This is a genomic window from Marinobacter sp. MBR-99 (assembly GCF_040547575.1).
GTDB lineage: Bacteria > Pseudomonadota > Gammaproteobacteria > Pseudomonadales > Oleiphilaceae > Marinobacter.
Window position 1 is genome coordinate 1 of sequence record NZ_JBEPPY010000016.1, and the last position, 57671, is coordinate 57671.

The window sequence follows — 57671 nt, forward strand, 5'->3', positions numbered from 1 at the left end:
TTCGGAGAAGGTGATCTGATCCATGCTGGCAACGATCCTATGCGATTGACGATGGCCGTATTATCGCTGATTTTGGAGACTTATTCAGAGCCTCCTTAGCATTAGCAGGGATCTTTTTCTGGAAACGGTCTATATTCTTTTGCTGCGCAGCGTTCGGAGTTACCGTTTTACTGACCTTATTAAGCTTATTAATCCCGGAAGCCCAACCGCCAAGAGCACCCATCGTAGCCGCAGCGGCTACTTTGGTAACGTCAACACAGCCCAATGATTTACCTTCCACAATCATCTGCCAGGCCAATTCGCCACCTGCGCCAACAATTGCACCAACGACCGCCCAAGCAATTTCGCCGGTGGGATCCACAAAGTTTACGGGATCGTTGGACACATACCCATAAAGATTCGTATCCCCACCGTCAAAACCAATCGGGTCCCGGGCCGTCCAACGCCCGGTTGTTGGATCGTAATCCCGATAGCCAAACCGGATCAGGCCAGTATCCGGATCTTTCAGGCCACCCGCAAACCCGAACGGAATCTCAAATCCGGGGTTGCTGTCACTGATCACATTGCCGTACGCATCGTACTCAATGGCTTTGACCACTTGCCCAGCGCTGTCCGTGATCATCCGCGGGCTGCCCAGGTGGTCCGTCAGCAGGTAATAGGTCTCGCCATTCTCGGTAAAGCTCGTCGGAGCATGGCCCAGCGTGTAGTTGAAACGCTGTTTGAGGTTGCCGTCCCCATAGTAAGTGGCCAGCAGCGTGGTCTTGTCCTGCCACAGGTAGCGTTCCACCACTTGCCCATCTTTGACCTTGGCGACCCGGTTACCCAGGGCGTTATGGCGGTATTCGATGGTGTGGTCCGGAGTCTGCACCTGCTTGAGCCTGCCCTGGCTGTCGTAATCGTAGGTGGTGACGTCGGTGCCCGTGGTTTTCTGGCTCAGGCGTCCGTTGCCATCGTAGGTGTAGCTGGTGTTGCCAAAGCCCTGTAACTGGTCGCCCAGGTTGTAGCTGGCGGAAACACCCGAGACGCCTCGTTCGATACTGGTGGCCAGGGTACGGTTGCCGTTGGCGTCGTACTGGTACTGTTCCACCAACTGGCTGTTTTTGGTCACCTCGGTCAGGCGGTAGCGGTCATCGTATTCATACCCGTACTGGTGGACGGTGCCGTCCGGCAGGGTTTCGGTTTTGCCAACCAGACTTAAATAGATCTGTCCCGGTTTTCCATAGACTCTTACCTACTCAATACTTAAGCTGTCTATTATGCTTTCCAAGCGATAACCTAAGGAATTCAGCTCACCAAATTCATTCACACCATTGCTTACAAGATAATCGGACAGCGAATCTATCACCTCATTTACCTGTCCTTTACTTAGATTAACGATATATCGCCCTTTAGAATATCGTTATTCACAATTATCTTTTTGGCATTTTCTAAAACCGATGCCAGATCTGAGCTTAACAGGATCGAAGCAATCAGCCCCATGTTTAAACGATCAAGTTCAAATTCCCTCACGTCATATCCGACCGATCACAGCACTATCACAAACAAGAATCAAAACTCCTGACACCAGGACCGAGCTCTCTTCAAAAGAGTGTGGCTGCAACCTAATTCTTTCTCTTCGTTTTACGATTTCCCTCAACCGAAGCGAATACAAGAACTCTAATCACGATTATTACAACCTGCAAAACCAATCGGGTCCCGGGCCGTCCAGCGTTCGGTTATTGGATCGTAACATCGATAGCCGAACCGGATCAGACCCATGTCGATGTCTTTCAGGCCACCCTCAAACCGAAAAGGAATCGTGACATTCGAATTGCTATCGTGAATGACGTTGCCTTAGGCTTCGTAGTTCGCCAGAAGTGTGGTTTTATCCTGCCACAGGTTTCTTTCCATAGCAGGACCATCCTTGATCTTGGCGACTCAGGTGTCCACTTCGTGAGACGAAAGCAACCCTAGTCCAACTGAGAACGGACCTGATCTACTCTATTGGCCCAAGCTTTCGAAAGATTGGCAACTTCACTTAGCAGAGCATCAGCGCAATCAGTATCTCCGATGCTATTTTTGATTATGGCCAAATAAACTTTCTCAATCGGCATCATTTGGCAAGAATCAGCGGTATAAAAATTGACAATTTCATTCCGATCTAACATGTCGTCCAAAAACGGCAAGCATTTCTTTTCAAGCAAACTTTCAATTTCCTCTCCGAGTTCTCCTTCGTTAATTTTCGCGCTGCACACCCACCAATGATCTATTGATCCTTCATTTAACAGTTGACCAATACGTATTCGAGGAAAGCAATCCTCCTCGTTGATAAATCTTGGCGGTTCCTTTATCCAACATTTTTCCCATACACCTGGATCGAAAACACCAAGATTTATTGTGAAACTTTCTTCATCTTTGCTGCTAAAGCTGCTTATCTGAATATCTACAACCTGCACAAACCCTTCCTTGGTTTTATTCCAAGTCATATTTTTTTTTCTAAAACCACTCTTCTTCAACAGCGGAGCAACACGTGCTTTTATCAAGTCTTTAAGCATTTACTTTCCTACATCAAGGGTTGTAATAAATGACCCGACCGTTAGTTCCTGTCGCTTCCTTGTATTTTTGAATTTGCTTCGCACCCTGTCTTCGACCACTTGGGGTATTAGGTTTTAGCTCAACAGGCCTCCCGCTCGGCGTTAACGCATCAGGTCTGAGCTTTTCTCCATTAGGACCGGTGATAGTCTTTTCAGATTGCCAGCCTGGCTTCTGTTTCACCTTTTCGGCAAACTCTTTGTGCGCTTCTCTTCCTCTGGCGGCAGCAGACTTCACCTTAGGGTTATTCATCCCTCTCCCTACGGTCTCCGTAATCTTATCAAGCTTTCGAAGCTTATTGAGCTTATCGGCAATTCCACCACCAATTGCACCTGCCGCAGCGGCAGCGGCAACCTGGCCGCCATCCACACAACTCCAGGATTTGCCCTCAACAATCATTTGGTAGGCCAGGTCACCACCAGCACCAATAATGGCGCCGACTACAGCCCAAGCAATTTCGCCGGTGGGATCGACAAAGTTTACGGGATCGTTGGACACATACCCATATAGATTCGTATCCCCACCCGCAAAGCCAATCGGGTCCCGTGCCGTCCAACGGCCGGTTGTGGGGTCGTAATCCCGATACCCAAACCGGATCAGGCCAGTATCCGGATCTTTCAGACCACCCGCAAACCCGAACGGAATCTCAAATCCGGGATTGGTGTCACTTATCACATTGCCGTAGGCATCGTACTCAATGGCTTTGACCACTTGCCCCGCGCTGTCCGTGATCATCCTTGGGCTACCCAGGTGGTCCGTCAGCAGGTAATAGGTCTCGCCATTCTCGGTAAAGCTTGTCGGAGCATGGCCCAGCGTGTAGTTGAAACGCTGCTTCAGGTTGCCATCGCCATCATAGGTCGCCAGCAGCGTGGTCTTGTCCTGCCACAGGTAGCGTTCCACTACGCTGCCGTCTTTGATCCTGGCTACCCGGTTACCCAGGGCGTTATGGCGGTATTCGATGGTATGGTCCGGAGTCTGCACCTGTTTGAGCCGGCCCTGGCTGTCGTAATCGTAGGTGGTGACGTCGGTGCCCGTGGTTTTCTGGCTCAGGCGTCCGTTGCCATCGTAGGTGTAGCTGGTGTTGCCAAAGCCCTGTAACTGGTCGCCCAGGTTGTAGCTGGCGGAAACACCCGAGACGCCTCGTTCGATACTGGTGGCCAGGGTACGGTTGCCGTTGGCGTCGTACTGGTACTGTTCCACCAACTGGCTGTTTTTGGTCACCTCGGTCAGGCGGTAGCGATCATCGTACTCATACCCGTACTGGTTGACGGTGCCATCCGGCAGGGTTTCGGTTTTACCAACGATCTGGCCGACGCTGTTGTAGGTCAGTTCGTAGTCGAAGGTGGCCGCCTGATTCAACTCGGTGCTGACAACGGTGACTTCCCCGTGGCCGTTATAGCCAAACGTTTTGCTCAGGGTGCCATCGTCCAAGCTGACCGGAAGGCCGTGATCGGCGTGGCGACCGATGGCGAAGCCGTGGATGCCGGTTAACAGGCCGTCCCGGTCATAGGTCAGGCTGGTGCTATCACCGGCGTAGGTGATCTGGCTGACCTGATAATCCGGGTTGTGCTGGTACTGAATCCCTTCGTTGAGTTCGCCCTGGTAATTCACGGCCGTCAACAGAGTGCCGTCCCAGCTATAGCTCAGGCTTTCTCCACCTTCCGTAATCTGGCTCAGCCGATCGCCATGGTGGTAGTCGTAGAGGATCGCCCCTTCCGGTGTATCGGTCCGGGTCAGGCGGTTCTGACTGTAGGTGTGTTCCAGCCGTTGCCCGGATGGCAGCTCAATGGCCGTCAGGCGGCGATCCCGATCGTACTCGTACTGAGTCGTTTCGCCCAGCGGGGTCGCTTCCGAGGTGACCCGGTTGATGCCGTTGTAGGCGCTGTCGTGATCAGCCGGCGTTGGCACCACCAGGGTGGTTCGGTTGCCGTTCTCGTCGTACTCGCTGAGCGTGGCATGGCCGTCCGGGTAAGTGACTCTGGTGACCCGCCCGAGCAGATCGTACTCATAGAACGTCTGCTTACCGTCGGCGGTCGTTATCGCAGTCACCTGGCCGCGGCCTTCGCTGCCGAAGGTGTAGCTGATGCTACGGTCGCCCACGGTTTCCTGAATCAAGCGGCCACGGGCGTCGTAAGTAAACTCGGAGTCCAACAGGCCGGTCACGGATATGCTTTGGGTGAGCAGGGTTTCCGGGTCAACCTGTTCACGGACAACACGGCCCTCCGCAGAGGTTTGCACCAGGGTGCCGGCACGTGCGTCTACCTCGGTGGTGCTGGTGTCGCCGTTCACACTCGCGGTCACGGTGTATCGGCTGGTATCCGCGCCATTCTGGCCGTAGACCGTACTGAGCGTGGTGCTCTGGGTCAGGCCGCTGGGCTGAGAAACGGTTATGGCGCTGGGGATTTCTTGCAGGGTTTTGGGGTCCAGCACCTTGTCCACCACGGTGGTAACACCGCCGTAGAGAGTGGTTTGCTGGAGCTGGTCGGCCCTCAGGATATCCACCAGTGTGGTCCCATTCTTATAGGTGATTTCCTTGCGGACATCACCATTCTCCAGCACTCGGCGAACGGTCTGGTACTGATTACCCTCCGCAGTGGTATAACCATAGCGGTTGTGGCCGATACCTACCCGGGTATCGAAGAAGTCCCACTGGCCGCCTTCGGGGTCCCGGGTCTGGTAGACACGACCATTCTGGTCAAATTCATGAGGGTAGCGGTAGCCGTTCGGGTCGGTTTTCTCGGTGAGCAACCCGCCGTCCTGATACAGGAACTGATACTCGCTGCCATCTTCATAGGCCAGGGCTGTCAGGTTGTTGTGTTCATCAACCGTGAGTTCAGTTATCTGGCCGTCCGCTGCCACAATTCTCTGTGGTTCACCGTCTGCATTTCGCTCAATAGCAATTACGTTTCCAAAACGGTCCGTAATTTGATTGAGCTTGCCGGCCTCGTTGTAACCGAATTCAACCAGGGTGGTACCACTATCCAGATCAAAGGTGGCAATGTGTCGACCCTCGCTATCAAAGCGGTATGGCATTCTTGAAGCTGAAGCGGCATCCCTTACACAGCGCACGTGATACTGGTCCGTCTTGCTGAACCGCTCGCTATTGAAGCTGGCGCTTTCGATCGCCCAGGCCTGTTCATCGTCCCGGAAATTGGTGGTTGAGCTCCAGTACGGCTGCCGGAAGCTGGCTTCATAATCCCAGTATTCCCCGGGAGGGAAAACCAGCTCTGTTTGATGGGCAAACACGCTGTTTGGCAGAACGTAAAGCAGCTCGTTGATGTTCGGCAGTCGCCAATCGCTGAAGCCAGCAAACGTAGAGGCCTCACAATGCTGGATACTGGTAGCCCAATCCAACTTGGTACTCGCGTTCTCGGGCGCATCCTGCCACATCAGGCCGTTGTCATTATCGACAACTACCTGTTGGGCCGCGTCACGTTTCAGGTTCTGGGTGTATCGCTCATCAATAGACTCTCCCCGAACACACATAACGGGCTTCAAGGCACTCTCTGGATTCGCTGCCGACGTATGCCAAAGACCCCGGGCGCGGGATACGCTGTAAATGGCCGGCCCGATGTTCCCGCCTGATTTTTCCAGGGTGTAGCCAACCTCTTTGGCCGTTGGCAAACGCCAACCTGTTCCCTTCAGCGTAGCATCGTTGGCGCAATACGCCTGAGCCCCTGCCTTGGTGCGAGTCTCGAAAGGCTGATCGGTAAACTGCCATTCCAGCCCGGTCACCTTGTCAACAAGTACACCCTCATCGTTCACGGTGTAATCGATGCTGCTGCCACCGCTCTGGTAATAGCCGTCATCGCCATCAACCAGGCTGTAGGTGAGGCCGGTTTTAAGGATAAGTGACTGGGTTTCCACATCCACGACGCTGCCACTGCCCAGATACACCCGGCCTGCGGGATCGTATTCATGAACGTTGGACAACGACCAGCCATTGGCGAGCTGGCGTTCAAAACTGTTCTTGAAGGAGACGCCACGGGTTTGCCAACTGATGTAGTTCTGGCGGCCCGGTACTTCCGTCACGTTATTGCCCACAGTAGCCCAGGCCACCGGGAACTCCGAAAGCTCCCGCTGTTCTTCAGCGGCATTGCCGGCACTGATGTACTGGGTTTTGTACTCATACCCAATGCTCACCCGGCCACTCACCATCCCTGCAGGGCGAACACCATCCACCCGGGTACCATCCCAGATGAACTCCACTTCGGTATTCGTTGCCGGCGCCAGTTCTCTCTGGAACACCCGGCCGGCAACTTCCAGCTTCACAATCATTTTCTCAAGCGTTGAGGGAATCTCGGCACCGCTGACTTTTATACGTGCCTTGTGCTTATATCCCTCGGTTCTCTGGCTGGAGTAGTGAAGCGTCAGGTTCGTACCCGCGATGGCAATGTCTTCGTGGAAGGTTTGCTGATACGGCTTAACGTATGAACCCGTGCATTCGAGCTCTTCGTTCTGCTCATCTTCCTGCTCCAGATCAAGCGCCAGCTCCGTAGGCGCTTCGTCTTCGCTGGAACCCCAGTTGTAATCAAATGGTGTGAAGTGATTAAAGCTGCCCCACCAGAGGGTATCACCGGCGCTGTATCCGGACAGACCGATCACCTCATCGTCGGTTTGTCCATTCCCGTTCAGATCGTCCGGCTGGCCATCGCCGGTATAATCCAGCCCATCCACTACGCCATCACCGCTGGTATCCACCAACTGAACAACAACCCCGTTGGAGGAAGCCACCCACTCGTTGCCCAAGCGGTCGAAGTAACCGATGGGGACAATTTCACCGACATCAAAGCCGAGGAAATTATCAATGAACATCACCACATCACTGTCAAAAACAACCGTATCGCTGTAATGAACGCCGGCAACATGTAGATCATTCGCGAACGTGAATGCAACTTCCGGGGGCAATTCTCCGGGCATGGACTCCGGCGTTTCGAAATCGGTGGCCGTGAACAGGAATTCTTCCAGCTCGCGCTGACTGCCGTCTGCCGACAGAACCGTCGCGGTGGTTATGCCATTAAAGACCACGGTTGCCTTGCGTTCACCGTATTCGTCACTGATGGTGGACGACTGGTGAACCTGGGGTTCGCCGGTGGACAGATCTATACGCGTCTGTTTTGTGTCACGCGGGAGGAGCATGACATCGTCCAGATTTGACCAGGCATTGGAAGCTCCTATCGTAGTACGTTGGACAACCACCCGCCCTGGCTGCTCGTAGACAATGGTCTGCTGGCCCGCGGGACCTGCGACAATAAAACGCCCCTCACTGTTGGTTGTCGTCGACCCCAACTCGGGTTGGTTCAGGTAAGACACCTGAACGCCTTCAAGTGGTTGCCCGTCGCGGTCCCGGACCAAGCCGGTATAAACCGCCATGGCCATGGGATCATATCCACCGATTGTTGCGTTGTCGGGCACGTACTCTGAGTATGCTTGTGCTGGCGTGCCCTGGAGGTTGCTTGTATCTGTGGCTTTCCGAACCCGCACGAAGGTGCGGTTGGACTCGACCCCGTTGATGCGGGCAAAGACCTGAGCATTCCCTACACGCTCTGCGATGAGCATGCCGCCCTCAACGGAAACAATAGACCGGCTGTCCGCTATGAAATTTGAGTAAGCGGTAATGTCCAATTCATTTCCGTTCTCGTATAGCGCTTCTACCTGAAGCGCCTGTGTTCCCCCAGGAACCATCATCAGGGTGTTGGGCGCTACGCGGATCTCTCGTAGTCCATTGGTATCCACCCGCGATTCATCAATTTCGAGAATGTGAGCGGTATTACAGCCTTGCGCTGTGGACACGTCTACCGAGGTGACGCCGGACATGTCCCACTGCTCATTTTGGTCGACAGTCTGGAAGACCGTTACATATCCATGGGAGGAAGGGGATGCTTGTCCTGGGCCATACAGGCCCCTGGCAATGCCAAAGCCAATCAACCCTTCTTCAGATTCGCTACCACTGTTTTCATCAAGGCCTGTCTGCAAAACGTGATCTCGGTGTCCCCACGCGGGGCCCGTTGCCCACTCAAAGTCTTCGAACCAGCTTTTATCCTGGTACACCCAACCGTAAATGGCCAGAACCAATGCCTGGTCGACCGTTGGCACCTGGACGTAGCCGTTGCCAGAGGCCAGCGACTCATTCTTTACGTGGGCATCACGATGACTTGCCAGGTAGGCATTTACATCAAGGCGGTCACTCGGGCTCAGGCCATCGTTGTAGTGCCCGATGACCTCATTACGATCATGGATGTAGTCGGCGTAGTCTTGAGCGATGGAAACTATTTCCTGGGACACACCTTCATAGGGTTTAAGGCCTCGTGCCGTGCGCTCGGCATTCACGAGATAGAGACCCTTTTCCTGAAGATTCATAGCATCCCAGGTCGCCTGATCGGGCATGATCAGGAACTGGAAAACCGACGGATCCTGAGAGCGAGCGTAGTTGAAGCCACGGGCAATGTCGTCGACTGTTTCAACCTGATTTCCTCGCCACTCTATATCGTTTTCGGGATACTGAAGCTCTACGTATTTATCAGTTGCGACAGGTTGCAAGGGGCAGACCATCAGCTCCCTCGTCGGCTCGACAATGAGGCTCAGTTCCGCCGTATCGGTCAGACCAAGCTCCGTCGTTACTGTCAATCGAACCTGATATTCCCCTGCAGGCAGCCCTTGAAGATTCGCGATGGCACTGTTGGACACCACTTCATCTTGCAGTCGCCATTCATACTCAAGCACACCTTCCTGGACAGAACTGCCTGACCCATCGAGCGTGATCGGTACATGTTCGTAGATGTAATGCGCCTCAGTCAGGATGGCTTGCGGTGCATGCCCGATGTCCACCACCAGCGTCTTGGAGGCAACCTGGCCAGCATCCGACTCGACCTCAACCCGGTAGGGCCAACTGCCAGCCTCAAGTCCAGTTAACGTAACGGATGCAGAGCTACTGAAAGGCGTTTGATTGTCGCCTTCATACCAACGAATAGCGGCCACTTCCCCCAGGGGCACGTAGCTCGCCTGGGCACTGATGGCAACGCTTTCACCCACTGCTGCCAGGAAATCGCCCTCCAGCTCAATGACTGGGTTGTGCCCGTTAACCGATACATCAATCGCCTGTTGGTGAGTCAGCCCGTTTACGTAAGTGAGTGAGAGTACAATACGGTGCTGGCCAAGCGGCAAGCCCTCCAGAACCAGAGTCGAACCTTCGCCAAGTACTTCACCTGTTTCTTCTGACACCCACTGAACGGACTCTACTGAAGGGTCTGATGCCTGAGGACCAGCCTCAAGCGTTAGGGTGTCACCCACGTTAACATCCGCATGACCGTCAACAACGATCTCCGGACGCTCTATTACTGCAACCGAGACCTCTTGTGCCGCTTCAAACCCTCTCGTGTTTGTTACCGTCAGCCTGTAGGCTTGTTCACCTGCATTGAGTCCTGCAATTTCAAGGAGCGGGCCGGTAGCGACAACACGGTCATCTGCGGCATCGCTCCACACAAAACCTGAAACACCCGCTACGTCTTCGGTCCCGCTTCCATCCAATACAAGCGTGTCTCCCACCCAAAGTGATGTCTGGCCTGAAATCTGGATTATTGGCGGCCCGTATACCACCAGTGGAATGGGTTCTTCCAAAGACTGCCTCAACCCAAGTTGATCGGTGACGGTTAGCTGGATCTCATACGTGCCTGCTTCACTAAACTGAGTTTCAAGAACCTTGCTATCTCCAAGCAATTCACCCGTGGTCAAATTAGTCCATTCGTAGGCCGATATTTCTCCATCGGCGTGATGGCTGGAGGAACCATCAAACACGATAGGTTGTCCGGCATCCACCTCTTGCGGAGGTATACTGGCGAGGCTGGCGGTGGGCTCCGCATAACTGCGGATACAGCGGGGAGAATAGGTATCATTGCTCAACCCGACCACCTGGTGGTTGGCATTAGCCGCCCAACTCCCAGCATAGTTTGATTCGGGATCATACTGATACCGGAATAGGTACCCTCGGGTGGGGTCGTCGTTTATCAGGGTAGAGGAGAGCCAATGCCTGTTCTCTGGAACGTTTGTAAAGTATTTCGGGTTCCACCGACGGTTATCGAACACGAAGTACTCAAACTCTCGCACCAACAATTGGGACTCGTTGAAGTTGGGTAATCGCCAGTCCGAATAACCCCCTAGAGTCAGGGACTCACAGTAACCCAAGTTATCTTCAACGTTACCACTAACCTGAAGTGCCTCGGGCGTATCTTGCCACATCAGCCGGTTAGCACGGTCAACCACGAGATCGTGGTCATCTAGCCGATGAAGTGCCGGCAAGAAGCGCTGCGGACCACTAACACAACGCGCACTTCCTTTCTTGTCATAGTCCGCAGGCAGGATCCTGGTGTCTTTAAAGTCCACCATAATTTTCCAGTTTTGCACGCCGGGTGTCCGGGAACGTCCCTGTAACTCGGGCTCTGCAAAGAACCATCTATGGAAATGCCGACTCCCAACCTGATACTTGAAAACTTGTTCAATCGCAGTTTCGCTGTGATCAAATAAATAAACCAGCTCCAGGCGGTTTGGAAGCCGCCACTCAGTCTCGCCACCCAATTCGAGATCACGACAATACAATGAGGCCGCACTAAACGTTTTCGACTCGTTGAGAACTACATCGCTGTTATCTTGCCAGACAAGACCGTTAACTTGGTCAACAACAACCTCTCGCTCATCATCGCGGACGAAAAAGCGATCCGTACCGATCCTGGCGTCCCCATCGTCACCTGGATAACGAGTGACTCTCGCACCGGTTCTCGGAATCTTAGAGCGCCCCTCTTGAACCTCGTCCACGGTCACGAGCGGCGAAACACTGATCAAAAAGCTCTGCGTGTCACTCAACCCATAGGGATCAGTGACCTTAACCGAGATTTCGTGATTACCAATCTGGCTATCAGTTGGTGTCCAGCGAAGCTCATCATCCTCAAGCAGCATCCCTTCCGGCCCAGAGATGAGCGAGTACGATAGGCGACTATCCGCAACGAAAGGGTCTGATGCCTGCAGTGAATAGGCATAGTTCTGACCGACAACCGTGTTCTGCAAAGGCCAAGACGTAAAGGCAGGTTCCCGGTTGGGATCTTGTACCGTTAAGTGGAACATCTGCAGGGTTTCAGCCCCCCGCTCATCCACAACCCGAACTTCGAAATAGTTGTCGCCAAGCTGATGACGCTGTGGTCTCCAAGACAGCAAACCCGCATATTGATCAATCTCAACGCCCTCAGGACCCGTGACGTGAAAACAGAGGTCATCGTTCTGACTATCAGACGCTCTTACCTGGTAAGTATACTTGCTCGCATACCAGGCTTCTGAACTCGGAACAGAGGTAATTTCAGGGGCCTGATTGGCCTCGGACAACTGCTCAGGCGTCAGGCCAAAGCCTTCTGAACTATCCACGACCTCTGCGTCGCAACTATCAACAGTGGCACCCTTGATCAGAATATTCATGCGGGAGCCGGCATCCGGTGAAACACCAAAACTGCCTAATATTTCCTGACCGCTCAGGATGCTCTGGGAGCCATCTTCCCCGTCACCAAAAACGATATTCCCTATGACATCTCGCCGCGAGAAGAAATTAACAACCCGAACTCCCACATCATGACTATCACTTTGAAGCACAAGATCATTGCCCCACCGAATCATATTCGACGCAATATCCTGCCGTTCAATGCCCCCGGTGAACCTCATATTATTGAGGGCGCTATCGGCAACAATAACCTTGCTACCATCACCGGGACGCAACTCAAACATTATTCCGTCATTGCCATATCGACGCGTTTCCCCGCCTGGAAGGCGGCCTACAAGATAATCACTGCCCTTGCCTGGCTTTACCGTACGCACGCCCATTCTGGGTAACAAAAACTCACTACCGTCTGAACCTGACATCGTGTCCGTATCGCCGGCACCCACTACCAATGATCGGGAAGATTGAACCCGCGAAGGCACCTCTGCACCAAAGATCTGAAATAGATTGGAGCGTGTCAGCGAGGTACCGTCGGAAAACCTCAACTCACTTACTGTGTCAGTTACAGCAAAGAAATCTCTAACGGTAATTCTCACCTGTTTCGAATCGATGCGAAGTAACAGGTCCTCTCCGGACTTTACAAATGCCTGGGAAACGTCGGAATAGGAAATGGATTCGTCGAATTCGATAACGTTGAAGCCCTCAGTTTCAACGATAACGTTGTCCCCAAAGCCCGCCTCAAAATAGTAGAGATTATTTCCTGGCCCACCCAAGATATAATCGTCACCTGATTGAGGAATAATCAGGTTATCGCCAAGCCCTGCGTATATCAGATCATCAGTTAATGTTCCAATAAGCCAATGAAAATCTTCCGGTAATTCCGGGCCGCTATCACCGGGTTCATCGTCGCCGGGGTTTGCTCCTCCGCCAGTGCACCCATCACTACAATCATCATCCCCACCTTCGCCGGATCCTCCTGCGTCCAGCAGTAGGCCCTCCACATTGAGTGCGTACTCGGCTTCCACTTGGGGTGAGGCTACGCCGAACAGCTCAAACAGTTGATCTGCCTGAAGCTGACCTCCAGATTCGAACCGAATGTTTACAACCGTATTGGCAAGGGTGAAGAATTTATAGATACGTACTTCATCATCGCTAGTGCGATTACCAAGCACCAGGTCATCACCCCGTTTTTGCAACTGGGTCGCCACATCGTTAAATGTGATTCCCCCACGGAAGAAGACTTCGTGATGGCCCGACGAGGCAATGATCACATCCTTACCATCACCAGGGTATATTTCAAACGTGACCGGAGATATACGACCAATCAAGTAGTCGTTGCCTGGCAAGCCTTTTACGACCTGCGTGTCATCGGATGGAACCAAGATGTCGCGCTGGTTCGATCCCACGATCACGCTATCACCAACACCTGCCTGGACAAGCTGCGGGGGGACCCCACTGGCACCTGGTTCCGACTCGCCAAATACCTGGAACAACTGAGTTGCCGAAAGTTGCTGGCCGCTCTGAAATGCAAATGAATCGATCGTGCCACTTACGGCAAAAAAATCACTGATGGTAAGTGTCCGGCTTTCCTGCCCTAACACCAGCTGCAAGTCATCACCTGAGCGCCACAAGCCGCTGGCAACATCAGAAAAGGAAATGCCGGCGCCAAACTCGACCGTGTTTTCCCCCGCAACCTCGACAACCGTGATGTGTCCTACACCTGCATCAACGTGGTAACTATTATTACCTGCGCCGCCAATTATCAGATCGTCACCAGTCCCTAAAAGAATCCGGGTGTCCTCAGGGCCAACGACAATCAGATCATTGTTTTCCGTACCAACGATCTCAACTGCCATCGACGATGAAAACGCAATAGGTATGGGAGGTATAATCAGAACAAGAGCGGCAAAAGCCAGAATGGAAAAGGCGACATGCAGGCGTGATCGTGCCATGAGGGCTTCCTTTCAGGTTTCATTGTGCAATCCATGCACCCCCCCAAAACACAGGACTTTTTTACAGAGCTAGTCGAAATCTACCTCTGTACGATGTTAAGGGAGGCCAAGGCCATAATAATCATTACACGCAATTAACGAGACAGGAGCAAGCGGCCGAGCAGGCAATCCCCAGACCTGAGAACCACGTCACATACAACTATGTATAATTGAAGCCTGCCCAGCACTAATCAAACCGCGGGCGTGTAAACCTTCACATTGCCATGCCCTTCCGCCTTCAGGTGACCGGCGTGCATCCGGCTCATGGTGCCCCGGTCACAGTACAGCAGGTACTGGCGGTTGGCCGGCAGAACAGAAATCTGCTGGTTCAGTTCGTAGAACGGGATTTTCAGGATCTCGTTGTTGGTCAGTGTCAGTGGTGAACGTTCTTCCTCTGACGGGTGTCGCACGTCGATGATCACGTCTTCCACCGCAGGGGTCTGCACCAGCTCCACTTCTTCCGGGGTGGTGATGGTGTCCAGTAACTGGCTGACCATAGTACCCTGCTGATTGGCGATCGCCTGCGCCAGCACCTCCGGGTTCATGTTGGCTTCTTCTTCCTCAACCCGATGCAGCTTGGCGCGGGTCACCGGCTTGCTGGAAATAACCCCGCAGTACTCCGGCATGGTCCGGGCGAAGGGCTCGGTGCCAATTTCTTTGGCAATGCGGATGATTTCCTGCTTGTCCATGGCAATCAGCGGGCGTAACACCACCTCGTCACTGGCCCGGTCCACCACGTTCAGGTTGGTCAGGGTCTGGCTGGACACCTGGGCGACGGCATCGCCCATCACCAGACCGGTCGCAGTGTAGTCCCGGGCAATTTCCGCCGCGGCTTTGAGCATCTGGCGCTTCAGTACCACACCCCAATGCCGGTGATCCACTGACCGCATGATCTCGGCGACCACACCTTCAAAGGGTACCGAAATAAACTTCACGCCATGGGAAGCCCCATACCGCTGCCAAAGGTAATGCACCACCTGGCGCACACCCACTTCGTGGGCGGTGCCGCCCAGATTGAAGAACAGGAAGTGGCTGCGGATACCTCGGCGCATCATCAGGTAGGCAGCGACGGAAGAGTCGTAACCGCCAGACACCAGGGTCATTACCGTTTCCACGGTACCCAGCGGGTAGCCCCCCAGGCCTTCGTGGCGGCGATGGGCAATGTGGAACTGCTCCTCGTTGAGCTCGATGCGCACTTCCAGGTCCGGATTCTTCAGGTCAACGCCCCGGGCATCGGAAGCCTGGAGCAATGCGGCACCCACCGAGCGTTCAAGATCAATGGACCGGAACGAATGACTGCCATGGCGCCGGGCCCGCACGGCAAAGGTTTTGCCCGCAAGGCGTTCCGCGTAAGCGTGCACCGCCTTTTCGCCGACGTCGTCCATGTCGACAAAGGGGAAGACGCCGATTTCCTGGATGGTGGAAATCCCCGGTATACGGGTCAGCTCATCGATCACCGTGCCGGCCAGGCTGCGGCCATCGGGAACCTCCACATCCACCCGGTCCCAACTGCCGTCCACCCGAATCTCAGGGTCCAGCCGGGACAGCAACTTACGAATATTCTGCCGCAACTGGCGCATTTGCTGCTGGCGAACGGGTTTACTCTTGATGGCCACTTCCGGGGCGGGACGAATAAGCAGTTTCATAAAAAAGTCTTTGATCGGAATAACGTCGGGTAGCGTAATAAGCAGAAAGGCCTTAGTGTACCCTTTTGCCAGAGCGGCTCAAAATCCGTCATTGCCGAAACCATCAGGAGCTCCATCAACGATGACCGAATCCACCATGAATGCCCTGGTTTCCCCGGAGGGCAGCCTCGAAATCCTCTCCAATCACGAGGTCAACCGGCTCAAGGATAAGAGCGAGGGTGGCTTGTACCGACTTTTCCGCCAGTGCGCCCTGGCCGTGCTCAACACCGGCGTTGAAACCGACGATTGTAAGGAATTGATGGAGGCCCACGCCGATTTTGATGTTCGCCTGGTGCCCCAGCCGCGGGGCCTGAAACTGGAGCTGATCAACGCCCCCGGCCACGCTTTCGTGGATGGCGAAATGCTGCGGGCAATCCGTGAGCACCTGTTTTCAGTGTTGCGGGACATCGTATATAGCCATTCCATCCCCAACACCGTCGCGGGTTTCCGCCGGGACAACCCGGAAGATATCACCAACCTGGTGTTCCACATCCTGCGCAACGCCCGGGTGCTGGAGGCCGGTCGCCAGCCAGATCTGGTAGTGTGCTGGGGTGGCCACTCCATCAGCCACGATGAGTACCAGTACAGCAAAGACGTGGGCCATCAACTCGGCCTGCGCGGGCTCAGCATCTGTACCGGCTGTGGGCCTGGTGCCATGAAGGGGCCGATGAAGGGGGCCACCATCGGCCACGCCAAGCAACGGGTGAAGAACGGCCGCTACATCGGCATTACCGAACCGGGCATTATCGGCGCCGAAGCCCCAAACCCGATCGTGAACGAGCTGGTGATCATGCCAGACATTGAAAAACGCCTGGAGGCCTTTGTCCGCTGCGGCCACGGCGTGATCGTGTTCCCGGGTGGCGTAGGTACTGCGGAAGAAATTCTGTACCTGCTGGGCATCCTGCTACACCCGGACAACGCCGACCTGCCCTTCCCGGTTGTCTTCACCGGGCGCAAGGAGAATGCCGAGTATTTCGAGATGATCGACAAGTTCATCCGCAACGCACTGGGTGATGAGGCGGCCAACAAATACGAGATCATCATCGATGACCCGGCCCGGGTGGCACAAACCATGAAGCAGGGCATGAAAGACGTGGAAACCTTCCGGCGCGCCATGCAGGATGCCTATTACTTTAACTGGATGCTGAAAATCGACCCGGTCTTCCAGCTACCGTTTGAACCGAATCACGACAATATGCGGGCACTGGAACTGCACAGGGACCAACCGGTGCACCTGCTGGCAGCGAATCTTCGCAAAGCCTTCAGTGGTATTGTGGCGGGGAACGTCAAAGAGAGTGGTATCCGGCAGATCCAGGAGAAGGGTCCGTTTGAGATCGCCGGCGATCCGACGCTGATCCGGCCGCTGGAGGCCATGCTGGAGCAGTTCGTGGAACAGAACCGGATGAAACTGCCCGGCACGTCAGCCTACCGGCCCTGCTACCGGATCGTCAGTGGTGCGGCCTGAGCCGCACCACCTCCGGAGCAGAAAGTCTTATTTGCCGCCGTCAGCCGGCAGGCTGGCGTAATAAGCCGCCAGGTTAGCGATGTCTTCATCGCTCAGGCCGGTGGCTTGAGCTTGCATGACGGGAGCCTGGCCACCTTGACGCTGGCCATTTTTGTACGCTTTCAAAGAAGCCACCAAATACTGTTCTTTCTGCCCGGCCAGGTTCGGGTACATCGGGATCTGGGAGATACCGTTCTGACCATGGCAAGCCGCACACACTGCTGCTTTCGCCTTACCTGCTGCGGCATCACCGGCAACAGCGGCAAACGGTGCAGTGGCACCCAGTGCGAAAAGTCCAGCAACTGCAAAGTGCTTCAGATTCATTGTGTTCACCCTCTCATCGTTTTAACGTTCGCTCACCGGCAGTGACGCCGGACAGTATTTCAGGATTCACTTATAGCACAGGCAAGCCTTGCCTCAAATGTGATAGATCAAGGACATTCGTGCGACCATGGTCCTCTTTTACTCTGGAACCGGGTAAAGGACAGTACGAACAAACCGCGAACAGCGACCTGTAACAGAACAACGTAATTGCCGGAGAGACACTTCATGCCTGTAGAGGTTCAGGAACTCCCTTGCCGGGAAGGCCATATTGGCCTGCTGACACTGAATTCGCCCGACACTCTCAATGCACTGACCGAAGACATGATCATTCAGGCTCAGGACGCACTGGATGCCTGGGCCGAGGACGACCGGATCTGCCTGGTGGTGCTTCGGGGAGCCGGCGAACGGGCATTCTGTGCGGGTGGAAATATCCGTACCCTGTACGATGCTCTGAATGGGCATGGCGACACAAAGGCTCCCTCGCGTTTCTTTACCGGTGAATACCGGCTTGACTACAGCGTTCACCGCTTTCCCAAACCGGTTATCGGCCTGGCTCATGGCATTGTCATGGGGGGTGGGCTGGGCCTGCTGTCGGCCTGCCGCTACCGGCTGGTGACCCCGGATGTCACCCTGGCGATGCCCGAGATCAGCATCGGCCTGTTTCCGGATGTTGGTGCCAGCTGGTTCCTGAACCGCCTGCCGGGGCGCCTCGGCCTGTTCATGGGCCTGACCGGGGCGCGGCTCAACGTCAGCGATGCCCTTCGGGTGGGCCTGGCAGATCTGGTCATCGAGCCCGCGCAGGCTGACGCTTTACTCTCACGGCTACAGGACGAGCGCTGGACAGGCGAGGCTGCGGCCGACGATAACCGTCTGTTCCGGCTGCTTGGCCAACTGGAATCCCTGGACTATCGCAGTCTGGCTGCCGGCCACCTGGAACAACACGAACAGACCATTGCACGCCTGAGTGCAGGAGAGGCACTGCCAGACGTGGTGGATCAACTGCTGTCTGCGGACAATGCTGATCCCTGGTGGCAAGCCTGCCAACAAACCCTGAGAAATGGCTGCCCGGTCACCGCCTGGCTGGTATGGCATCAGTTGCGCAAAGGACAGCAGATGTCCTTGAAGGACGTTTTCCGAATGGAGTTGGCCATCGCCCAGGAGTGCACGCGCCGGCCCGATCTTGCGGAAGGCATCAGGGCGTTACTGATTGATAAAGACCGGGCACCGTCCTGGTCCTACCCATCCATAACGAACGTCCCCGAAGAGGTTATAGAACGGCATTTCCAACCGGAATGGGATGATACCAACGACCCAATGGGCCTCGACTAACCCGGTCTGGCTACCGTGCAGCGCCCGCCTGAACCAGCAACATTTCCAGGTCCTGGTTGTTGCTGGCTCGAGCCAGGTCGAGGGCAGTGCGGCCGTCGGCGCTCCGGAAGTGAACATCGGCCCCTGCTGCCAGCAGCATTTCGGCGGTCAGCAAGTCGCCACTTTCCACCACTTTCATCAACAGAGATTGCCCGTCCTGGCTGACATTCACATTGGCTCCGGCCGCCAGCAGGGTCCTGACGACCGCCAGGTGGCCGTTTTCCGCAGCGCGAATGACAGCGGTGTAACCGCGGTCATCCCGGGCATTCACTTCCGCACCCGCCGCCAACAGCAGCCGAACGATTCGACGATTACCGTTGGCAGAGGCCACCATTAGTGGACTTTCCCCGGCATCGGCCTGAACATTGGGACTGACTCCCTGAGACAGCAGATAGAGCACGGCCCGGTCTTCATCGGCCCTGACCGCTGCCATAAGCTGGCCCGGATCTCCGGAGTTTTCCACGGTGCCTTTACCGGCACCCGTTGACGCACAGCCTGACAGCAATGCCCATGTGAATGTAATTAACAGAAGAACAACCTTGCCTGCTTCCCTGGCCATAATGAGCAATCTCTTGTGTGATTTTTGCAGCTATTCTGGGCAGCCGGTGGCGAGAATTAAATCGAACCGGTCACAACTCCGGCCCGTTTTGCAAAAGTTGACAGGCAAGCCCCCGGAGCCGCTGCTCCCCATCCCTTTGACCACTGCACAACAACGCTGACTGCATTGCCGCCCAAGACCATCCCTGCAGCACCGCCCGGCACCATAACGGAAAGTCCGGGTGCCGTCTCAGCCAGGCCAGCACGCCAGGGGCTGCGCTTACCCCTAGCAGCATCGGCAGGCTCAGCTCAAAGCCGCGATAACCGTGGGCAAAGCTCTGAAGATCCCGCCGATCGTCATTATCCAGGCCGGCGTTTGGCGGCAAATCCGCGCCTATGGCGCCCACCAGCACCGGTTCAAGCCGTGACCAGTGGCGGGGAATCAACACCTGCCATTGGCGGGCAAACCGGGTTCTCAGTTGCGTCTCGAGACTGGCTCCGGCATCAGACAGGCCGCGCATCATTTGCACTGGAAACTCGCCCGTGCTCGCTTCCTGGCGCAAACCCAGTCGTACCACCCTAAAATCGCAGGCCTGCCAGAACCTGACCAACGGGGCGTTGCCACCAAAGCTGGTGCCAATCGCGTCCAGGCCCTGCTCCCGGCAGGCTGCGGCCGCGGCATCCACCAACAAACGACCGATCCCCAGATGGCGAGCCTGTTCGATCACCGCAATGCGGACCACTCTCAGGGTTTTCAGGCTGGCCGCTTCCGGAAAGCCCCCATGGCTGGCCAGGGATTGTGCCAGCAGGTGGCCCCGTAATCGGCGGCGGCCCTGCACTATCTGCTCAGCCAATCCTGCTTCAATACCGCCTTCAACGGTGCCCCAGAGCACACCTACCGTTTGTCCCCGGTACACTGCGCGCCAGGACTGCGCGCCGGGGTCATCCAGCCATTGCCGCAAGTCTGCGGGCGTTGTCCGGTAGTGAGCATCGACCAGCAGGCCGAACGCCTGTGACAGCTCCTGCTCGCTGGCGTCAGCCGCTACCCAGGGCTGAACATCAACGTCAGTAACCTCGGGCACGGGCTCTGCCGCACCCTCGGCGGCCAGCAAAAACAGCCTGAACACCAGCTGCTCCAATGGGTCATCACCAGCCCAGCGTACCGGCTGGTGTAACGGGATTCCGCGCCAGTGAGGCGTTTCCCGGTTGAGAATCTCGCGAAACCGGATAGCGAAACCACGGCCGGTGCCTTCATAGCCATGAACCGTGGTGGCAAAAGCCACCCTCGGCCAGCCCAACAGTATGTCTCGTAACCAGTGCGCCGGCAGGCCGGCAGCTTCGTCCACCAGAACCACTTCGGCGGCCGGGCGGGCGGCCAGCAGCTCTGGCACCGGCATATAGTTCAGGCGGTGGCCTGCACGGGTCACCAGATCCGATTCCGACTGTTCAGCCAGTTCATCGCCAAGTTCGAGCACTGCGTGCCTGAACAGGGTATCCACGTTGTCCCGGGCAGGTGCTGTCACCAGCACCTGCTCGCGACCGGCCAGAAGCAGACGGGCCGCAGCGATGCCCATGGCGGCCGATTTGCCACGGCCCCGGTCGGCAGTGATCACCAGGGGGCGTCGCCGGCGGCCCTGGCCGAACCGTTCCAGGTGTTGCAGCAGCTGTTGCTGTTCGTCGGTGGTTTGCGGGGTAAAACCGAGTGTATTTGCCGGCAATTCCGGCCAGTCTATCAAGCCTGAGTCGTTTGCCTGTACCCGGATAATGGAGGCATCGTCACCGATCACCATCGCCAGCCTGGCGGCAAATGGATGCTCCTCGGCTTGATCAAGGCCGGTGCGGACATAATCCGGATCGGCAAAGTGACGCCACCGATCCAAGGGCGGCACCAGCCAGAACAGAAGCCCTCCGGCTTGCAGTGTGCCTGCCAGTGCCGCAAAGGCATCTGGTGGGTTACCTTGCCAGCCGTCCCAAACCAGCAGGCTGGTTTCCCGGCCCAGCCATTGCTGGTAATGGTTGGCCTGAAGGTGTGGCAGGCCCACGGCTTCGGCGTGTTCGGCCCGGCCAACCCACAGGCTGTGGCTGGTGTTCATCCGGGACAGTTGCCGGTGCATCCAGGTGCAGGTGTTTTCCTGCGAGCCCTCCACCAGAATCAGGCGGCGGTGGCCGATGGCCCTGAGCCCGGTTTGCAGACTTTGCCAGTCTTCGGTCGGATGCTCCCGGCTTGTGTCAGTCATTCAGCTGAGGTCCGCGGCATGGGCTTTGAGGTCAGCAAGTTCACAAGCTTCAAGGGCTCTTTGGTGGGTGGCGCGCAGTTTGACCCGCGGGGCACTGTTGGCTTCGAAGGCTTGCTGCCAGCGGCCGGCGCAGAGGCACCAGCTGTCGCCGGGTTTGAGGCCGGGGAAGCCGAATTCGGGCCTGGGGGTGGAGAGGTCGTTGCCCTGGGCTTTGGAGTATTCGAGGAAGTCGGCGGTGACGATGGCGCAGACGGTGTGGTTGCCCAGGTCATCGGGGCCGGTGTTGCAGCAGCCGTCGCGGTAGAAGCCGGTTTTTGGGCTGTTGCCGCAGGTTTCCAGTTTTTCGCCCAGTACGTTTAGCGATTGCTCAGTTTTCATCTTTCCCCATCTCTTCAGGTTTCGGAGGTGGCAAGGTGTTGGGTAAGCCTTTCAAAACACGCTCCTTCGGCCCATCCCTGGGGCGCTTGGGCTCCGCCATCCCTGGCTCCGCACAGTTTTGAAAGGCTTACCCAACCCCTTGCATTCAACAGGTGAGTAATATTCCCCCATAATCCAATCTTTTACGATTATGCGGGAGCGCTATTCCCGCTACCAGTTGGCCAGTACAATAGCCCGCATGCCTACCAAACCCCAAATCCCGGATACCTCTCACCTGCCAGAGTTTCTCACCGACGAGCAGCGGGCGATTATTACCGCCGGCTATGAGCATGCGGTGATCACCGCCGTGGCGGGCAGTGGTAAGACGTCGACGCTGGCCTGGCGGATTCGGTTTCTGCTGGAGCAAGGGCATGATCCGGACCGGATGCTGGTGTTGATGTTCAATCGCAGTGCCCGGGTGGATTTTGAGCGGAAGCTGCAGGAGGTGTGTGCTCAGTCCGGGCTGGCGTTGCCGGAGATTCGGACGTATCACGCCATGGGACTACGGTTGTACAAGCGGTTTGTTCGGGAGGGGTATCTGCCCGGGTTTTCGGAGAAGATTCTGACCGAGCAGGAGATTGCGTTTCAGGCCTGGTTGTTGACCCGGCGGCTGGCGCCGGAGGATCTGGCGGATGAGATTCGGCGCAACAAGAAGGAGTTTGTGGAGACGGCCACCGGGTTTATTGATCTGGTGAAGACCGGGTTGTCGCCGGCAGAAGTGGTGTTTGAGGAGCTGGGGTATTCGGACAAGCATCGGTATCTGATCGATCTGTTCCACAGTTTCGAGCAGTGGCGTAAAGGACAGGGGCGGATCAGTTACGCGGATATGTTGTATGAGCCGGTGATGGCGATTCATCAGAACCCGCCGCTGCAGCGCCTGGTCGGTAACAAGATGGATCTGATTCTGGTGGATGAATACCAGGATACCAATGAGATTCAGCATCTGTTGCTGCGTTATGTGGCCGGTGACCGGGCGCGGGTGACGGTGGTGGGGGATCCGGACCAGACCATCTATGAGTTTCGCGGTGCCAAGCCGGAGTTTATTTTGCGCCGGTTCAGTGATGAGTTTGAGAGCCCGCTGGAGCAGACGCTGAGCTACACCTTCCGGTACGGGCATCAGGTGGCGCTGCTCGCCAATCATCTGATCTGTCACAACACCGGGCGCAAGGATGTGATGTGTCATTCGCATCCGTCCACGCCGGCGACCACCGTGGATCTGCATCGGGCAGAGAATGACGGTGATCAGGTGCTGCGTATTCTGCAGCAGCAGGCGCCGGAGCAGACCAGTCAGACCGCGATTCTGTTCCGGGTGTGGAGCCAGAGTGTGCCGATTGAGCTGAAGTTGCTGGCCCGGCAGGTGCCTTACCGAATTGACGCCGGTAAGGGGGCACTGTTCAGTCGCGAGGTGCAGGCCATCACCGCCCTGCTGATGGTGGTGACCGGCCGGCTGAAGTTGCTGCCGGATTCCGACCGGCTGGATCTGGCGCGGCTGCTGCTGCGGTTTCCCCATGTTGGCCTGAAGGAGCCGGAGCTGGAGAACCTGGCACAGTTCCTGGCGGCGTTTGACGGGGCCTGGCATGAGCGCCTGCTGGCCATGGATTTTGACGCCCTGGCCCCGATGGCGGGGCGCAAACTGCGCAAGCTGGGGGAGGTGCTGGCGCAGCTTGAGCGATACACGGGGCCGGTAGCCGGGCTGATCAGTGTGTATGCGGAGCACATGGAGCTCTACGAAGGCATTCGCAGCCTGGCGCTGACCCACGACAGTGCCGAGGAACGCATTGATACGGTGCAGGGCTTCCGGGATTACCTGAAGGGCCTGGACTTGACGGCCGAGGGCGCTCTGGATCATCTCAAGGCACTGAAGCAGCAAGCTGGCGAGAAGCAGGATCACGGCGTGTTGCTGTCCACCATCCATCGCACCAAGGGTCTCGAATGGCCGGTGGTGATTATTCCTGGCCTGCAGGAGAAGTACCTGCCCTACAGCCCAAGGCCCCAGGACGATGCCAGGGCCCTGCTGGAAAGCGAGCGGCGGCTGCTCTACGTGGCCATGACCCGAACCCGCCAGGCCCTGCATCTGATCACCCGGCCAGCCAGTCAACAACCCCACCTTGAGGGCGATCAGGGCCCCAGCCGGTTTGTTGCCGAGTTGTGCTTTGATCTGTCACAGGAACTGGGCGCCGCACTGGCGGGGAACTATCCGACAGGAACAGGGTCACTGAGCCTGAGCGTGCCGCTGACGCCGGTCAGCCTGCGTTATGCAGACCGGGAAGGCGTTGTCATTGAAGGCCAGAACATGCGCCAGTCAGACGCCATGGAACCAGTTTGGCATCATACGCGTGTTGTCCACGCCATCTTTGGTGCCGGTGACGTGATGTCGGAGGATGAAAGCTCGTTTGAAGTGCGCTTTGCCAATGGCGACACCCTGAACTTCAGCAAGAAAAGCGCGCACTTGTATTTCACGGTAGCATCAGATTAACACGACGCTGTCAGTGAACTGCGTACAATTCCCGACGTACCAACTACTGTCATTTTTTTGTTTTTTTTGGCTTACTGACCTAAATTCCGAGTAATACAGGTATTTTTCGGAATTTTCATTCCTGAGAGAATTGCAGGAAATAACAACTAAACAGGAGGTTCTGCATGAAGATCATGCGCCCGGTCGCTCTGGCCGCCCTTACAGCATCCCTTGCCACGCCCGCTCTGGCCGACCGCCAGGAAACCATTTACCTGAACCCGTTCGCCGGCTTCCAGTTGTTTGACGACAAACGGGATCTGAGCGAAACCGGCACCTTTGGTGTTGGTGTTGAGTATCGCTTCCTGCCGCGCTGGTCGGTTGAAGCCGTGTATTCACGCGCCGATGCGGACCGCAAGTACGTTGCAGGAGAGTCCGAGTTCCAGGAACTGAGAATCGACGGCACCTACTATTTTGCCGACCCGGATGCGGCCTGGAACCCATACGTATCGCTCGGCGCCGGCCATGCTGAATTCGGCGTGGGTGACACCATTTCCTACACCACAGCCGGCACCGATCACGAAGAAACCCGTGTAAATGTTGGCGTGGGCTTCCGTTATAACGTCAGCGACAGCATTTCCATCCGGGGTGATCTTCGTGAATTCCACGGCATTGATGAGAGCACCTTTGACACCATGGCCTCACTGGGCCTGAGTTGGGCTTTTACCCGCACAGTTGCCTCTTCCAAGCCCGCTCCGGCACCCGCGCCGGCGCCTGCTCCGGTTGATTCCGATGGCGATGGCGTACCGGATAATCGCGACCGGTGCCCTAATACCCCAGCAGGTGTTCAGGTAGACAGCCGCGGCTGCCCGGTTGACAGTGACCGTGATGGCGTACCCGACTACCGCGACGAGTGTCCGAACACGACAGCCGGTGCCACCGTTGACGAGCGGGGCTGCGAGGGAGTGACGGAAACCATCGAAACCATCGAACTGCGGGTTCAGTTCCCCACCAACAGCTCTGTGATTGATGCCACGTTCGATAATGAAATTCGCCGGGTGGCGGACTTCATGAATGAGTATCCGGAAACCACTGTAGAAATTGCTGGTCACTCCGACAGCATTGGTGACGCCGAGTACAACCGCTTCCTGTCTCAGCGTCGTGCAGAGGCGGTTGCTAACCGGTTGACCAGTGTCCTGGGCGTGGACCCGGATCGCGTAAGCGCCGTGGGTTATGGCGAAGCCGAGCCGATTGCCAGCAACGACACTGCTGCGGGCCGTGCCCAGAACCGCCGTGTTGAAGCCCGCATCCAGGTCACTCGCTAAGACAGACTGGTACGTCAAAGAATGAGTAAGGCGCCCCCGGGCGCCTTACTTGTTTCCGGAGCCAACACAATTCACAAAAGCATCAGGCCGACACCCTGACTGCGTCCAGCAACAAATTGCGCGGGGTCAGTGAGCGATCGCAAAAGGTTCCCAGCCGCACCCGATAACCTCGCTCTTCCAGAAACACGGCATAGTCAAACACCAGCCACAGCTCCAGGGGCCGACGGAACAGGTGCCGCAGCAGTTCGTGCCGGCGTACCTGTCGAAACCTTCGTTCCCCTTCTGCCAGCCAGTGTTGCCAGTCGATGATTAACGGTAACGCCAGGCGCTTCTTGTCTGCCGCCCAGGCACAGAAAGTTCTGAAATCTCCGGTATTCAAACGCGCGGGATGGGAGGGCACCGGCAGGTAGCAGTCAACGCCCCGAAGCTCCCGCTGCAGGGCATCAAAGCCCAGACGCCAGACACTGACCTGCCGCGTCTGCTCGCGCACCCTGGCCGGGGCAGTGACGGTCTCCTGCACGGCAAGCCGAAGACCGTTGCGATCTATGCTCAATGCGCCAGCGTGGCACCGTGCATGCTCAGACATCAACGGGTAGTTTTCGTGTTCGGTCAGGTGATAACAGCAGGGCGAGAAACTCAGGCGTGGTGCCTGTTCCTCACTGCCGCAGCGAATCAGTTGGCGATGCAGATCACCGCAGGCGTGCAGCGCCACACCATGGACCTGACCGGGCCACGCCAGACCTTCGGCCATGACATCCTGCTGGCGCAGGGTGACGGGGTCACCGTAGTGCTGCGCCAGGCGATTACCATCCACCACCAACTCCGGATTCCATTCGAATCCCAGAACAGACGATGCCCCCTGCCCTGCCAGTGTCCGGGCCAGGTGGCCCTTACCGCAGCACCAGTCGAGTATCGGCTCCGCCAGCGGCCGTATCGACGCTGCAAAAGCCCCCGCCTGTTCACGCTTTCGGCCCGGCATATCCACCGCGTCGACCTCCGCCAGGGCTGCGGCGTGGCTTGATTCCGGCGCGGCCAACACGGGCACGGCAATCAACTCCGAATAGTCCGCCAGGCCCGGCACGAAGTGTGCAGCTTGCTGTGAGAACTCCGCCAGGTTCTCTTGCCAATACTCACAATCCCGGTCATCCAGCGCTTCCAGCCAGCTCGCCAGTTCCGGATAATCCCGGCACCACGACGGCGCTGGCTCCATAAAGGGAATCGGGCGCCAGAGCGGCTCATGCCGGGCAAGCCAGTCGTTCACGGCCTGCCAGCGATTGTAAAAAGTCACGGGCGACTGGTGTACACTCGCCGCCGGAGGTAACGTCATGAAACTGGCCTTTGTACTGGTTGAACCAAAAGTTCCGGAGAACGTCGGTGCGGCTGCCCGGGCCCTGTGTACCATGGGCTTTTCCGAGCTGTGGCTGGTAAATTCCGACCTGCATACCCGGCCTGAAGCCCACTGGCTGGCACACGGCAGTGACCACATTCTCGATAATGCGCGCATTTTCCCTGATCTGACAGCGGTAAGAAACTCCGCGGATCTGCTGATGGGCACCTCGGCCAAGCCCCGGCATAACCGGCAGGACTGGCACGAGCCCGCCGCACTTCGTACGGCGCTTTCTAACAAGGGGGATACGGCGGCCACGGCTGCCCTGGTATTCGGGCGCGAAGACCGGGGCCTGGCCAACGAGGAGCTGGCCCTGTGCGATCTGTTGACCGGCTTCCCCATGGCGGTGACTTATCCCTCCCTGAACCTGGCCCAGGCAGTGATGCTTTACGCCTGGGAGCTGTCCGGGCTGCAAAAAGCCAGTGTACAGGCGGAAACCGCGGCCAGCACATCAGGCCTGGCGGCACTGCGCTCTCGGCTGGAGAGCCTGTTGCCAGAACTGGATGCTCCGGCGGACGAAAAGCTGTCCCAGTGGGTGTTTGAAAAACTGCCGCTGTTGTCTGACCGGGATATCGGCTTCGTTCACACCCTGTGCGGCAATATCGAGCGCAAGCTCTGACGCTATTCCGCGAAGCGTCCGGGCCGGAAAGCATCCAGCACCACGGCCGGCTCCTCGCCATCAATCACCTGGGCAATGACATCTGCACTACCGGCAGACAGGGTCCAGCCGAAGGTGCCGTGGCCGGTATTCAGGAACAGGTTGTCCCGGGGGCCTTTGCCGATGATGGCGGGGCCATCCGGTGTCATCGGCCGGAATCCGGTCCAGGTTTCGGCAGCGTCCAGATCGGCACAGCCGGGAAAACGGGATTGCACGGAACGCTTGATGGTGTCGATCCGGGCTTGCGGAATGTCCCGGTTGAAGCCTGCCAGCTCCACAAAGCCGGTCGCCCGCAATCGGTTACCCAGGCGCGTAGACACCACTTTAAAGTTGTCATCATGAATGGTGCTGACCGGCCCCTTTGCCCCGTCATTCAACGGCACGGTGATGCTGTAACCCTTGATCGGATAGATCGGCAAGTGCAGCCCCAGTGGTTGCACCAAATGCGGTGACCAGCAGCCGGCGCAGATCACAAAGGCGTCTGCCTCCAGGGTTTCCAGCCGGCCGTCGGCGTTGGTCAACTGCACCGCTTTCACATGGGTATCGTCCGCAATCAGCCGTTCTACCTTCACCTCGTATCGAAAGTTCGCGCCAAGCTGCTCGCATGCGCTCGCCAGTGAGCGGGAAAACAGATGGCAGTCACCCGTGCCGTCGGTGTCGTAACTGATGGCACCGTAAAGAGGGCCATCACCGGTCATACCGGGTTCCGCAGCCCGGACCTGCTCAGGCGTCAATAATCGTGAGGCGATACCCATGTCGTTCAGTAATTCGTGAATAAGCCGGTAGTCGTCCATGGCCTCCGGCTTGCTGGCCAGGTGCAACAGCCCCCGGTGCTGGCCGTCGAAGGCCAGATCATGCTCCTGTTCCAGAGCAAGGAATCGCTCCCGGCTGTGCATCCCCAGCCGCAACATGGCCCTTTTGTTCAACCCGAATAAGCCGGGCGACCAGGCGTAGCGCAACGTGGCGAACATGAAACGAATCGCATCCACAGAGGGCGGCATTTTCAGCTTCAGCGGGCCGGACTTCTGAAATATCCAGGGCAAGGCTTTGAACACCATGGCCGGATCTGCCCAGGGGTAGACCACACCATAGGAACGCTGGGCGGCGTTGCCTTTGCTGGTCTCATTGCCAGCCAGCGGGTGGCGCTCCAGCACCGTCACCTGATGGCCACGGCGCAGCAATTCACGAGCCGTGGTGATGCCCACTACACCACCGCCTACAACCGCGATATGCATAATTCGCCTCCGTTACTCCACGCCATTCTCAGCCAGCAGGGTCCGATACTCTTCCAGTACATCCGGATGCTCCTCCGGATAGTCTGGCGCCAGGCTTTTGAGCAATTCTGCCACCAGCGCCGCCACAATGGCCCGGGCCTCGGGTTTGCGATCCCCGGGCACAATAAACCAGGGCGCTTCATCGGTATGGGTAGCCGCCAGTGCCTGCTCGGCATAGGTTTGATAAGTGGCTCTTTGCTTCCAGCCCTCAATGTCTGAGCGATCAAACTTCCAGCGCTTTCGGGGTTTGTCGAGGCGTTTGAGCAAGCGCCGCCGATGCTCATCCTCTGACAGGTTGAGCCAGATTTTCACCACACAAGTGCCCTCGCTTGCCAGGTGCCGCTCAAAATCACGGATCGCCCGAAAGCGGTTTGGCCAGTTGTAAGTGTCCTTCGATCGCACCGGCCACACCCGTTCACCGATCACCGCCTCGTGGTGGCTTCGGTTGAAGGCCACCATCTGTCCGTAGGCGGGCAGCAACGGGGTAACACGCCAGAGAAAATCGTGGGCGGCCTCGGTTTCCGTGGGCCTGCTGAACGACCAGGCATGAAAGCCTGCAGGGTCGGCATAGGTAGCAAGGGTTCGAATCAGGCTGTCCTTACCACTGGTATCCGGGCCATGAATCACCAGCAGCAGAGCCCGCCTTCGATTCGCCCAGAGCCGGCGCTGGTACTCACCGATCTCCTCCAGACTCGCTTCCAGTGCTGGCAGCTTGCAGCCTTCATCCAGCGATGTCGGATACTCACAGAACCCCGGTTTGGCAGGGTCCAGAAACCATGTTCGTGCGAACGCCGTATACTCCATCAAGGAAACTCCCTATCAACGCCATACAACTCAACCATCACCCAAGATGGTAAACTTGCGCTATCACATTCTCAGAATAGCAGCCAGGCGACGGCTGTGATGGAGCATAGACCCCAGGCATGAGCAAGAAACGTCGTGAGATTCCCGTATTTGATCACCCGATCATCGAGACCCATTGCCATCTGGATTATCTGAAAGACCGTCCTTTGGCCGAAACGCTGGAGCAGAGCAAGAAGGTCAACATTGAGCGGGTCATCACCATTGCCGTGTCCCCGGGCAACCTGGCCGCCGTTCGGGAACTCAGCCGGCTTGAGCCCTGGGTGTATGGCACGCAAGGCATTCACCCCCACGAAGCGGAAAGCTATTCCGATGAGGTAGAGGCTGAAATCCGCGAGCATGCCCGGGATGACAAAATCGTCGCCATCGGCGAGATCGGGCTGGACTACTATTACGACAATGCCGACCGTGGTGTTCAGCGAGAGGTTTTCCGGCGCCAGCTGCAGATTGCCTGCGACAATGACCGCCCCGTGGTCATTCACAGCCGTGAGGCAGACGAAGACACCATTGCCATCCTGCAGGAGTTTGAGCAGACCCTGACCCGCCGGGGTGTGATTCACAGCTTTACCTCTGGCCCGGGACTGGCCCGCTATGCTCTGGGCGAGGGATGGTGCCTTGGCTTTAATGGCATTACCAGCTTCAATAAAGCGGAAAACGTTAGGGATATCGTGCGCATGGCACCCATCCAGCAGATTCTGCTGGAAACCGACGCACCCTTCCTGACGCCGGTACCCTACCGTGGCCGGGAGAATGCGCCTTTCTACCTGCCGTTTGTTGCCGAGAAAATCGCCGAGGTGAAGGATCTCCCCCTCGACCAGGTCTTAGCCCAGACTTACCAGAACAGCCTGAGGACGTTCTTCCCACAACCATGATCAAACGCATCCCCATCGCTGCGTTGAAGGTCGGCATGTACATTTCCGACCTGAATAACGACTGGATTCCCCATAACACCCAACGCAAGAAAGGGGTGATCAAGCGGGAAGAGACCATCGAGAAAATCCGCAGGATGGGGGTCCAATACGTGTATATCGACGTTGAGAAAGGGCTGGACTCCCAGGACGCTGAGACCGCCCAGGAAGTGGATCAGCGCAATGAACAGGCCCTGCAGAATGCAGGCGAACAGCGCCCGGGCATCAAGCACAAGGTTGCCCTGACAGAAGAGATTGTCATCGCTCAGCGGATTCACAGCCAGGCCCAGGGCCTGGTGGGCAATTTCATGAACAACGTCAAAATGGGTGCCGCCATTGATATCGCGCCCATTCACCAACTGGCCGACGAACTGCAAAACTCCGTTTTAAGAAACGCCAATGCCCTGAGCTGCCTGGGCCGCATCCGGGAAAAAGACAACTACCTGCTGGAGCACTCGGTTAATCTCAGTGTGCTGATGTCGTTGTTCGGCAACTACCGTAAGCTGCCGGCAGACGTACTGCATCAAACCGTCGTGGGCGCCCTGCTCCACGATCTGGGCAAAATCCTGACACCGGATGACATCCTACATAAACCCGGCCGCCTGACAGCAGAAGAATTCGAGGTGATGAAGCTGCACGCCCGGCACTCCAGGGACATTCTCGCCAGTACCGAAGGGATTGGCGAAATCGCTGTGATTACCGCCGCCCAGCACCACGAGAAACTGGACGGCAGCGGCTACCCGGAAGGCCTCAAGGGTGACGAAATCACCGAGTACGGGCGTATGGTGGCGATCACCGATGTCTACGACGCCATTACCTCCGACCGCGTGTACCACAAGGGCATGACACCGACTCAGGGCCTGAAAAAATTATTGGAGTGGAGCGGCGACCATCTGGACACGGAACTGGTCAGGCAGTTTATCCGGTGCATCGGTCTCTACCCCGTGGGTTCCCTGGTGTTGCTGGAGAGCGGAAGACTCGGCGTCGTGGTGGAAACCAACGAACAGGACCAGCGCCTGCCAGTGGTGCGGGTGATGTACCACACCCGGTTCCGACTACCGATAACCGTGGAAACCATTGATCTCTCCCGCGCCAGCAACCAGGACCGGATTGTCCGGGCAGTAGACCCGGAAGATTACAAACTGGACGTGCGCAAATTCCTGGCCTGAGGCATCGCGCCGGCCAACCTCTGCTACACTCGCCACTAATCCGCTCATTACAACGATAACCGAACCATGATCTCATCCGTGTTCCAGATTCTCGGTGGCCTGGCGTTGTTCATGCTGGCCATGGAAACGATGACCAACGGCCTGAAGAACGCCGCAGGCCACCATTTGCGCCACCTCTTAGGCACCTGGACCAGGACGCCCCTGCGGGGCCTGATGGCCGGCTTTGCCATCACCGGCATTGTTCAGCATTCCGGGGCGGTCACCGTGGCGACCATCGGTTTTGTGAACGCCGGCCTGCTGACCCTGGCGCAGTCGCTGGGGGTTATATTCGGCTCCAACATAGGCACCACCATGACCGCGTGGCTGGTCAGCCTGGTGGGCTTCGGGTTCAAGATCGAAGCCCTGGCGCTGCCGCTGCTGGCGGCCGGTGTCGGCGTCAAGATGATCAGCCGCAACCAGCGGAATCAATTCCTGGGGGAAGCGCTGGCGGGCTTTGCCCTGTTTTTCCTGGGCCTGTCGATTCTCAAGACAGCGCTGGAATCCCTGGCAGGGGGGTTCGCTGACGGCGGTATTATCAGCCCGGATTATGGTTTGTTTACGTTTCTGGCCATCGGGTTTCTGGCCACGGTTCTGACGCAATCCTCCAGCGCCGCCCTGGCCATTGTTCTGACCGCTGCCGCCGGTGGATTGATCGGCCTGGACAATGCGGCAGCGGCGGTGATCGGCGCCAACCTGGGCTCCACTTCTACGGCTGCCCTGTCGGCCCTCAAAGCCACCGCCAATGCCCGCCGGCTGGCGATTGGCCATATCCTGTTCAACGTGTTTACCGGCGCCATCGCCCTGATAATCCTGCCGGTGATGCTGTGGACCGTGGCGATGCTGACCGACTGGCTGAACCTGGAAGCCAACCCCGCTGTGTCTCTGGCGCTGTTCCACACCCTGTTCAATGTGCTGGGGGCGGCCATTATGCTGCCGTTTACCAAACCCTTTGCCCGGTTTCTGGGCCGGATGTTCCGGAGCAAGGAGGAAGATAACGCCGTGCCCCGTTATCTGGACGATACCCTGATCACCACGCCAGAACTGGCGATCGGGGCGGTGGACCAGGAAATGAAACGACTGATCGGCCATAGCCGGGGCCTGCTGAGGGTGTGTCTTGATCGGGAGAGCCTGACCGAAGCCGATATCCGGCCGAAAGCCGATGCCATCCGCAACCTGAACCAGGCGATCACTGACTATATCGGCCGGTTGAGGGCGGAAAAAATGCACCCGTCGGTGGTGGATGCCCTGACCATCAGCATCCGCACCTGCCGCTACCTGGCCGAAGCCACTGATCTGACCACCCGGCTATTGCAGCTGCGGCAGCTAAGCCACCGGACAGAGTTTGCCGAGCAAGCTGAGACACTGGAGCACTATCTGGATACCATCCGGGAGCTGGTCGCATCAGAAGGCCCGGCTGAGGCGTTGCTTGCCGAGGCAGAGGGCACTTACCACCGGTTGAAAAACGCGATGTTGCAGATGATGGTACGGCGGGATTTCAGCACCGCCCTGGGGGACCAGGCTCTGGATACCCTGAGTTCTGTACGGCGGCTCAATGACCAGTGGAGCAAGGCCCTGAAATGGCAACCGGCCACCCATTTGCTCAATGGCGCCCAGCATCAGCTGCCGGAGTCGGAAAACCTGCAGTAGCGGTTTTTGCCCTCCCGTTTGGCGCGATACATGGCCTGGTCTGCCTGGCGTAACAGCTGGTCGCCATCCAGCTCCGCGTTTTGCGGGTACAGGGTATAACCCAGGCTGGCAGACACCTCAACACTGTGGTCAGCTACCCACACCGGGTCGCCAATCTTGGTTAATAAGCGCGCCAACAACGCCTCCAGGGTTTGCTGGTCGGCGACGTTCACCACGATGGCGGCAAATTCATCACCTCCCAGCCGGGCCAGGGTGTCTTCCTCGCGCAGGGTTGAACGCATGCGGCGGGCAACTTCCACCAACAAACCATCCCCTGCGTGGTGCCCGAAGGCATCGTTGATGGGTTTGAAATGATCCAGATCGATGTAAATCACCGCCAACTGATAGTTCTGCCGGCGGGCCTGGGCCATGGATTGCTGCAGACGGTCCGAGAACAGCACCCGATTCGGCAAGCCGGTCAGTGAATCATAGTGCGCCATGGTGCGCAGCTGTTTCTCGGTTTCCTTAAGCTGGGTGACATCACTGAACACCCCGACGAAATGACTGAGCTGCCCCTGCTCATCGAACACGCTGCTCAGGGTGAGGCTGAGCACGATGGCGTGACCATCCCGATGCCGGCTGGAGAATTCGCCGGTCCAGACGCCGTGCTTACGCGCCGCAATCAGGATGGCACTGCCTTCGTCCATGGGCATGGGTGGCAGGCTGCCCACCGCCACCTTGTGGTCCCGCCCGGTAATCAGTGAGTAGGCTTCATTGATGTCCATGACAACACCGTGGGCATCGGTGATAAAAATAGCTTCACGGGCATTCTCAAACACTCGCAGGGCCAGTCGCTGGCGCTCCTCTGCATACTTACGGCGGGTAATGTCGTACCAGGAACAGAGAATGGAAGGGCTCTCCTGATCGTGCTCATAGACCGGCGCCAGGGTCATATCCACCCAGACATCGGAACCGTCCGAATGCACGAACAGCCACTCGGACTGTGCCACTTCTCCGGTCGTTACCCGCCTGATCAGTGCATCCGCTTTTTGGAGGGAGGAGGTACCATCCGGTTGCGAATGGGGCGAGAACGCAGACAGGCCTTTACCGATCAGGGAGGCTTCAGAGGTGTATCTCACCAGCTCTACTGCAGCCCGATTACATTTCACCAGTTCCCCGTTCCGTATCATCAGCATCGGCTGGGGCCAACTGCCAATCAGCTCGCGCTGGCGCCGTTCTTCTGTGGCCAGCTGGCGTTTCTTGCGGCTAAGCCAGAGACTGGTCATCACCAGCAATGCAAAGAGGACGGCGACGGTCAGCACCCAGACCCGGTACTGATTCAAAACATCCACCCAGGTCACCCTGGGCGCCTGGTCGTAGGGTGCGATTCTCAGGGTTCGCGCCACCTGCTCTACGGACTGGTAGTCAGCCGGGGGAGAAAAGCCCGCCAGGCCCGCTGCCTGGGCAGCGGGATGATCGGCCTCCAGGGCAAACAGCGCCGAGGCCAATCGCCGTACGATCTTGCTGTCCACATGTGGCAATGCGACCAGTGGCCACTCCGGATATAGCCGGGTCGACACAGCAAACGGAAAACCGGCCAACCGCTGTGGATTGATGATCTTGAGCTCGCCTGCCAGACTCGGAGTCTCCCGGATCAACTCCTCGTAGATGCCCGTTCTGACAAAACCCGCGTCGGTGTCTCCCGTGAGCACCGCCCGAATAACCCGGTCGTGGTTGCCCAGGTGCACCATTCGGTTATGCCGCTGCACATCCACCCCGGCATCCCACAATTCCAGTGCCGGCGCCTGGAAGCCCCCCAGGTAGTTCATCCCGGGCGTGGCAATGCTTTTCCCTTTGAGGTCGGTCAGTACGTTGATGTCTTCACGTTCAGCACGGGTCAGCATCAGTCCACCGAGACTACCGGTAGCTTGCCCTGCCCACTCGCGATGCAAGGTAGCCAGCACCCCGGTCAGGCTGCGCTCACTGCGAATGACGAGGAAATGGCTGGGATTGGTCAGGAAAACATCAATGCGGTTAGAAGCCAGAGCGCGATTCATATCGTCCTGATTCAGCACCAGGAGCTGCACCGACAGGCCGGTTTCCCGGCTGAGGTAGTCGGCAAGTAAAGAGTAGTGTGTCTGGATGACCGGGTCCGGCCGATAGGACAAAACGCCGAACCTCACGGCGTCTCTGGCCCCCGGGTTCGCAGCCCATGCCGTTGGCATCAGGCAGAAAAACAGCACCAACCCACTCAGAAAACGGTTAGTCACGTCAGGCTCCGGGGCAGAAAAGATGAGTCACACAGCCGCTGGTATTGAGGGATTTCGGCCATCAGCCCTTCGCTAACCAGGGTTTCTGCCAGGCGCCGGGCGACGACTTCAATACGGCCATGTTGCGCCAGGTAACGCTGATTGGCCGCCAGTTCCGGAAGCATCACCGTCGCCAGCGAGCGCCTGACCGCATCTGGCGAGATGCCTTGGCGGGTGGCCACCCGGTATATGGCATCGTGCATGCTTCGCACCATATGCAACTTGCCGCGAAAGTGCGCAAGTACCAGATCTTTCACGGCGGCAGACCTGCGCCTGGCAGCTTGTTCGGTGACCACCAGGGTATCGAAAATGGTGTCGGGCACATCGCTGCTGTCAAAAAGTCGAGTTCCGCCCGCCTGCTCAAGCAGGGAAGCCACAGGCTCGTAGCAGACAGAGGCGTCAATCTCACCGCTCTGCCATGCTTCCATATGACGGTTCACCGGCAAGTCTACGATGGAAACCTGGTTTGTGCTCAGCCCTGCCCGTTCCAGCACCGCAAACAACATAACGCCGGAGACACCACTCAGTTCAGCCGCAACTGCCCGCCCCCTGAGCCCTGCCAGGCTGGTAATCGAGGGTTTGGCCATAAGTACATCTGCACCCACCGACACATTGGTCACCGCCACCACTCGCAAAGGCACACCGCTGGAGAAAACGCGCAGTGCTTCATCAAGCGTCAGGGCAGCAGCATCCAGCTCACCGGCCAGCAACCCTGTCATTGAATCGCTGGCTGCCTGACCTTTAACCAGCTCGACGGTCTGAGGCAACCAACCGAACTCGTCCGCCAGATACAGAGACTCGTAACCGATCCAGGGATGAATACCGGTTTTCAGCGGTTGCGATTTTGAGCAGCCGACCAGACCCAGTGCCGGCAGGGCGGCAACAGACAGTTGCAGGAATTGGCGGCGATTCATTCGGGCTCCGGAGCGGCATTGATCATTCGAATACTAATACGTAGCCACTATAGCGGTAAATCTGACCAAAGCATTGCACCGGGTCAATTTCAGGGTCTGAATTAATGGAGATTCCCGCTGCTCACCCCAAAGCCAGGAAAACACCCATGAATACCGGCGACAGAAACGACAGCAGAAAGCCCGAGGCAATCGCCACCGGCACACAGGCAAGACCACCACTGCTACGGATTACCGGTAAAGTAAAATCCATGGCGGTAGCGCCACCATAGCCAATGGCCATGGCAGGTCGGGAGCTGATCACCAAAGGAATCAGAGCCAGGGCGATGATCTCCCGCAACACATCGTTCAGAAAAGCCACCCCGCCCCAGGCGGGGCCGAGGGCATCACCAATTACAATGCCCGAGAGCGAATACCAGCCAAAGCCCGAAGCCAGTGCCAGGGCCTGGTGCCAGGGCACATCCAGCCAGGGAATCAGGACAAGCCCCGCCAGCATAGAGCTTAGCGCCAGCGACAGCGCAATACCCAAACCCTGGCGGTTCATCAGCAATTTGCGCAGCGACAGCCCGGCGTTGCGCAACTGCAGGCCAATAAGGAACAGCAGCAGCATCAGTGCCCAGGTGGCGACATCGTCAACCAACGGCAGTTGGGGAAACAGGAAGAACCCGGCCAGGGCGCCGGCGACAACCGCCAGCAGCGGTTTCAAGCCGGCGAGAAACAACCGGCGGTAACTCGGTCTCTCCTGCCCCCTTTCCTGTCCCATGGTCATCGGCTGCCAGCGGTGGAACAGCCAGAGGCCCACCATGTTGGCCACCAGAAGCACGAGCACCAGGCCTGCCACCTGGCCGGCCATGGTGCCCAGCTGGTCCAGCAAGCCATCCATCTGGCCAAGGCCCAGCCCCAGCAGTGCCAGGATGAAATAAACCAGGGCTTCCACGGTGTAATGGATTACCGTCATTAACCGGCGATTGGAAAGCGCTAAGGCAAATCCAAGAAACAACGGCGCCAGAATCAGTAAAGCACCTGTCAGCATAAACCCCTCACGGGCAGGTTAGATAAAAATCGGGACCGACTTAAGGCACCGGCGACAGGGGTGGGTCAATGCAGGCCATGGCCGGAGCGGTCCTGTACCAGCACCCAGGGGGCGATGACCACAGCCCAGAGCTCGGCATTGCGGTCATACCAGGCACGAGCGAGATCCGGAGCGACATCACTAACCTGGCCGCCACTCAGCCATTGTTCAAAGCGGGCTTTGTTGTCTGCTGCGAGTTCGCTGGCAACGTCCAGCAAGTCCAGTTCAGGGGCCACACGCACTACCTGGCCACGGGCATAATAGGTTTGCAGTTCATGCCAGTGGATTCGGGAGGTTTCCAGGTTCAGCCGTGCTTTGATTTGGTCCGGGGATTCAGAAGAAGACATAACACCTCACCTAAGCGGCTACTCATTCAGGCGCGCCAGCGTAACGCAAATCGGCCGATCACGCACTCGCCTGGGCCCAAACCAGGTCATGCCCCTGGCGTATTCTCTTGCACGATACGATGAATATCATCCGCCAGCGTCATCGGGTCAAAAGGTTTCGGGATAACGCCGATAGCCCCGAGCGCCAGGTATTCTTCGATTTCGGAACTCTGAATCCGGGCGGTCATGAAAATAACGGGAACGGAGCGGGTCGCCTCGATCCCTCTCAATCTGCTTAGGGTTTCCGGACCATCCATTTCCGGCATCATCACATCCAGCAGTATCAGATCCGGTTCAAATATCGGGGCCATCTCAAGCGCCTGTTGCCCGGAACTGCAAAGTGTCACCTGAAACCCGCCCACATCCTGCAATGCCAGCTCCGCAATGGCGCGGATATCAGGGTCATCTTCCACATAAAGAACTTTGTTCATCAATGCCTCAGGAACGACTGCCACGACTAGACTCCTCGGTGGATGGTTTCGGTTCCAGACCGATACGGCGCAAAAGTCGCTGACAGTCATCACTGTCTGACTGCCCACCGGCAATCAACGCGGCAGCCCGCATCACCAGGCGATCTTCACGGGTATTATCCTTCGGCACGAAATGCACGGCGCCAATCATATCTCTCAGGCTCAGTGGCAGTTTCCAGTGTACTTTCAGGCGATTGCCATAGTCCTGAGACCACTGACGAAGGCACTGCTCCATGTCTGAGGCACTTAACGAGCCACCTTCTGTAATGAACTGATTCAATACCTTGAGCACCGCCATCTCTCCCAAGCGACTCAGAAGGCCCGCTTGCTGGAACAATGACGGTGACTTTCCAAGACTCACGGCCAGCTTCTGAGCTTCACGCGCCACCTGCAAGGCCATGTTATGGCACGCCTTGGCCTGAGCCTGGAGATCCGGACTGTCTATTTTACCGGCGACGTCAAGTGCCAGCGCCAGGGCCTGATTCAATGCCATGGCCACACCCATATTGCTGATGGCGTCTCGGAGCGACTCTACCGGCTTACCGGTGCGCCGGAATGAACTGCTATTGGCCACGTCCAGCAGACGGGCAGTCAGCGCCGCCTCCTCCCGCCAGCGCTCCGCCAGCTGAGCCGGCGACAATTCTTGCTGCCGGCCGATCAGATTCAGAATATCAACCGGATCGATGTCCGTCGGCAATTGAACCACCGAGTTTAGCGAGGCACTCAGATAATCCATGGCAGAACCTTGCACAGAAACGTCAGCAGGCGCGAGTTTGGCGAGACGCTCGTGCAACAGTTGCACATCCAGAGGCTTGGTAATGAATCCACTGATTCCATGATGGGCTGCCTTGAGAACGGATTCCCGGTCAGACCGCCCTGAGACCATCACAATGGGCACGTCGCGGTCCCGCGCCCGCACCTGCTTGACCAGATCGAGTCCCGAACCATCCGGCAGTTGCCAGTCAATGAGATACAACTGATACTCGCTCTCCTCTTCCAGCAGTTGCCGAGCTTCAGACAGGGATCGGGCAAGACTGACGGCAGCCCCCTGGTGAATACCCGCAACGACAGTCTCAAGCAGCTCTCCCACCAACTCATCGTCTTCCAGTATCAACGCTTTCAACAACCTGCACCTCTCAAGCTTTCATGCCCCGGAGAAACGGATCGTAGAGGGTCACACCGTTACGCCCACTCCGTTTTCGCTGGTAGAGTGCCTGATCAGCCGCCTCAATGGCTTGATCGGAAACAGGAAAATCGTTGATTAGAGCGACGCCCGCACTCAAGGTAACCTGAAAGCTGTCATCTCCCGCCAAGAACAAGAGGTCGGCAAAGCTCTTACCAATGGCTTCGATGAGTTTCGCAGCTACCTCCGGTTGACAATCGGGCAGAATCAATAGGAATTCTTCGCCACCATACCGGCCGATCACATCAGATTCGCGCAACCTATTGCGCAACAGATTGGCCAATGTACGAATAACGATATCGCCCTGACCATGGCCCCAGGTATCGTTCACCCGCTTGAAGTGATCCAGGTCTAGCATAACCACACAGGATGAGTGACCGGAACGGCGACAGCGAGCCAGTTCTCTGTCGACCTCCTGCTTGATCAACGAGTGTTTGAGCAATCCGGTGAGGCTGTCACGGTTCATCAAATCCGACAACTGGCGGGCACGATAGCAACGAATGCGTACCGACCGGACCAGGTAATCATCGGTGACCGGCTTTACCAGAAACTCATCAGCACCTTTGGACAGCGCATCCAGCTGGTTTTCAGGATTGTCCTCGGAGGACAGGTATACTATCGGCAAGCCCAACCAGCGAGGCTCGTAACGTATCAGGCGAGCCAGAGTAACGCCCGAATAGTCCCGTAGCTGAACGTCCATCAGAACCAGGTCCGGCTCGAACGCCGACAGTTCCGACATTAAATCCGACGGGTCAGACACCAGGCGGGCAATGATGCCAGCCTGCTTGAGCACCAGACAATAGTGCTCTCCCAGCTCCACATCATCATCAACAATCAACACCCGACCCTGGGGCCGTGAACCACGCTCCAGGGCCAGCGATTCGATTCGCTCAGCCAGTTCAGGCAGGTCCAGCGGCTCACAGAAATAGGACGTAGCCCCCTGCTGTGCAACCCGATATAAACTCTCAAACGAACTTTCACGACCAATACACACCACCGGCAGCCGACGATGTTCAGCTTTGGGCAAATGGCGTTCACGGAAGCCCATGACCTCGCCCAGTTCTGATTCCTCACACACCAGGATCGAAACGCTTGTGCGCTCCCTGAGCCTCTCAGCAACCTCATTCGGGCGATCAATAGAGACGGTCTCACATACAAAACCGTAGGCGGATAACGATTTCAGCAAGTCGGGCAGGTTACCCTGATTGTGTCCCAGTGCCATGACATTAACCTGCATGCCATGGGTCCCGCCGTATGAATCCTCTGCCACAGGCACCCCGCCCTTGGCAACTGCCGTGGTGGTCACCTCCGGTGCTTTTTCCAGCAACGTGGCGAGCTGTCGAAGGTCATTGGCAAGATCCGCTGAAGCTGAAACCAATACATCCGCAGATGCATCGTTATCGGCTGCCGATTCAAGAAGTGCCTTCGCCTGCTTTTCTATCGCCCTGGCTGCCTGCCCGAGAGCAGGTAAACCGAAAGTCCCCGCAGAGCCAGCCATCCGATGCAATAATTGATAACACTTTTCCAACTCTGACTTCGGCAACTGCTGCTGATCAATCAGACGAGCAAATCCTGAGAGGGTTTCAATATCGCCCCGGGCACGCTCAAAGAACCGTTCCTGCAGAAGTCTCATGCGTTCCCGCAATTGGCCAACGGCTACACTATCCAAAAGACATCCCTCTCTATCTAATTCACAGCGTCTGATGCACTATTCTTATGAAAACATGTTTTATCTACGACAGCTATTCGTATAAGGGCCTTTCTTGCGTACTTTAAGCCTCAACGCCCGCATTGTGCTGATTGCCAGCTCGAGCATTGTGTTCAGCGTAGCCCTGATTCTGTTCATTGCCTATGACAGGCTGGTTCGCGATTTCGAGCAGGTGCTTACCGAGCGCCAGGCGCTGCAAACGTCCGCGGTGGCCAGCCGGGTAAACGAGGAACTGACCACACGGCTGAATGCACTGGGGGCATTTGCCAGCGTGCTGACCGACGGCAACGATCTGTTACCCTTACAGCATCTGAAAACACTGCTGGGGCGCCAACCCACTCTCGAAAGACTTTTTGGCGGTGGACTTCTGATCTTTGATGATCGGAGCATCGCCATCGCGGAAAATACTTTTGTACCCAACCGGCTGGGCACTTCCTATGCTGATCGCCCACATTTCAAGCGTGCCATGCAATCCCGCACACCCATTGTCAGCCGGCCAATCATCGGACGAACCACAGGCCTGCCACTGTTATCGTTCCTTGCCCCCATTGAAAGTGATCATGGCGATCTACTCGGACTGGCAGGGGGCACCATCAACCTGGCAGAGGCAGGCATCATCCCTGAGGAGCTCAAGATTGATGAAGGCACCATTCTCAAGGTGCTGGATACCAGCAACTTCATCCAGGTAGATGCGTTACGTAAGGATCAGCCGGCTCCCGACCTTCCTGCCCCGGGTGAAGACCCTTTGATTGATGCTGCCTTGTCCGGGATACCCTTCGGCGTGGTTAAAGATCTCGCGGGACAACGCTGGGTATACACCACGCAACATCTGGATCGTCTGGGTTGGCTATTCCTGAGCGCGGCACCCTATGAGAAAGCCATTCAGCCAGCACGAGCCTCATTCCGCAGTTTTCTGTGGCTCAGTGTGGTTGCTATGCTTCCACTGCTTCTCTTGACCTACACGGTGTCCAGGGCCGCTACACGTCAACTTGGCGCCATGTCCCGAAAGATCAACAAAATGGCGACAGACGTTTCATCTACCCAGCGATTGACCACGCAAGGGCCGGCGGAAACCCGAAACCTCGCTAAAGCATTCAACACGCTCATGGAACAGCGAGAAGCGCTGGATATTCTGAAAAACCAGTTTGTGTCTAACGTCAGCCATGAGCTGCGCACACCGCTGACATCCATCAATGGCTCTCTGAAGTTGCTGCAATCCGGCTCTGCCGGCGAGTTGCCCCCGAAAGCCTCGGCCATGGTTGAGCTGGCCTTGCGCAATGGCCAGCAGTTGCAATCACTGATTACGGACCTTCTGGACTTTGATAAGGCCGTGGCCGGCAAGCTCAGCGTTCAGATGCGCGACATTGAGCTGATTGACGCTATTGAGGCAGCCTGCGCAGGGAACCAACCGATGGCCAGGCATTACTCCGTAGAACTGGTTGGCAAGAGCGGAGGCGAGCTCAGGGTTGTTGCGGATCCGGCCAGGTTACGCCAGGTGCTTGATAACCTGATCAGCAACGCCATCAAACACTCTCCGAAGGGTGGCATCGTCAGCATTGAAGCACATTCCTCAGCCCCCGGCGTTGTCCGAATCACCGTTTCGGATCAGGGTGACGGGGTTCCCGAGCATTTCTTACCTCAGCTGTTCCAGAGGTTCTCCCAGGCAGAGGCCGGCTCCAATCGAGCCAAAGCCGGCACTGGATTGGGCCTTGCTATCTGCAAAGAGCTTGCCCGTCTGATGTCCGGCGAAATGGGCTACCATTTTAAAGACGGAGCCCATTTCTGGCTGGAACTTCCTGAAACAAATCACCAGGGCGAGGAGCATTATGAGAACGCCTGATCGGCCCCAAAATGAAACCATGCGCCTGTCTGCTCTGGAGGTGAGTCAGCTTCTCGATACAGCTCCGGAAGAGCGATTTGACCGTATTACCAGGCTCGCTGCAAAAACATTCAATGTGCCCATCTGCCTGGTGTCACTGATAGACAAGAATCGCCAGTGGTTCAAATCCTGCTATGGCCTTGGCGTGCAGGAGACCTCCCGAGATATTTCCTTTTGCGGCCATGCCATTCTTGGCGCCGATACCTTCGTCGTTGAAAATGCCCTGCAAGACGAGCGATTTGCCGACAACCCTCTGGTCACCAGCGAACCCAACATCCGTTTTTATGCCGGTGCGCCACTGGAAGACCGGAACGGTTTTCGCCTGGGCACTCTTTGTCTGATCGACCGGAGGCCGAGAGTCTTTTCCAGTGACGATCAAAATATGCTCCGTGATTTTGCCGACTTGGTCGAACGGGAATTTCAGTATCAGGAGCTCGGTAACTACTACTCGGAGAGAACCCAGGCACTGAATATCCTGAATGACATTTCCCTGGATTCCAGTGGCAGTGTGTCCGAGCGAATCGAGCGTGCCCTGGCGATCGCCGCTCAGTATCTGAGTGTAGACACCGCAATCGTGAGCAACATTACCGGCGGCGTTTACACCATCCTCTGGCACTACGAGCGCCATCAGACGACCCTGGAGAACGGCACCACGTTCCCCTTGGATCAGACCTACTGTGCACTCCTTGCAGCCCAGGGCAGCCTACTTGCCATCGACCACATGGCACGGTCCCGGTATAAAGAGCACCCCTGTTACCGGCAATTCCGGCTGGAGAGTTATCTGGCGGCGCCGGTGTGGATCGATGATGAACTGTTCGGCACACTAAACTTTTCCTCAGCCATCCCACGCCGCCCCGGATTTACGGAAATAGAAAAGACATTCGTCAACCTTCTTGCTCGCTGGGTTGCCGACATCATTCAGCAGCAAAAACACATTGAAGTACTCGACAAACTGGTGGCCAACGCGCCGGGTATGCTCTATCAATACCGTTTGTGGCCCAACGGCCAGAGCACCTTTCCCTACACCAGCGGTGGGATTCAGGCCATTTACCAGGTTACCGCAGAGCAGGCGGCCAAGGATGCTTCGCCGGTTTTTGAACGTATTCACCCGGATGACCTGCCCATTGTCGCCGATTCGATACAGTCATCGGCGGAGAATTTGACCCCATGGATACAGAAATACCGTATTCGCTGGAAGGACGATAGCTGGCACTGGGTTGAGGGAAAAGCTCGGCCCGAACGACTGCCTGATGACAGCGTGCTATGGCACGGATACATCGTCGACATCGATGAGCGCCACAAGATCGAGGAGATGAAAAGCCAGTTTATTTCCACCGTCAGCCATGAGCTTCGCACACCGTTAACCTCGATCGCCGGCTCACTGGGCCTTATCGACAGCGGCTCTCTGGGCCCTTTACCCGAGAAAGCTCAGCAGATGGCGTCTATTGCCCTCAGAAACACCGAACAACTCAAACATCTGATCAATGATTTGCTCGACATTGAGAAACTGGTATCCGGCCGCATGGCCATGCACCCCGCCAGACAACCCGTCACCCCGGTTATTGAGGAATCGATCGAACGCATGGCGCCTTACCTGGAAAGCCGGCAGATACAGGTTGTCCACCAGCAGGATCACCCGGATATAACGGCCTGGTTCGATCTACAACGACTCAGCCAGGCGCTGAATAATCTGCTCTCTAACGCCGCAAAGTTTTCAGCGGAGGGTGCCAGCATAGCGGTTTCTACCAGACTGCTCCCTGATCACCTCAGAATCCTGGTTACAGACCAGGGCACCGGCATCCCCGACAGCTTTCGCTCTCGCATTTTCCAGAAATTCGCCCAGGCCGACAGCTCCAGTACGAGGGGTAGGCAAGGCACAGGCCTGGGGCTGGCCATCACTCGAGAGATTATGATTCAGATGGGTGGCAGTGTGGATTTCGAGTCCACAGAGGGCGAAGGGGCAACTTTCTGGCTGGAAATACCGTTGGAGCCTCCCGAACCCTGAGAACCGTCATGATCAGGCCGCCAAACAGATTCGAGAGCAAGGGAAACCGGATGCTAAGAACCGGTTTCCCTCCGTGATCAGGCGTTCTTCAGCATCTCACGAACCACATAATGCAGGATGCCACCATGCTGGAAGTACACCGCCTCGTTGGCGGTATCGATGCGTGATTTCAGCTCACAGGTTTCGGTAGAGCCATCCTTGTATTTCACCATCATGGTCAGGGTCTGGCCCGGTTTGATCTCGCCAGACAGTCCTTCAATGCTGATGGTTTCCTCCCCGGTGAGTTTCAGGCTCTTGCGATCGGTACCCTCCGGGAATTGCAGCGGCATCACGCCCATACCAATCAGGTTAGAGCGATGGATACGCTCATAAGATTCTGCTACCACGGCTTTTACGCCCAGCAACCGGGTGCCCTTGGCGGCCCAGTCCCGGCTGGAGCCGGTGCCGTATTCCTTGCCAGCAATCACCACCAGCGGTGTACCTTGCTCCTGGTACTTCATGGCGGCATCGTATATGGCCATCTGCTCGCCGGTGGGCACAAACTTGGTGAAACCGCCTTCCACACCATCGAGCATCTCGTTTCGGATGCGCACGTTGGCGAAGGTGCCGCGCATCATCACCTCATGGTTACCCCGGCGGGAGCCGTAGGAGTTGAAATCTTTCGGTTCCACCCCGTGTTCCTGCAGGTATTTACCGGCAGGCGTATCGGCCTTGAAGGAACCGGCCGGGGAGATATGGTCGGTGGTGACCGAATCACCCAACAGAGCCAGGATGTTGGCATCCTTGATGTTGTCGATGGCCTCGGGCTGCTCACCCATGCCTTCGAAAAACGGCGGATGCTGGATATAGGTGGACTTGTCGCTCCACTCATACACCTTGCTTTCCGGCACCTTGATGGATTTCCAGATGTCGTCGCCCTCGAACACTTCGCCGTATTCCTTGCGGAACATGTCGGTTTTCACTTTCTCGACCGCTTCTGCGATTTCCGCCTGGCTGGGCCAGAGGTCGTTGAGATATACCGGCTTGCCGTCTTTGTCAGTGCCCAACGGGTCTTTGGTCAAATCCAGCCGCACGTTGCCGGCCAGGGCATAGGCCACCACCAGGGGCGGCGACGCCAGCCAGTTGGTTTTCACCAGCGGATGCACCCGACCCTCAAAGTTGCGGTTGCCGGACAGCACCGAAGCGACCGTGAGATCCCCCTCGTTGATGGCTTTCTCAACGGCATCCGGCAGCGGGCCTGAGTTGCCGATACAGGTGGTGCAGCCGTAGCCCACCAGGTTGAAGCCCAGTTCATTCAGGTCGTCCTGCAGGCCCGCCACTTTCAGGTAATCGGTGACCACCTTGGAGCCCGGCGCCAGGGAGGTTTTTACCCAGGGCTTGGTTTTCAGGCCTTTCTCAACCGCCTTCCGGGCGATCAGGCCAGCAGCCATCATTACGCTGGGGTTAGAGGTATTGGTACAGGAGGTGATAGCCGCAATCACCACGGCGCCGGGATCAAGCCGGGTTTTCTCGCCATTCATGTCCAGCGGCTGACTGGCCGGGTGTTCGTAGCTGTTATCCACACCCACGGCGGTTTGGCCGCCTTCTGACTCGAGCTTGGTCTCCTGAATTTTCGCCGGGCCTTCAGCGGTTTCCATCAACAGCTCAAAGGAGGCCTTCATGTTCTTCAGGGCCACCCGGTCCTGAGGCCGTTTCGGGCCGGCCAGGCTGGCTTCCACCTCACCCATGTCCAGTTCCAGGGTGTCTGTGTACACCGGCTCGTGGCCCGGCTCCCGCCAAAGGCCCTGGGCCTTCGCGTAGGCTTCCACCAGATCTAACAACTCTTCATCGCGGCCGGTCAGGCGCATATAGGTAATGGTCTGATCATCTACCGGGAAAAAGCCGCAGGTAGCGCCGTATTCAGGGGCCATGTTGGCGATGGTGGCCCGGTCGGCCACTGGCATGTCTTTCAGACCGTCGCCATAGAATTCCACAAACTTGCCCACTACACCTTTCTTGCGCAGCATCTCTACCACCGTCAGCACCAGGTCGGTGGCGGTGATGCCTTCCCGCAGCTTACCAGTGATCTTGAAGCCTACCACCTCGGGAATCAGCATAGAGACCGGCTGGCCCAGCATGGCGGCTTCCGCTTCGATACCACCGACACCCCAGCCAAGAATGCCCAGGCCGTTGATCATGGTGGTGTGGGAGTCGGTACCCACCAGGGTATCCGGGTAGGCAATGGTTTTGCCATCCACGTCCTTCTGCCAAACAGTCTTACCCAGATACTCCAGGTTGACCTGATGACAGATGCCGGTGCCGGGCGGCACCACCCGGAAGTTATCAAAGGCCTGCTGGCCCCAGCGCAGGAACTCGTAGCGCTCCTGGTTGCGCTCCATCTCGATCGCCACGTTGTCCTTGAAGGCAGAAGGATTGCCGTATTTGTCGACCATTACCGAGTGGTCGATGACCAGGTCTACCGGGGATAACGGATTGATCAGGGCCGGGTCTTTACCGGCCTGTTTTACCGCCTCGCGCATGGCGGCCAGGTCCACCACACCGGGTACGCCGGTGAAATCCTGCATTAATACCCGGGCCGGGCGAAACTGAATCTCAGTGTCGGAGCTTCGGTCTTTCAGCCACTGCACCATGGCATCGATATGGGAGCGGTCGACCGTGGTGTCATCTTCGTTGCGCAGCAGGTTCTCCAACAGGACCTTCAGGGAGAACGGCAGGCGGTTCAGGTCGCCCAGGGTGTCGGCCGCCTTGGGCAGACTGTAGTAGTGATAGGTCTTGCCTCCCGCGTTCAGGGTGGAGAGGGTATTCAGGCTGTCTTTGCTCAGTGAGGTATTCGACATGCGGGGCCTCCTCTTGGTTTGATCTACACTAACTATTGCATCGAATGAGCATAGTTCAACTCAACACCGATGAATGTTCGCTATTCCCCCGGTGAATAGCCCTGAAAGGCGAAACCATTCCTGTTTCAGCCCGCATTGTCGCCCTCGCCAATGTCTTCGATGCCCTGACCAGTGACCGTCCCTACAAAAAAGCCTGGCCCATTGACCAGGCAACCAATCTGATACACGAACAAATCGGTCAGCACTTTAAGCCGGTGCCGCTTTGGGCTCGGGTCAGGGCAGCCGGTACCGCGCTATCAATCCGTCTACACTTGCCACGCTGGAATCAATCTCGCTCGCCAGGCCCTGTACCCGCTCAGCCTCTTTTGCCACGTCGGTGGTGCGAGTGGCAACAGTGTGAATGTTTTCGTTAATTTGCAACGAGGTCGCCGCCTGCTGTTCGCAGGCGGCGGCGATCTGGTTGTTCATGCTGCTGACGGCGTCTATCGCTTGCTCAATGCGGCTGATGGCTTCGGCAGCTTCCTGAATAGCCCGGTTCGATTCGGTTGACCGGGTTTGCCCCATTTGCATGGCAGCCGTTGTCGCTTCCGACAGGTCTTTCAGTTCATCTACCGTGGTGCGGATTTCATCGGTGAATTCCTGGGTACTACGCGACAGGGAACGCACCTCGTCAGCGACCACGGCAAAGCCCCGGCCGTGCTCGCCCGCCCTGGCGGCCTCAATGGCCGCGTTCAGTGCCAGAAGGTTGGTCTGGTCGGAAATGTCGTGGATAGAGCCGGTTACCCGGGCAATAGACTCTACCTTGTCTGCCAGCTGGGCCACCATGCGGGCACTGTCTTCCAAAGCCTTGTTGGTGGCATCGGTCATGGTGCTGGCACTGGCCATAGCTTTGCTACCCGCCGTGGCAGCCTCTGCCGCATCATTGGCGGCTTCTGACGCCAACTGGGCATTGTGGGCGACCTCCTGCACACTGGCCGACATCTGGTTAGTGGCGGTGGCCACCTGATCAGCCTGCTGCTGTTGCTCTTCGACATACTGACGAGTGCTTTCACTGGCTTGAACCAGTTGCGCTGTATTGCGCTGAAGCTCATCAGAGAAACCGCGCATCTGCCGGATCAGCTCGCAGGACTTCTCCATCATGTCGTTGAAGGATTTTGCGCTGACACTGCGGTCCTCAGTGGGCAAACGACCGGACAGATCATGTTCCCTGTCAAACGCCTGAACAATCGACATCATACGGAACGCCTGGTTACGCTCCTGCTTCATTTGCACCGCAAAGAACACAAGGATACCGGCCTCGAAAACTACAAAAGCGGCATGAACCATGGCAGTGCCCCAGCCATGCCCGTGGTCGTATATCATCAGCGGCATCGAGCCTATCTGCGTGCCGGCATGTTGAAGTGCTGTGAACAACAGGTGGTGTAAGGCGATAGTAACGGCCGCAACCACTACAGGCAGCCAGTCCCGATAGATAATCGTTAGGGCGAGTCCGGAAAAGATATGAAAGTGCATTTCGATTCGGCCCATCTGGGCCTGAATCATGATGGCTGAGAACAACATCAAACAGACAGCAAAAAGGCTGGAACTGGCGCGACTTCCCCGCAACAGGAAGTAACCAACAGTTGCCAAGCCTCCCACCAACATAGACGCCACAAGTGCGAAGGCATGGGTGCCATAACCAACGGGCACCAGCAAGCCGACCACAGGCACGTGAGCCAGCAATATGAGCAGCATTTGCCGGTCGGCGACCAGCGCTTGCTCTCGGATCAGGTTGTTAACACTAACTCCCGTTGTCACTTGGCTCATTCTCTTGTGGGTACCTTGCGCGGGTTGTCTTGAGGACTGCCGTATTAAGATGTATCGGCTGTGATATTTACGGAACAGAATTGTTGCAGATCACTGAGCCCTCAGCCGGTTGGTAGTTTCACCTAGCAGACTTCAATCGGAATCCACGCAGGGATGTGTGAACAGATCAGCTGCGGCCCGAGGCCAGTTCTGTCATCATTGGCGCTGTTTTCTGACGGATCAGGATCTACCGTGAAACACGATTGTCATTACCACCCGGGCGACCCGGCCAAGTGGCACTGTGGTGAGTGCCAGATGCACTATTGCAACCGCTGCATGCCCGATGCAGACACTCGCCAGCGCCGGGCACTGTGCCCACGCTGCAGCAAGGCCATGAGGTATCTCGGGGCGGCAACCGAGGTAGTGCCCTTCTGGCACCGCATCGGCGCTTTCTTCCGCTACCCGTTCCACACTGATCCGTTGATGGTGATCGCCATCTGCACCCTGGTGCCTATCGTTGCACCGGCGAACATTGTCGGCTTGATTATCTGGCTGGTGCTGGCACTGGCCCTGTTCAAATACACCTATGCCGTGATCAGCCACACCGCAGAAGGCCATCTGAAACCTCCGCCGGTGTCGGTGGCGTTCACGGGCAGCGGTTTTGATATCGTCATTCTGCAGCTTCTCGTATTTGTACTGATGGGTGGCCTGGTGGCTGCGGCGGCAATGATCGGCGGGCCGATTCTTATGATGCTGGCGTTGGCATTTGCGATACTCGCCCTGCCCGCCAGCATCATGGTGCTGGCGATGGAGCGATCAGTGGGTGCGGCGGTGAACCCGATGAACCTGGCGGTGCTGATTTCCCGTATCGGCACCCCTTACTTCCTGCTGTATGGCTATCTGATTCTTCTCACCCTGGCTTCCGGGGCGGCCCAGGATTTTGCCGTTGATCACTTCCCGATGTGGGTGGCACAGCCCCTGGCGGGCTTCCTTAACAGTACCTTTACCCTGATTCTGTTCCACATGCTGGGTTACCTGCTGTTCCAGTATCAGGAAGAACTGGGCTTTGCCTCGGACATTCAGGGGGAAGAAGGCGACGCAGACCAACAGAACCGGGACCGGAGCACCCGCTTTGATGCCGATCTGGACATGAACCTGAAAGACGGCAACTACGACCGGGTTCAGAGCATGCTGATCGAATCCCTCAAAAAAGACCGGGACAATCCGAAACGCATCGGGCAGCTCTATCAGATTCTGACCGCCCGGCAGGCAACGACCGAGCTGTACCGGTATCACCCGCGCCTGATGGCGTGGCTCGCCCAACGACATGATGGGGACGGGCTGAACCAGCTGATGCAGACCCTGCAAGCGGCTGAGCCTGGCTTTCAGCTGGACGACCCGGAACTGGCGGTGCAGTGCGCGAGCGCCCTTTATCACCGGGGCCACTTCAAACCGGCACTGCGATTGTTGCAGGATTTCCACAAGCGCTTTCCGGACAGCGACCAACTGGCACCCGCGTACTTACTTGCCGCCCAGGCTCTGGCAAACGGTCTTCAGCAATGGGAAAAAGCAGGAGCATTTCTGTCGTTTATAAAGAAACGCTGTGTCACCCATCCGCTACATGGGCAGATCGACACCTGGCTGGAGCAGGCCCGTAATCAGCAGCCACTGAAAGGTCCAAAGGCCAACTTTGAGGTGCCAGACTAATATAAAGTGCCAGTACAGACTGCTCTGTGCTGGCATCTTCGGTTTCAGAGTGTGTTCTGAAGCAGTTGGCGGTAATGGCGGGCCTTAGGTTCCATCTGAAGTTTCTCAAACTCTGCCAAAAGCAGCCGGCAGGCCTCATTGACCATCTCTGCATCGGCCTTCAGGCGCATGCGTTCAAAGGCTTTTTCGGCCACCTTCAGGTCATGGTGTTTAAGGCTGGTAAACAGCACGCGGTTGTGGTCTTCCACCGCCAGCGGATGATGGGCCTCACCCTTACTCAGATATTCCTGCCACACCTGAATCATCTGTTCCGGCTGCCGCCGGGCCATGGCATCGGCCATCAGTTGCCGGGACAGCTCCCGGTAGGCTGGCAGGTCTGGCCGCAGTTTAGCCAGCTGGTACAGGTGTTCCGACACGATGGAGCGCTCGGGATAGCGCTCCCGCAACGCTTCGAACTGACGGCGGGCCAGGTCAAACTCCATCCTTCCAAGGCTGGCCATCGCCTGGGCATAAGCCGATGTGAAACGAGCATCCTGCTCATCTTCTTCCGGTTCAAAAAACTCTTCTTTCACCTGCAACCAGCTTTTACCCAACAGCCAGACCAGGCCAGCACCCGCAAGCAGTCCGCCTGCGTGGGCCATATAGGCAATACCGGTAGAGCCGGCGTACCAGTAATCGTAGATTTCCTTGCCTACCCACACCGGCAACAGGGCGATGGCCGGGGCCCGGAAATAATTGAAGTAGACCAACAGGAAGTAGAAAAAACGGATTTTCTGCACGCCGTATATGGCCACATACATGCCCATCAACCCGGAAATGGAGCCTGACGCGCCCACCAGAGGAATCTGGCTGCCCATGGAGAAGCCGGTATACATCAGGCCGGATAACGCACCACAGGCCAGATAGGCCATCAGGTAACGGCCAGGCCCCAGGGCTTTCTCGACCGTGAAGCCAAGCAGGAACAGGAACAGCAAGTTACCGATAATATGGCCCCAGCCACCGTGCAGAAACTGGTAGGTGATCAGGCTGTAAAGCGACAACTCAGCCGGGATAAGCCCCAACTGATAAGCGCTCATTCGAGACAGCCACTGTTCGTCGATGGCAACCCGCTGCTCCAGCCAGTGACTTCGCTCAGCCGGCGCCCAGATCAGGTCCCGGTTTTCTTGCAGGTACTGGTAGAACTCCCGGTCCACCAACAGGGTGGCTGCCAGCCAGAAGATTTCGTTGTCCTCCTGCAGTTGCTGGAATTCCTGAAGCTCCAGCACACTCTGGGCATCACCAGAGAACCGGATTTCCCGCTGCAGATAGTCTTCATAAGCCGGTGCCTCGAGCGCCAGCAGGTCGGCTTCCAGGTACTGTTCCAGGGCGGCTTCAAACTTGCGGTCGTCACCGCCCTGATAGAACAGGAAGACCAGCAGGCAAGCCATCATCAGGCTCAGGGTTACCCAGGGCGGGCGCTTCCAGTTAACGGCGTTCTCGGCAGGAATAATCAGCATGGGCGGTCACAATTCATCACAATCTGTCCCTGAAAAGCTGCTTTTTACCACAGCAGCGACTTCTTTTCCCGGTGTAATGACACCTGGCGAGCAGAAATCAAAGGTCTGCAACGGGAAATGTGGCGCAGCACACAACCATGGATGTCATCACACAGTCACACAAATGCCATTCAATCGGTAACCACTCACTTCCGGTGCCTATCGACCATTCGCCAATTGCCGTTATTGCTTCAACCAACAATATTGGGGAAGCAATAACAACAAAAACCGGATTCTGGACTCGAGGATACTGCACATGACCGTACTAGTTCTGGACAACCCTGACCTGCTGGCGAAGGCCGCATTGGCATTCGGCGGCATGGCGGGCCAGCCTTCACAAGACGGAAGCCGTCCTCACCGCACCCGATTTCACTACGGCTTCAACAAACACACCCCGGATGCCGGTGACATAGAGGTTCTGAAGCAGCACGCGGCCTACCTGAAAAACCACCCGGGTGTGCGGGTAAGAATTCATGGCCACGCCGACCGCTTTGGTTCAGAGGAATACAATCGTTTCCTGGCTCGCCTGAGGGCCAACTCCGTTGCCCGCCTGCTCATGCGTGAGGGCGTTCACCAGTCTGCCCTTGTGCTGGCCACCTGGGGGTCAGATCGCCCCCTGGCCCGGCCGGAAGACCACGCGGCCAACCGCCGGGTGGAACTGGAATACCTGACTCTGGATATTGCCCGGGCTCTCTGAGTACCCTGTCATCGAGTAGGAGGGGGAGTTACCTCCCCCACTCTCTCACATCAACGGGCATACAGGGCCGTATCACAATGATTCATGATTGGCGCATCAAGCAATAAAACCCGTCTTGCACAGCCTCAAAGACATGCAGTTGTCACACGCGCACACCGTCCGCTAGAATCGCTCCCGCATCTTTACCAATTCTTCTGACGTCAACAAGGAATGCTGACGATGAGCTTCATGACACTGGTCAGGCCCTCGGAGCTGAGAGCCCGTGATCTTCCCCTCGTTGAAACCCCCTTTTTTGCCGCCGATAAGGCCAGGCGCCTGGTTAAAGAGAACGGCCACGTTCGGTCAGACATGTACTCGTTATTCCGGTACGGCCCCGGTGACCGGCGAGACATAGCCGAGGCCGTCTACCAGGCGGTGAAAGACGGTGAGCTGATGTTGGTCTGTGAAGGCTGGGATGGCCCCTTCTCCCCCATGGTGACCTGGCAGCCGGACGACAACCTGCCTGCCGGCGGCCGGTGGCGGCTCAATGACCACTGGATATACACACCTTCTGAGATTAAGAGCGCCGTGGCGGAACTGAACGAATGCGGGGTGAGCTCCGATCAGTTGCGCCAATCCGCCTCCTGGGGGGTTGGGTCGCTGAAAGTGAATATGTTCTCGATACACTACCGGCAGTGGCAGCGCCGGGAACAGGCTGCGCAAGACAGCGCAGATAACCACCGGCTGAGCCTGCCCCTGGGGGCAGCCGCCTTGGTGGCTCCATTATCCACGGTCCCAACATCCGCCACCGAAGACGCCAAGGAAGGCGCCTCTCAGGCCCCCTCCCCCAGGATTCACCTGGAAGTGGGCCTGTTTACCGACGGCACCATGAACAATGCGGCCAATACCCAGGCTTTCAAAGAGCAGCTGGAGCGGGAGTGCCTGATTCCCTACGAGAACAACACCATCAGCCGGGAAGAGTGTGAGCAGAGGCTGAGCCTGATGTTGGGTGCCAGCTATGCCAATGCGGCCAGCAATGTGGCTAAGTTGTGGGATTTGTACGTTGAAGACGAAAAAGAGGAGGAGGGTACCAGCACCTACCGGTTCAGTGTCTATGCCCCTGGGGCGGGCACCAAGACTGGTGAGGGTGATGTGTTGTACAGCGCAGCCACCGGCATGGGGGAGGCCGGGGTTATTGAGCAGGTCAAGAGAGCTTTCAAGACGGTAGCGGAGACAACCAAGAGGCTTGCCGAGGGGTTGCCCATCGACCGGTTGACCGTCGATCTGTTCGGCTTCAGTCGGGGGGCTGCTGCCGCCCGCCACGCTGCGCATGAGATTAATCAGGGCGAAAGCGGCCTGCTCGCCAAGATACTGGCTCAGAACCATATTCCTTGGCCGGAGACGGTAGAAATTCGCTTCGTGGGGCTATTCGATTCCGTGGCCGCCATCGTTAACCCGGCCGCTGGTGACTTATCGGCTCATAACAACCGCAACTGCCCGGTAAAGCTGTACCTGGATCCAGGCAAAGTGGGCCAGGCTGTACACCTGACCGCCACCCACGAGCACCGCCGGAACTTTGCCCTGAACAGTCTGCGAAACCACGATGGCGGCTTGCCGGCCAACTTCCGGGAAATCGCCCTGCCGGGCGTTCATTCCGATATTGGCGGTGGTTACGGCGACAGCCAGCGCGAGGATGTGCTGTTAAGCCCCAAGTTGCAGGTACCTCGCGACCGGCTGCGCTGGCCGGACAAAACCTTGCAGTGGGACAACCTGGAGGCCAAACGGCAACAGGTAGAGGCCGCAGGCTGGATTGGCCCCCACAACCTGCCGGTACGGCAATCCGAACAATTGCAGGCCTGGCCGAAAGACCTGGGCCCGGAAGGGCCAGCCCGGCTGGAAATTGTTACCCGGCGCTATGACCACCCGGCGCCGGATGGCCGGGTGGAACTGGTGTTGCGGATGCTGCGCCAGGTGCGGGGGGAGTACTCACGGGTGGCTCTGCGGTTAATGCATCAATTGGCGCTAGACAACAACGTCCCGCTTAAGAAGATGCCTGACCGGGACGATATGAATTTACCTACTGAATTATTGCCGATCTACCAGCAACTCCATGACCAGGTTAGCGGTGGGGAGGATGCTCCGCACCTGTCCTCGAATGATCAGGCCTTGTTACTCCAGCGCTATCTCCATTACTCGGCACACTACAACGGTATCGACATGCTGGTAGCGGAAGGTCTGGCAAAGTTAGAGGGATTGTACCCCCATGCACCGGCGCTCTCCGGGGAGCGCCTGGTTTATCCACAGACAGAGGGCGACTAATGATTCAGAAGATCCTGGCCATGGGCATCGTGGCCATCGCCCTGTTGGGCAACGGGTGTTCGGCGTGGTCGAAGGCCGACGACACAAACTGGTACATCGACATAGCCGCCCCCAAGCACTACGAAGTGTGGGTGACCGATATGTTCCTGGAGAAGTCGGGTGAGCGGAGCTGGCGCCAGCCCATCGGCACCGTGGGGTGCTGCTGGAGGGGTCCCCGCGGCCCCCGCGGCAAGGGAGCCAGGGTTGCCCCCTTCCCGGAACTGATTCTAGTCAACTGGTTTTCCTTTGCGGAACAGAAATATTACACCAAATTGATTATGGTGCCGGAAGACCTGCTGGACCGAATGCGGGAGCCGGCCACTTACAAGACGCCGATGGGCGTGTATTCCGGCCCCCGGAACTTCATGACCATTGGCCTGGCGCCCGGAGGTACCGTGGTGGTGTGGATTTCGAACCAGATTGGCAATGAGATTGAGGTGATGCGTATGCAGGCCACGGAAGTGCCGGGTGATCCGGCAGATTTTGCACCCTTAATGGAGGATTATCTGGAAGCCCATGGTGACTACCTCAAGGAACATGGCATCCCGACGGAAGGGTGGTAGGCCCCTGGGCCACGACAACGGCATCGACACTCTGGTAGCGGGAGGTCTGGCAAAGTTAGAGGGATTGTACCCCCATGCACCGGCGCTCTCCGGGGAGCGCCTGGTTTATCCACAGACAGAGGGCGACTAATGATTCAGAAGATCCTAGCCATGGGCCTCGTGGCCATCACCCTGTTGGCCAGCGGGTGTTCGGCATGGTCTAAGGCAGACGACACAAACTGGTATATCGACATCGCCGCCCCCGAACACTACGAAGTGTGGGTGACCGATATGTTCCTGGAGAAGTCGGGTGAGCGGAGCTGGCGCCAGCCCATCGGCACCGTGGGGTGCTGCTGGAAGGGGCCCCATGGTCCAACAGGAGCTGGGGCTCGAGTTGCCCCCTTTCCGGAACTGATTCTCGTCAATTGGTTCTCCTTTGCGGAGCAGAAGTACTACGCCAAAATAATTAAGGTGCCGCCAGACCTGCTGGATCGAATGCG

37 protein-coding genes and 1 pseudogene (1 of these 38 running past the window's edge) are annotated in these 57671 nt (G+C 57.2%); 16 read left to right on the plus strand and 22 right to left on the minus strand.

Annotated features, from left to right (window positions below):
- Positions 1-37: 37 nt before the first annotated feature.
- From ABIE59_RS14025 to thiI, 5 genes are all read right to left on the minus strand, one after another.
- Positions 38-1204 carry an RHS repeat domain-containing protein gene (locus ABIE59_RS14025; protein WP_354447955.1) on the minus strand — a complete coding sequence of 389 codons (1167 nt, stop codon included), beginning with the start codon at positions 1202-1204 and terminating at the stop codon, positions 38-40.
- A gap of 452 nt (positions 1205-1656) precedes the next feature.
- A complete protein-coding gene (locus ABIE59_RS14030) occupies positions 1657-1824 on the minus strand; it encodes an RHS repeat-associated core domain-containing protein (RefSeq protein ID WP_354447957.1) in 168 nt (55 codons plus the stop codon).
- Positions 1825-1949: 125 nt separating this feature from the next.
- Complete coding sequence (locus tag ABIE59_RS14035; RefSeq protein ID WP_354447827.1) at positions 1950-2534, minus strand: DUF4304 domain-containing protein; 585 nt, start codon at positions 2532-2534, stop codon at positions 1950-1952.
- A gap of 13 nt (positions 2535-2547) precedes the next feature.
- Positions 2548-13998, minus strand: a complete 11451-nt coding sequence (locus ABIE59_RS14040; protein ID WP_354447829.1) for an Lcl domain-containing protein — start codon at positions 13996-13998, stop codon at positions 2548-2550.
- 230 nt (positions 13999-14228) lie between these two features.
- Positions 14229-15683 (minus strand): tRNA uracil 4-sulfurtransferase ThiI, encoded by a 1455-nt coding sequence (gene thiI / locus ABIE59_RS14045; protein ID WP_354447831.1) that lies wholly within the window; start codon positions 15681-15683, stop codon positions 14229-14231.
- 121 nt (positions 15684-15804) lie between these two features.
- Here thiI and ppnN point away from each other — a divergent pair, with 121 nt between their 5' ends.
- Positions 15805-17187 (plus strand): nucleotide 5'-monophosphate nucleosidase PpnN, encoded by a 1383-nt coding sequence (gene ppnN, locus ABIE59_RS14050; protein WP_061330891.1) that lies wholly within the window; start codon positions 15805-15807, stop codon positions 17185-17187.
- A gap of 27 nt (positions 17188-17214) precedes the next feature.
- Here ppnN and ABIE59_RS14055 read toward each other — a convergent pair whose 3' ends face one another.
- A complete protein-coding gene (locus tag ABIE59_RS14055) occupies positions 17215-17550 on the minus strand; it encodes a c-type cytochrome (RefSeq protein ID WP_354447833.1) in 336 nt (111 codons plus the stop codon).
- A 225-nt stretch (positions 17551-17775) separates the two neighbouring features.
- Between ABIE59_RS14055 and ABIE59_RS14060 the strand changes: the two genes are divergently transcribed.
- The gene (locus ABIE59_RS14060; RefSeq protein ID WP_354447835.1) at positions 17776-18879 is read left to right on the plus strand and encodes an enoyl-CoA hydratase/isomerase family protein; all 1104 of its coding nucleotides are present in this window, start codon (positions 17776-17778) and stop codon (positions 18877-18879) included.
- A gap of 10 nt (positions 18880-18889) precedes the next feature.
- On the opposite strand, the gene ABIE59_RS14065 is transcribed toward ABIE59_RS14060, so the two are convergent.
- From ABIE59_RS14065 to ABIE59_RS14075, 3 genes are all read right to left on the minus strand, one after another.
- The gene (locus ABIE59_RS14065; RefSeq protein ID WP_354447837.1) at positions 18890-19477 is read right to left on the minus strand and encodes an ankyrin repeat domain-containing protein; all 588 of its coding nucleotides are present in this window, start codon (positions 19475-19477) and stop codon (positions 18890-18892) included.
- Between the two features lie 70 nt (positions 19478-19547).
- Positions 19548-21692, minus strand: a complete 2145-nt coding sequence (locus ABIE59_RS14070) for a tRNA(Met) cytidine acetyltransferase TmcA (protein ID WP_354447839.1) — start codon at positions 21690-21692, stop codon at positions 19548-19550.
- The gene (locus ABIE59_RS14075) at positions 21693-22070 is read right to left on the minus strand and encodes a DUF2237 family protein (RefSeq protein ID WP_354447841.1); all 378 of its coding nucleotides are present in this window, start codon (positions 22068-22070) and stop codon (positions 21693-21695) included.
- Between the two features lie 190 nt (positions 22071-22260).
- Here ABIE59_RS14075 and ABIE59_RS14080 point away from each other — a divergent pair, with 190 nt between their 5' ends.
- Positions 22261-24585, plus strand: coding sequence for an ATP-dependent helicase (locus ABIE59_RS14080; RefSeq protein ID WP_502915367.1), 2325 nt, complete (start codon positions 22261-22263; stop codon positions 24583-24585).
- Between the two features lie 164 nt (positions 24586-24749).
- Positions 24750-25886: an OmpA family protein gene (locus ABIE59_RS14085; protein ID WP_354447845.1), complete on the plus strand. Its 1137-nt coding sequence runs from the start codon at positions 24750-24752 to the stop codon at positions 25884-25886.
- Positions 25887-25968: 82 nt separating this feature from the next.
- On the opposite strand, the gene ABIE59_RS14090 is transcribed toward ABIE59_RS14085, so the two are convergent.
- Positions 25969-27213 carry a methyltransferase gene (locus ABIE59_RS14090; RefSeq protein WP_354447847.1) on the minus strand — a complete coding sequence of 415 codons (1245 nt, stop codon included), beginning with the start codon at positions 27211-27213 and terminating at the stop codon, positions 25969-25971.
- On the opposite strand from ABIE59_RS14090, the gene ABIE59_RS14095 reads away from it, so the two are divergent.
- Complete coding sequence (locus ABIE59_RS14095) at positions 27212-27892, plus strand: tRNA/rRNA methyltransferase (protein WP_354447849.1); 681 nt, start codon at positions 27212-27214, stop codon at positions 27890-27892. The two genes, ABIE59_RS14090 and ABIE59_RS14095, sit on opposite strands and share 2 nt — an antisense overlap.
- Before the next feature lie 2 nt (positions 27893-27894).
- On the opposite strand, the gene ABIE59_RS14100 is transcribed toward ABIE59_RS14095, so the two are convergent.
- Together ABIE59_RS14100 and ABIE59_RS14105 are read right to left on the minus strand one after the other, a co-directional pair.
- Positions 27895-29166 (minus strand): D-amino acid dehydrogenase, encoded by a 1272-nt coding sequence (locus ABIE59_RS14100; RefSeq protein WP_354447851.1) that lies wholly within the window; start codon positions 29164-29166, stop codon positions 27895-27897.
- Between the two features lie 12 nt (positions 29167-29178).
- Positions 29179-30009 carry a polyphosphate kinase 2 family protein gene (locus tag ABIE59_RS14105; protein ID WP_354447853.1) on the minus strand — a complete coding sequence of 277 codons (831 nt, stop codon included), beginning with the start codon at positions 30007-30009 and terminating at the stop codon, positions 29179-29181.
- Positions 30010-30128: 119 nt separating this feature from the next.
- On the opposite strand from ABIE59_RS14105, the gene ABIE59_RS14110 reads away from it, so the two are divergent.
- From ABIE59_RS14110 to ABIE59_RS14120, 3 genes are all read left to right on the plus strand, one after another.
- Positions 30129-30938: a TatD family hydrolase gene (locus tag ABIE59_RS14110; RefSeq protein WP_354447855.1), complete on the plus strand. Its 810-nt coding sequence runs from the start codon at positions 30129-30131 to the stop codon at positions 30936-30938.
- Complete coding sequence (locus tag ABIE59_RS14115) at positions 30935-32143, plus strand: cyclic di-GMP phosphodiesterase (RefSeq protein ID WP_354447857.1); 1209 nt, start codon at positions 30935-30937, stop codon at positions 32141-32143. The genes ABIE59_RS14110 and ABIE59_RS14115 overlap by 4 nt, the downstream gene beginning before the upstream one ends.
- Before the next feature lie 66 nt (positions 32144-32209).
- Positions 32210-33829 (plus strand): Na/Pi cotransporter family protein, encoded by a 1620-nt coding sequence (locus ABIE59_RS14120; RefSeq protein WP_354447859.1) that lies wholly within the window; start codon positions 32210-32212, stop codon positions 33827-33829.
- On the opposite strand, the gene ABIE59_RS14125 is transcribed toward ABIE59_RS14120, so the two are convergent.
- The 7 genes from ABIE59_RS14125 to ABIE59_RS14155 all read right to left on the minus strand — a co-directional run bounded on the left by ABIE59_RS14125 (position 33799) and on the right by ABIE59_RS14155 (position 41808).
- The gene (locus ABIE59_RS14125; protein ID WP_354447861.1) at positions 33799-36078 is read right to left on the minus strand and encodes a diguanylate cyclase domain-containing protein; all 2280 of its coding nucleotides are present in this window, start codon (positions 36076-36078) and stop codon (positions 33799-33801) included. The genes ABIE59_RS14120 and ABIE59_RS14125 overlap by 31 nt on opposite strands.
- Positions 36075-37031, minus strand: coding sequence for an ABC transporter substrate-binding protein (locus tag ABIE59_RS14130; protein ID WP_354447863.1), 957 nt, complete (start codon positions 37029-37031; stop codon positions 36075-36077). Before ABIE59_RS14130 ends, ABIE59_RS14125 begins: the two co-directional genes overlap by 4 nt.
- 121 nt (positions 37032-37152) lie before the next feature.
- Complete coding sequence (locus tag ABIE59_RS14135; protein ID WP_354447865.1) at positions 37153-38061, minus strand: LysO family transporter; 909 nt, start codon at positions 38059-38061, stop codon at positions 37153-37155.
- A gap of 65 nt (positions 38062-38126) precedes the next feature.
- Positions 38127-38447, minus strand: coding sequence for a DUF2288 domain-containing protein (locus ABIE59_RS14140; RefSeq protein WP_354447867.1), 321 nt, complete (start codon positions 38445-38447; stop codon positions 38127-38129).
- Positions 38448-38533: 86 nt separating this feature from the next.
- Positions 38534-38917, minus strand: a complete 384-nt coding sequence (locus ABIE59_RS14145; protein WP_354447959.1) for a response regulator — start codon at positions 38915-38917, stop codon at positions 38534-38536.
- A 7-nt stretch (positions 38918-38924) separates the two neighbouring features.
- Entirely contained in the window at positions 38925-40079 is a 1155-nt protein-coding gene (locus tag ABIE59_RS14150) for a response regulator (RefSeq protein WP_354447869.1), read from the minus strand.
- A 13-nt stretch (positions 40080-40092) separates the two neighbouring features.
- Positions 40093-41808, minus strand: a complete 1716-nt coding sequence (locus ABIE59_RS14155) for a diguanylate cyclase domain-containing protein (protein ID WP_354447871.1) — start codon at positions 41806-41808, stop codon at positions 40093-40095.
- A gap of 94 nt (positions 41809-41902) precedes the next feature.
- On the opposite strand from ABIE59_RS14155, the gene ABIE59_RS14160 reads away from it, so the two are divergent.
- Entirely contained in the window at positions 41903-43687 is a 1785-nt protein-coding gene (locus ABIE59_RS14160) for a sensor histidine kinase (protein WP_354447873.1), read from the plus strand.
- Positions 43674-45731 carry a GAF domain-containing protein gene (locus ABIE59_RS14165; protein ID WP_354447875.1) on the plus strand — a complete coding sequence of 686 codons (2058 nt, stop codon included), beginning with the start codon at positions 43674-43676 and terminating at the stop codon, positions 45729-45731. The genes ABIE59_RS14160 and ABIE59_RS14165 overlap by 14 nt, the downstream gene beginning before the upstream one ends.
- 77 nt (positions 45732-45808) lie before the next feature.
- Here the strand turns inward: ABIE59_RS14165 and acnA are convergent, their stop codons facing one another.
- A complete protein-coding gene (acnA, locus tag ABIE59_RS14170; protein ID WP_354447877.1) occupies positions 45809-48568 on the minus strand; it encodes an aconitate hydratase AcnA in 2760 nt (919 codons plus the stop codon).
- 101 nt (positions 48569-48669) lie between these two features.
- Here acnA and ABIE59_RS14175 point away from each other — a divergent pair.
- Positions 48670-48807: pseudogene (locus ABIE59_RS14175) on the plus strand (HD-GYP domain-containing protein); the annotation flags it as partial.
- A gap of 34 nt (positions 48808-48841) precedes the next feature.
- Here the strand turns inward: ABIE59_RS14175 and ABIE59_RS14180 are convergent.
- Positions 48842-50365: a methyl-accepting chemotaxis protein gene (locus ABIE59_RS14180; protein WP_354447879.1), complete on the minus strand. Its 1524-nt coding sequence runs from the start codon at positions 50363-50365 to the stop codon at positions 48842-48844.
- A 240-nt stretch (positions 50366-50605) separates the two neighbouring features.
- Here ABIE59_RS14180 and ABIE59_RS14185 point away from each other — a divergent pair, with 240 nt between their 5' ends.
- Positions 50606-52060 carry a B-box zinc finger protein gene (locus ABIE59_RS14185; protein ID WP_354447881.1) on the plus strand — a complete coding sequence of 485 codons (1455 nt, stop codon included), beginning with the start codon at positions 50606-50608 and terminating at the stop codon, positions 52058-52060.
- 44 nt (positions 52061-52104) lie between these two features.
- Here the strand turns inward: ABIE59_RS14185 and ABIE59_RS14190 are convergent, their stop codons facing one another.
- Positions 52105-53556 (minus strand): rhomboid family intramembrane serine protease, encoded by a 1452-nt coding sequence (locus ABIE59_RS14190; protein ID WP_354447883.1) that lies wholly within the window; start codon positions 53554-53556, stop codon positions 52105-52107.
- Between the two features lie 295 nt (positions 53557-53851).
- Between ABIE59_RS14190 and ABIE59_RS14195 the strand changes: the two genes are divergently transcribed.
- The 4 genes from ABIE59_RS14195 to ABIE59_RS14210 all read left to right on the plus strand — a co-directional run.
- Positions 53852-54292: an OmpA family protein gene (locus ABIE59_RS14195; RefSeq protein ID WP_354447885.1), complete on the plus strand. Its 441-nt coding sequence runs from the start codon at positions 53852-53854 to the stop codon at positions 54290-54292.
- A 219-nt stretch (positions 54293-54511) separates the two neighbouring features.
- Positions 54512-56590 carry a phospholipase effector Tle1 domain-containing protein gene (locus ABIE59_RS14200; RefSeq protein WP_354447887.1) on the plus strand — a complete coding sequence of 693 codons (2079 nt, stop codon included), beginning with the start codon at positions 54512-54514 and terminating at the stop codon, positions 56588-56590.
- On the plus strand, positions 56590-57192 hold the full coding sequence (locus tag ABIE59_RS14205) for a DUF2931 family protein (RefSeq protein ID WP_354447889.1): 603 nt from the start codon (positions 56590-56592) through the stop codon (positions 57190-57192). The genes ABIE59_RS14200 and ABIE59_RS14205 overlap by 1 nt, the downstream gene beginning before the upstream one ends.
- Before the next feature lie 129 nt (positions 57193-57321).
- Positions 57322-57671: the 5' portion of a DUF2931 family protein gene (locus ABIE59_RS14210; RefSeq protein WP_354447891.1), read on the plus strand. Its footprint extends 253 nt past the window's final position; 350 of the gene's 603 nt are visible here — the first part of the coding sequence; its start codon is at positions 57322-57324; its stop codon lies beyond the right edge, outside the window.

Coding starts and splice junctions, on each gene's coding strand:
- ABIE59_RS14110 (WP_354447855.1), top strand. CDS start 30,129: ATGAGCAAGAAACGTCGTGAGATTCCCGTATTTGATCACCCGATCATC.
- ABIE59_RS14120 (WP_354447859.1), top strand. CDS start 32,210: ATGATCTCATCCGTGTTCCAGATTCTCGGTGGCCTGGCGTTGTTCATG.
- ABIE59_RS14115 (WP_354447857.1), top strand. CDS start 30,935: ATGATCAAACGCATCCCCATCGCTGCGTTGAAGGTCGGCATGTACATT.
- ABIE59_RS14070 (WP_354447839.1), bottom strand. CDS start 21,692: ATGACTGACACAAGCCGGGAGCATCCGACCGAAGACTGGCAAAGTCTG.
- ABIE59_RS14145 (WP_354447959.1), bottom strand. CDS start 38,917: ATGAACAAAGTTCTTTATGTGGAAGATGACCCTGATATCCGCGCCATT.
- ABIE59_RS14100 (WP_354447851.1), bottom strand. CDS start 29,166: ATGCATATCGCGGTTGTAGGCGGTGGTGTAGTGGGCATCACCACGGCT.
- thiI (WP_354447831.1), bottom strand. CDS start 15,683: ATGAAACTGCTTATTCGTCCCGCCCCGGAAGTGGCCATCAAGAGTAAA.
- ABIE59_RS14190 (WP_354447883.1), bottom strand. CDS start 53,556: ATGCTGATTATTCCTGCCGAGAACGCCGTTAACTGGAAGCGCCCGCCC.
- ABIE59_RS14135 (WP_354447865.1), bottom strand. CDS start 38,061: ATGCTGACAGGTGCTTTACTGATTCTGGCGCCGTTGTTTCTTGGATTT.
- ABIE59_RS14140 (WP_354447867.1), bottom strand. CDS start 38,447: ATGTCTTCTTCTGAATCCCCGGACCAAATCAAAGCACGGCTGAACCTG.
- ABIE59_RS14200 (WP_354447887.1), top strand. CDS start 54,512: ATGAGCTTCATGACACTGGTCAGGCCCTCGGAGCTGAGAGCCCGTGAT.
- ABIE59_RS14040 (WP_354447829.1), bottom strand. CDS start 13,998: ATGGCACGATCACGCCTGCATGTCGCCTTTTCCATTCTGGCTTTTGCC.
- ABIE59_RS14065 (WP_354447837.1), bottom strand. CDS start 19,477: ATGGCCAGGGAAGCAGGCAAGGTTGTTCTTCTGTTAATTACATTCACA.
- ABIE59_RS14165 (WP_354447875.1), top strand. CDS start 43,674: ATGAGAACGCCTGATCGGCCCCAAAATGAAACCATGCGCCTGTCTGCT.
- ABIE59_RS14090 (WP_354447847.1), bottom strand. CDS start 27,213: ATGACGTTACCTCCGGCGGCGAGTGTACACCAGTCGCCCGTGACTTTT.
- ABIE59_RS14095 (WP_354447849.1), top strand. CDS start 27,212: ATGAAACTGGCCTTTGTACTGGTTGAACCAAAAGTTCCGGAGAACGTC.
- ABIE59_RS14060 (WP_354447835.1), top strand. CDS start 17,776: ATGCCTGTAGAGGTTCAGGAACTCCCTTGCCGGGAAGGCCATATTGGC.
- ABIE59_RS14085 (WP_354447845.1), top strand. CDS start 24,750: ATGAAGATCATGCGCCCGGTCGCTCTGGCCGCCCTTACAGCATCCCTT.
- ABIE59_RS14205 (WP_354447889.1), top strand. CDS start 56,590: ATGATTCAGAAGATCCTGGCCATGGGCATCGTGGCCATCGCCCTGTTG.
- ABIE59_RS14195 (WP_354447885.1), top strand. CDS start 53,852: ATGACCGTACTAGTTCTGGACAACCCTGACCTGCTGGCGAAGGCCGCA.
- ABIE59_RS14075 (WP_354447841.1), bottom strand. CDS start 22,070: ATGAAAACTGAGCAATCGCTAAACGTACTGGGCGAAAAACTGGAAACC.
- ABIE59_RS14035 (WP_354447827.1), bottom strand. CDS start 2,534: ATGCTTAAAGACTTGATAAAAGCACGTGTTGCTCCGCTGTTGAAGAAG.
- ABIE59_RS14055 (WP_354447833.1), bottom strand. CDS start 17,550: ATGAATCTGAAGCACTTTGCAGTTGCTGGACTTTTCGCACTGGGTGCC.
- ABIE59_RS14105 (WP_354447853.1), bottom strand. CDS start 30,009: ATGGAGTATACGGCGTTCGCACGAACATGGTTTCTGGACCCTGCCAAA.
- acnA (WP_354447877.1), bottom strand. CDS start 48,568: ATGTCGAATACCTCACTGAGCAAAGACAGCCTGAATACCCTCTCCACC.
- ABIE59_RS14080 (WP_502915367.1), top strand. CDS start 22,261: ATGCGGGAGCGCTATTCCCGCTACCAGTTGGCCAGTACAATAGCCCGC.
- ppnN (WP_061330891.1), top strand. CDS start 15,805: ATGACCGAATCCACCATGAATGCCCTGGTTTCCCCGGAGGGCAGCCTC.
- ABIE59_RS14130 (WP_354447863.1), bottom strand. CDS start 37,031: ATGAATCGCCGCCAATTCCTGCAACTGTCTGTTGCCGCCCTGCCGGCA.